Origin of the sequence: Sporolituus thermophilus DSM 23256 (genome assembly GCF_900102435.1) — a bacterium.
Classification (GTDB): Bacteria; Bacillota; Negativicutes; order Sporomusales; family Thermosinaceae; genus Thermosinus; species Thermosinus thermophilus.
This window is the reverse complement of sequence record NZ_FNBU01000005.1, coordinates 57,672-114,497: the sequence shown is the minus strand read 5'-3', so window position 1 is coordinate 114,497 and position 56,826 is coordinate 57,672. Positions and strand designations below refer to the sequence as shown.

Annotated in this window: 66 protein-coding genes, 3 tRNA genes and 1 other RNA gene (2 of these 70 running past the window's edge); 4 read left to right on the top strand and 66 right to left on the bottom strand. The window is 50.0% G+C overall.

Going from position 1 to position 56,826, the window contains the following annotated elements:
* From BLQ99_RS04830 to BLQ99_RS04740, 19 genes are all read right to left on the bottom strand, one after another.
* Window positions 1-146: the beginning of a DUF3189 family protein gene (locus BLQ99_RS04830; protein WP_281240868.1), read on the bottom strand. 301 nt of this gene lie to the left of the window's left edge; the window shows 146 of its 447 coding nt (coding positions 1-146); the start codon lies at window positions 144-146; its stop codon lies off the left edge, out of view.
* Window positions 147-151: 5 nt separating this feature from the next.
* Entirely contained in the window at window positions 152-574 is a 423-nt protein-coding gene (locus BLQ99_RS04825) for a hypothetical protein (protein ID WP_093688676.1), read from the bottom strand.
* Window positions 571-1,737 carry a stage II sporulation protein P gene (gene spoIIP / locus BLQ99_RS04820; protein ID WP_093688674.1) on the bottom strand — a complete coding sequence of 389 codons (1,167 nt, stop codon included), beginning with the start codon at window positions 1,735-1,737 and terminating at the stop codon, window positions 571-573. The genes BLQ99_RS04825 and spoIIP overlap by 4 nt, the downstream gene beginning before the upstream one ends.
* A complete protein-coding gene (locus BLQ99_RS04815) occupies window positions 1,730-2,488 on the bottom strand; it encodes a DUF1614 domain-containing protein (RefSeq protein ID WP_093688672.1) in 759 nt (252 codons plus the stop codon). The genes spoIIP and BLQ99_RS04815 overlap by 8 nt, the downstream gene beginning before the upstream one ends.
* 89 nt (window positions 2,489-2,577) lie before the next feature.
* A complete protein-coding gene (gene fni / locus BLQ99_RS04810; protein ID WP_093688670.1) occupies window positions 2,578-3,642 on the bottom strand; it encodes a type 2 isopentenyl-diphosphate Delta-isomerase in 1,065 nt (354 codons plus the stop codon).
* A 12-nt stretch (window positions 3,643-3,654) separates the two neighbouring features.
* Window positions 3,655-5,619 carry a bifunctional 4-hydroxy-3-methylbut-2-enyl diphosphate reductase/30S ribosomal protein S1 gene (locus BLQ99_RS04805; RefSeq protein ID WP_093688668.1) on the bottom strand — a complete coding sequence of 655 codons (1,965 nt, stop codon included), beginning with the start codon at window positions 5,617-5,619 and terminating at the stop codon, window positions 3,655-3,657.
* 137 nt (window positions 5,620-5,756) lie between these two features.
* Window positions 5,757-7,601, bottom strand: a complete 1,845-nt coding sequence (locus tag BLQ99_RS04800) for a carbon starvation CstA family protein (protein ID WP_093688666.1) — start codon at window positions 7,599-7,601, stop codon at window positions 5,757-5,759.
* Between the two features lie 186 nt (window positions 7,602-7,787).
* A complete protein-coding gene (locus tag BLQ99_RS04795) occupies window positions 7,788-8,570 on the bottom strand; it encodes a LytR/AlgR family response regulator transcription factor (protein WP_143005865.1) in 783 nt (260 codons plus the stop codon).
* On the bottom strand, window positions 8,567-10,261 hold the full coding sequence (locus BLQ99_RS04790) for a sensor histidine kinase (protein ID WP_093688662.1): 1,695 nt from the start codon (window positions 10,259-10,261) through the stop codon (window positions 8,567-8,569). Before BLQ99_RS04790 ends, BLQ99_RS04795 begins: the two co-directional genes overlap by 4 nt.
* A gap of 5 nt (window positions 10,262-10,266) precedes the next feature.
* Entirely contained in the window at window positions 10,267-10,857 is a 591-nt protein-coding gene (locus tag BLQ99_RS04785; RefSeq protein WP_093688660.1) for a lysophospholipid acyltransferase family protein, read from the bottom strand.
* Window positions 10,850-11,527, bottom strand: a complete 678-nt coding sequence (cmk, locus tag BLQ99_RS04780) for a (d)CMP kinase (RefSeq protein WP_093688658.1) — start codon at window positions 11,525-11,527, stop codon at window positions 10,850-10,852. Before cmk ends, BLQ99_RS04785 begins: the two co-directional genes overlap by 8 nt.
* 41 nt (window positions 11,528-11,568) lie before the next feature.
* Window positions 11,569-12,579 carry a 3-deoxy-7-phosphoheptulonate synthase gene (gene aroF / locus BLQ99_RS04775; RefSeq protein ID WP_093688656.1) on the bottom strand — a complete coding sequence of 337 codons (1,011 nt, stop codon included), beginning with the start codon at window positions 12,577-12,579 and terminating at the stop codon, window positions 11,569-11,571.
* Window positions 12,580-12,663: 84 nt separating this feature from the next.
* Window positions 12,664-13,185, bottom strand: a complete 522-nt coding sequence (locus BLQ99_RS04770) for a cupin domain-containing protein (protein WP_143005864.1) — start codon at window positions 13,183-13,185, stop codon at window positions 12,664-12,666.
* A 237-nt stretch (window positions 13,186-13,422) separates the two neighbouring features.
* Window positions 13,423-14,148, bottom strand: coding sequence for a pseudouridine synthase (locus BLQ99_RS04765; RefSeq protein WP_093688652.1), 726 nt, complete (start codon window positions 14,146-14,148; stop codon window positions 13,423-13,425).
* Window positions 14,149-14,170: 22 nt separating this feature from the next.
* Window positions 14,171-15,151, bottom strand: coding sequence for a hypothetical protein (locus tag BLQ99_RS04760; protein ID WP_093688650.1), 981 nt, complete (start codon window positions 15,149-15,151; stop codon window positions 14,171-14,173).
* Window positions 15,152-15,163: 12 nt separating this feature from the next.
* Window positions 15,164-16,444 (bottom strand): FAD-dependent oxidoreductase, encoded by a 1,281-nt coding sequence (locus BLQ99_RS04755; protein WP_093688648.1) that lies wholly within the window; start codon window positions 16,442-16,444, stop codon window positions 15,164-15,166.
* Window positions 16,445-16,554: 110 nt separating this feature from the next.
* The gene (locus BLQ99_RS04750) at window positions 16,555-17,094 is read right to left on the bottom strand and encodes a spore maturation protein (protein ID WP_093688646.1); all 540 of its coding nucleotides are present in this window, start codon (window positions 17,092-17,094) and stop codon (window positions 16,555-16,557) included.
* Window positions 17,095-17,688 carry a nucleoside recognition domain-containing protein gene (locus BLQ99_RS04745; RefSeq protein WP_093688644.1) on the bottom strand — a complete coding sequence of 198 codons (594 nt, stop codon included), beginning with the start codon at window positions 17,686-17,688 and terminating at the stop codon, window positions 17,095-17,097.
* 73 nt (window positions 17,689-17,761) lie between these two features.
* Window positions 17,762-18,898: a D-alanyl-D-alanine carboxypeptidase family protein gene (locus tag BLQ99_RS04740; protein WP_093688642.1), complete on the bottom strand. Its 1,137-nt coding sequence runs from the start codon at window positions 18,896-18,898 to the stop codon at window positions 17,762-17,764.
* 140 nt (window positions 18,899-19,038) lie between these two features.
* Here BLQ99_RS04740 and BLQ99_RS04735 point away from each other — a divergent pair, with 140 nt between their 5' ends.
* On the top strand, window positions 19,039-19,239 hold the full coding sequence (locus BLQ99_RS04735) for a ferritin family protein (protein ID WP_093688640.1): 201 nt from the start codon (window positions 19,039-19,041) through the stop codon (window positions 19,237-19,239).
* Between the two features lie 63 nt (window positions 19,240-19,302).
* Here BLQ99_RS04735 and ytfJ read toward each other — a convergent pair whose 3' ends face one another.
* The 6 genes from ytfJ to BLQ99_RS04705 all read right to left on the bottom strand — a co-directional run bounded on the left by ytfJ (window position 19,303) and on the right by BLQ99_RS04705 (window position 23,370).
* Entirely contained in the window at window positions 19,303-19,746 is a 444-nt protein-coding gene (gene ytfJ / locus BLQ99_RS04730) for a GerW family sporulation protein (RefSeq protein ID WP_093688638.1), read from the bottom strand.
* Window positions 19,739-20,413 (bottom strand): DUF2953 domain-containing protein, encoded by a 675-nt coding sequence (locus tag BLQ99_RS04725; protein ID WP_093688636.1) that lies wholly within the window; start codon window positions 20,411-20,413, stop codon window positions 19,739-19,741. The genes ytfJ and BLQ99_RS04725 overlap by 8 nt, the downstream gene beginning before the upstream one ends.
* 74 nt (window positions 20,414-20,487) lie before the next feature.
* On the bottom strand, window positions 20,488-21,027 hold the full coding sequence (scpB, locus tag BLQ99_RS04720; RefSeq protein ID WP_093688634.1) for an SMC-Scp complex subunit ScpB: 540 nt from the start codon (window positions 21,025-21,027) through the stop codon (window positions 20,488-20,490).
* Between the two features lie 7 nt (window positions 21,028-21,034).
* On the bottom strand, window positions 21,035-21,691 hold the full coding sequence (locus BLQ99_RS04715) for a segregation and condensation protein A (protein ID WP_425440869.1): 657 nt from the start codon (window positions 21,689-21,691) through the stop codon (window positions 21,035-21,037).
* A 50-nt stretch (window positions 21,692-21,741) separates the two neighbouring features.
* On the bottom strand, window positions 21,742-22,731 hold the full coding sequence (gene trpS, locus BLQ99_RS04710) for a tryptophan--tRNA ligase (protein WP_093688630.1): 990 nt from the start codon (window positions 22,729-22,731) through the stop codon (window positions 21,742-21,744).
* 18 nt (window positions 22,732-22,749) lie between these two features.
* The gene (locus BLQ99_RS04705) at window positions 22,750-23,370 is read right to left on the bottom strand and encodes a site-2 protease family protein (RefSeq protein WP_093688628.1); all 621 of its coding nucleotides are present in this window, start codon (window positions 23,368-23,370) and stop codon (window positions 22,750-22,752) included.
* Window positions 23,371-23,545: 175 nt separating this feature from the next.
* Between BLQ99_RS04705 and BLQ99_RS04700 the strand changes: the two genes are divergently transcribed.
* Window positions 23,546-24,274 (top strand): hypothetical protein, encoded by a 729-nt coding sequence (locus BLQ99_RS04700; protein WP_093688734.1) that lies wholly within the window; start codon window positions 23,546-23,548, stop codon window positions 24,272-24,274.
* A 49-nt stretch (window positions 24,275-24,323) separates the two neighbouring features.
* Here the strand turns inward: BLQ99_RS04700 and BLQ99_RS04695 are convergent, their stop codons facing one another.
* The 32 genes from BLQ99_RS04695 to BLQ99_RS04540 all read right to left on the bottom strand — a co-directional run bounded on the left by BLQ99_RS04695 (window position 24,324) and on the right by BLQ99_RS04540 (window position 50,027).
* The gene (locus tag BLQ99_RS04695; RefSeq protein ID WP_093688626.1) at window positions 24,324-25,829 is read right to left on the bottom strand and encodes a spore germination protein; all 1,506 of its coding nucleotides are present in this window, start codon (window positions 25,827-25,829) and stop codon (window positions 24,324-24,326) included.
* Window positions 25,813-26,403, bottom strand: coding sequence for a stage V sporulation protein SpoVABEA (gene spoVAEA / locus BLQ99_RS04690; RefSeq protein ID WP_093688624.1), 591 nt, complete (start codon window positions 26,401-26,403; stop codon window positions 25,813-25,815). The genes BLQ99_RS04695 and spoVAEA overlap by 17 nt, the downstream gene beginning before the upstream one ends.
* Complete coding sequence (locus BLQ99_RS04685) at window positions 26,400-27,035, bottom strand: hypothetical protein (protein ID WP_093688622.1); 636 nt, start codon at window positions 27,033-27,035, stop codon at window positions 26,400-26,402. Before BLQ99_RS04685 ends, spoVAEA begins: the two co-directional genes overlap by 4 nt.
* Window positions 27,036-27,051: 16 nt before the next feature.
* Entirely contained in the window at window positions 27,052-27,441 is a 390-nt protein-coding gene (locus tag BLQ99_RS04680; RefSeq protein ID WP_093688620.1) for a hypothetical protein, read from the bottom strand.
* A gap of 6 nt (window positions 27,442-27,447) precedes the next feature.
* Window positions 27,448-27,801, bottom strand: a complete 354-nt coding sequence (gene spoVAE / locus BLQ99_RS04675; protein WP_342721891.1) for a stage V sporulation protein AE — start codon at window positions 27,799-27,801, stop codon at window positions 27,448-27,450.
* Between the two features lie 36 nt (window positions 27,802-27,837).
* Window positions 27,838-28,299: a stage V sporulation protein AC gene (gene spoVAC / locus BLQ99_RS04670; protein ID WP_093688618.1), complete on the bottom strand. Its 462-nt coding sequence runs from the start codon at window positions 28,297-28,299 to the stop codon at window positions 27,838-27,840.
* 95 nt (window positions 28,300-28,394) lie between these two features.
* A complete protein-coding gene (locus BLQ99_RS04665) occupies window positions 28,395-28,598 on the bottom strand; it encodes a dodecin family protein (RefSeq protein ID WP_007290400.1) in 204 nt (67 codons plus the stop codon).
* 78 nt (window positions 28,599-28,676) lie between these two features.
* Window positions 28,677-28,862, bottom strand: coding sequence for a hypothetical protein (locus BLQ99_RS04660; protein WP_093688616.1), 186 nt, complete (start codon window positions 28,860-28,862; stop codon window positions 28,677-28,679).
* A 62-nt stretch (window positions 28,863-28,924) separates the two neighbouring features.
* Window positions 28,925-29,656, bottom strand: coding sequence for an RNA polymerase sporulation sigma factor SigF (gene sigF / locus BLQ99_RS04655; RefSeq protein ID WP_093688614.1), 732 nt, complete (start codon window positions 29,654-29,656; stop codon window positions 28,925-28,927).
* A 13-nt stretch (window positions 29,657-29,669) separates the two neighbouring features.
* Window positions 29,670-30,104: an anti-sigma F factor gene (gene spoIIAB, locus BLQ99_RS04650; RefSeq protein ID WP_093688612.1), complete on the bottom strand. Its 435-nt coding sequence runs from the start codon at window positions 30,102-30,104 to the stop codon at window positions 29,670-29,672.
* A 10-nt stretch (window positions 30,105-30,114) separates the two neighbouring features.
* A complete protein-coding gene (gene spoIIAA, locus BLQ99_RS04645) occupies window positions 30,115-30,450 on the bottom strand; it encodes an anti-sigma F factor antagonist (protein WP_093688610.1) in 336 nt (111 codons plus the stop codon).
* 138 nt (window positions 30,451-30,588) lie between these two features.
* The gene (locus BLQ99_RS04640; protein WP_093688608.1) at window positions 30,589-31,761 is read right to left on the bottom strand and encodes a D-alanyl-D-alanine carboxypeptidase family protein; all 1,173 of its coding nucleotides are present in this window, start codon (window positions 31,759-31,761) and stop codon (window positions 30,589-30,591) included.
* 107 nt (window positions 31,762-31,868) lie between these two features.
* A complete protein-coding gene (locus BLQ99_RS04635) occupies window positions 31,869-33,197 on the bottom strand; it encodes a pyrimidine-nucleoside phosphorylase (protein WP_093688606.1) in 1,329 nt (442 codons plus the stop codon).
* Window positions 33,185-34,369, bottom strand: a complete 1,185-nt coding sequence (locus BLQ99_RS04630) for a phosphopentomutase (RefSeq protein WP_171904594.1) — start codon at window positions 34,367-34,369, stop codon at window positions 33,185-33,187. The genes BLQ99_RS04635 and BLQ99_RS04630 overlap by 13 nt, the downstream gene beginning before the upstream one ends.
* A gap of 66 nt (window positions 34,370-34,435) precedes the next feature.
* A complete protein-coding gene (gene xerD, locus BLQ99_RS04625; RefSeq protein ID WP_093688602.1) occupies window positions 34,436-35,323 on the bottom strand; it encodes a site-specific tyrosine recombinase XerD in 888 nt (295 codons plus the stop codon).
* 474 nt (window positions 35,324-35,797) lie between these two features.
* Window positions 35,798-36,442, bottom strand: a complete 645-nt coding sequence (spoIIM, locus tag BLQ99_RS04615) for a stage II sporulation protein M (protein WP_093688598.1) — start codon at window positions 36,440-36,442, stop codon at window positions 35,798-35,800.
* Window positions 36,443-36,517: 75 nt separating this feature from the next.
* Entirely contained in the window at window positions 36,518-37,705 is a 1,188-nt protein-coding gene (locus BLQ99_RS04610) for an endonuclease Q family protein (RefSeq protein WP_093688596.1), read from the bottom strand.
* Window positions 37,706-37,707: 2 nt separating this feature from the next.
* Window positions 37,708-38,235 carry an NUDIX hydrolase gene (locus BLQ99_RS04605; protein ID WP_093688594.1) on the bottom strand — a complete coding sequence of 176 codons (528 nt, stop codon included), beginning with the start codon at window positions 38,233-38,235 and terminating at the stop codon, window positions 37,708-37,710.
* Window positions 38,236-38,354: 119 nt separating this feature from the next.
* Window positions 38,355-39,035, bottom strand: a complete 681-nt coding sequence (locus BLQ99_RS04600; RefSeq protein WP_093688592.1) for a tyrosine-protein kinase family protein — start codon at window positions 39,033-39,035, stop codon at window positions 38,355-38,357.
* Between the two features lie 12 nt (window positions 39,036-39,047).
* Entirely contained in the window at window positions 39,048-40,121 is a 1,074-nt protein-coding gene (gene buk, locus BLQ99_RS04595; RefSeq protein WP_093688590.1) for a butyrate kinase, read from the bottom strand.
* Between the two features lie 123 nt (window positions 40,122-40,244).
* Window positions 40,245-41,015, bottom strand: coding sequence for a sporulation transcription factor Spo0A (spo0A, locus tag BLQ99_RS04590; RefSeq protein WP_093688588.1), 771 nt, complete (start codon window positions 41,013-41,015; stop codon window positions 40,245-40,247).
* 145 nt (window positions 41,016-41,160) lie between these two features.
* Complete coding sequence (locus BLQ99_RS15410; protein WP_425440872.1) at window positions 41,161-41,346, bottom strand: CC/Se motif family (seleno)protein; 186 nt, start codon at window positions 41,344-41,346, stop codon at window positions 41,161-41,163.
* A gap of 95 nt (window positions 41,347-41,441) precedes the next feature.
* Window positions 41,442-41,822, bottom strand: a complete 381-nt coding sequence (locus BLQ99_RS04585) for a hydrogenase expression/formation C-terminal domain-containing protein (RefSeq protein ID WP_093688586.1) — start codon at window positions 41,820-41,822, stop codon at window positions 41,442-41,444.
* The gene (locus BLQ99_RS04580) at window positions 41,806-42,297 is read right to left on the bottom strand and encodes a HyaD/HybD family hydrogenase maturation endopeptidase (RefSeq protein ID WP_093688584.1); all 492 of its coding nucleotides are present in this window, start codon (window positions 42,295-42,297) and stop codon (window positions 41,806-41,808) included. Before BLQ99_RS04580 ends, BLQ99_RS04585 begins: the two co-directional genes overlap by 17 nt.
* A complete protein-coding gene (gene cybH / locus BLQ99_RS04575; RefSeq protein ID WP_093688582.1) occupies window positions 42,248-42,994 on the bottom strand; it encodes a Ni/Fe-hydrogenase, b-type cytochrome subunit in 747 nt (248 codons plus the stop codon). The genes BLQ99_RS04580 and cybH overlap by 50 nt, the downstream gene beginning before the upstream one ends.
* A 12-nt stretch (window positions 42,995-43,006) precedes the next feature.
* Window positions 43,007-44,902 carry a nickel-dependent hydrogenase large subunit gene (locus BLQ99_RS04570; protein ID WP_093688580.1) on the bottom strand — a complete coding sequence of 632 codons (1,896 nt, stop codon included), beginning with the start codon at window positions 44,900-44,902 and terminating at the stop codon, window positions 43,007-43,009.
* On the bottom strand, window positions 44,899-45,999 hold the full coding sequence (locus BLQ99_RS04565; RefSeq protein WP_093688578.1) for a hydrogenase small subunit: 1,101 nt from the start codon (window positions 45,997-45,999) through the stop codon (window positions 44,899-44,901). The genes BLQ99_RS04570 and BLQ99_RS04565 overlap by 4 nt, the downstream gene beginning before the upstream one ends.
* Before the next feature lie 486 nt (window positions 46,000-46,485).
* On the bottom strand, window positions 46,486-47,325 hold the full coding sequence (panB, locus tag BLQ99_RS04560; RefSeq protein ID WP_093688576.1) for a 3-methyl-2-oxobutanoate hydroxymethyltransferase: 840 nt from the start codon (window positions 47,323-47,325) through the stop codon (window positions 46,486-46,488).
* Window positions 47,326-47,428: 103 nt separating this feature from the next.
* Window positions 47,429-48,433 carry a 4Fe-4S dicluster domain-containing protein gene (locus BLQ99_RS04555; protein WP_093688574.1) on the bottom strand — a complete coding sequence of 335 codons (1,005 nt, stop codon included), beginning with the start codon at window positions 48,431-48,433 and terminating at the stop codon, window positions 47,429-47,431.
* A gap of 71 nt (window positions 48,434-48,504) precedes the next feature.
* Window positions 48,505-48,705: a Sec-independent protein translocase subunit TatA/TatB gene (locus BLQ99_RS04550; RefSeq protein WP_093688572.1), complete on the bottom strand. Its 201-nt coding sequence runs from the start codon at window positions 48,703-48,705 to the stop codon at window positions 48,505-48,507.
* 186 nt (window positions 48,706-48,891) lie between these two features.
* Entirely contained in the window at window positions 48,892-49,215 is a 324-nt protein-coding gene (gene trxA, locus BLQ99_RS04545; protein ID WP_093688570.1) for a thioredoxin, read from the bottom strand.
* Between the two features lie 143 nt (window positions 49,216-49,358).
* The gene (locus BLQ99_RS04540) at window positions 49,359-50,027 is read right to left on the bottom strand and encodes a TMEM165/GDT1 family protein (RefSeq protein WP_093688568.1); all 669 of its coding nucleotides are present in this window, start codon (window positions 50,025-50,027) and stop codon (window positions 49,359-49,361) included.
* A gap of 261 nt (window positions 50,028-50,288) precedes the next feature.
* On the opposite strand from BLQ99_RS04540, the gene BLQ99_RS04535 reads away from it, so the two are divergent.
* On the top strand, window positions 50,289-50,915 hold the full coding sequence (locus tag BLQ99_RS04535; protein WP_093688566.1) for a ferritin family protein: 627 nt from the start codon (window positions 50,289-50,291) through the stop codon (window positions 50,913-50,915).
* A gap of 98 nt (window positions 50,916-51,013) precedes the next feature.
* Window positions 51,014-51,574: a nitroreductase family protein gene (locus BLQ99_RS04530; protein WP_093688564.1), complete on the top strand. Its 561-nt coding sequence runs from the start codon at window positions 51,014-51,016 to the stop codon at window positions 51,572-51,574.
* Between the two features lies 1 nt (window position 51,575).
* On the opposite strand, the gene BLQ99_RS04525 is transcribed toward BLQ99_RS04530, so the two are convergent.
* The 9 genes from BLQ99_RS04525 to rpoD all read right to left on the bottom strand — a co-directional run.
* Window positions 51,576-52,043 (bottom strand): hypothetical protein, encoded by a 468-nt coding sequence (locus BLQ99_RS04525; RefSeq protein ID WP_093688562.1) that lies wholly within the window; start codon window positions 52,041-52,043, stop codon window positions 51,576-51,578.
* A gap of 154 nt (window positions 52,044-52,197) precedes the next feature.
* An RNA gene (gene rnpB / locus BLQ99_RS04520) (RNase P RNA component class A) lies at window positions 52,198-52,555 on the bottom strand.
* Window positions 52,556-52,646: 91 nt separating this feature from the next.
* A complete protein-coding gene (locus BLQ99_RS04515; protein ID WP_093688560.1) occupies window positions 52,647-53,348 on the bottom strand; it encodes a zinc ribbon domain-containing protein in 702 nt (233 codons plus the stop codon).
* A gap of 68 nt (window positions 53,349-53,416) precedes the next feature.
* Window positions 53,417-54,535 (bottom strand): Nif3-like dinuclear metal center hexameric protein, encoded by a 1,119-nt coding sequence (locus BLQ99_RS04510; protein ID WP_093688558.1) that lies wholly within the window; start codon window positions 54,533-54,535, stop codon window positions 53,417-53,419.
* Complete coding sequence (locus tag BLQ99_RS04505; RefSeq protein WP_093688556.1) at window positions 54,508-55,215, bottom strand: tRNA (adenine(22)-N(1))-methyltransferase; 708 nt, start codon at window positions 55,213-55,215, stop codon at window positions 54,508-54,510. Before BLQ99_RS04505 ends, BLQ99_RS04510 begins: the two co-directional genes overlap by 28 nt.
* Before the next feature lie 206 nt (window positions 55,216-55,421).
* Window positions 55,422-55,496 (bottom strand) — tRNA-Glu (locus BLQ99_RS04500).
* 12 nt (window positions 55,497-55,508) lie between these two features.
* Window positions 55,509-55,583, bottom strand: a tRNA-Ile gene (locus BLQ99_RS04495).
* Window positions 55,584-55,635: 52 nt separating this feature from the next.
* Window positions 55,636-55,710, bottom strand: a tRNA-Asn gene (locus tag BLQ99_RS04490).
* An 80-nt stretch (window positions 55,711-55,790) separates the two neighbouring features.
* Window positions 55,791-56,826: the 3' portion of an RNA polymerase sigma factor RpoD gene (rpoD, locus tag BLQ99_RS04485; protein WP_093688554.1), read on the bottom strand. The gene runs 71 nt beyond the window's last position; the window shows 1,036 of its 1,107 coding nt (coding positions 72-1,107); the start codon falls outside the window, past its right edge; the stop codon is at window positions 55,791-55,793.

Genomic DNA, 56,826 nt, shown 5'->3' with positions numbered 1-56,826 from the left:
TGACCGATAAGTTCCGGCAAAGTCCTGTCATAATAAGGTATCGCCAGAAACTCCTCATGACTAGGTATCCTATCGGTCGGCAGCAGACCGCAATGAATGGCGGACGCCACAACCGAAGCATGGGCGCCAGCAAAACAGTAATAGATTATAATCAGATAGCATCACCCTGTCGCCTGCCAAGACAGGCGCCCCACAAAACTTCAGACACTTCCTGTAAATATGCTGGTCCAAAAATAGACGGAAACCACTCAGCCAGGTACTTCCTTAACACCGACATCAATCCTTTGCCGGAGCGGCAAGAGCAAAGATGGTCGACATTAATGAGTTTAATGTCGACCGAAAATATCTGCGCAATTCCTTGCACGGCCCGACAGTAAATTCCGCCATAAGAACCATACGCCAGACAGCAGACAATATTGCCATTACTGTCCGTTCCGATAATAGTAAAGGGCTGAATATTCTGCTGAAGTTTAGCGCGGCGCAAAATAAGCCCAACGTCCTGTTCGCGGCCAAGATGCAAATAACATGCCACTAGCGGCAGCAGTTGTCGTCGCCCATGGTATATGATAATCACTTGGGGTTGCTGTCATCCCTGTCATTAGGATTATTTCTTCTTTTGCCTTTGAGCCGAGGGCCTAGGAAGTTGGCAAATTCTGAAGAGGTAAATTGCTTAAGCTTGGCGCCTGCTTCCTTAAAACCACCGGTACTTAGAAACAGGAAGGCCGCTCCGCCAACTACTAATAATCCTAAAATCCAACCTATTGACTTACTGGCTCCGGACGGTCCGGTGGCAGCAGTTCCTAATCCTGCTGCGCCATTAGTAGCTTGCGGACCGGGAGCGGTCTTGCCCAAAACGGTTGGCACGACGTCGGCAAAAAGGGCAATTCCTTTTTCCGCCGAATCGCGGGTATTGGTATGAGCACCGACTTCGAGCAGCATCGCCCGCGGATGGAGATCCTGATTGTAGTCGCCACCCTTTGCAAAGAATATACCTTTAACTAGGCCGGGATGCTGCTTATCTGCCGCAGCCTTGATCTGCAATGCATAATCCTCAATCTGTTTGCCCGTAGGTCCGTATTTACCCACAACTAACTGTACTTTGCTAATTTCTTGACCCGATACGTTTGCCTTATAAACTTCTGCGGGAACAGCATCGCGGTGAATGTCAAAAATAGCATCCGGCTGCTGCTTCAGTAGATCCAGTACTGTCCGACGGGAACGCTCATAAGCCATATCGTCATGCGGATCATGTTTGGCCTGCGAATGGATAGCATCGAACCCTTTGGTTTTTAGCGCTTGAGCAAATGAGTCGCCAACCTTGTAAATACCACCAGCGCCAACTTTACTCTCCGTACCGTCCGTTGGTACATAGGATTCATCGGAATGGGTATGATAGATAGCCACTTTTCCGCCTTGGGCTCTGGCAACACGCGGCTGCAACAACCCTTCAAACATAGCTATGGCACCACCTGGCGGCGTGTATTGAGCAAGGTTCACCTGGCCGATCAAGCGCGCGCGGGCGGTGTCGCCTTCGATTTGATATACTTCATAACGCTTGTTATCAGCCGTGAGACATTGATCACCCACCCTGACTTTCCAACCGGTATAATAAACAGGGGTTCCCTGTTCGTCCACAATAGTATAATATCCCCCGTCATTACGCTCATGAGCAAAAGCATCTCCGCTAAAAACAATGCCAATGACCAAAATTAGCACGCAAACTAACAGTCTATTCACTGTCGTCACCCCTATTCTTGCGGGCCTTGTCATTGTTTGAAGAAGCTGGTGGCTTGACCGCTGCCTTCCGGCTATCTCTTTCGGTTAGCTCTTTGCTAAATTCGTAGAGTCCCTCTGGGCGGTGAGGGCCAAGCACCGGGCCGCCCTGAAGCTTTTCCCGCGTTTCCCCCACAAGTTCGGCCACCATGACGCCGACAAGACCGGCGATAATGGTCACATCAAAAGCGCCGGCGCCGCCGATATCCGTTGTCCCTGGGATACCGGCACTAATCAGGGTAAGCATATGGACAATATCGCTTAAAATAATGCCAAGCACGCCGCCGATAAATGCGCTTCGCCGTGAACGACCTGCCAGATAGGCAATAAGACCAGCCGAAATGCCATAAATCAATTTGGGATCCAAAAACATGGTTTCCGGCTCGTAGGGCAGGTAACGCGACCCAAGCCATACAGCGCCTGCTACGAGTAGTGCGGCGAAAACTGCTCTTACCCGTTCGGCCGGCTCATCGGCTTTGGTAATGAGCCATATGGACAATAGGGCTGGCAGCACCGCGCCACCCACATTCACGCTTACTTCAACCGGTGTAGTCATCAGCGGTATGTCGATAAAACTACCGATAACGATGCCGGCGATAAACAAAAGGGCTTGTTTGTCAGTCATTCGCATCCGATCCAAAATGCGCTGCGCACAGCCAAAATAGACCAGCACTCCGATTACCAATAGAATAATCATGCCTATTGGCAAACTCATATCTTTCACCTCATCACGCTTGGATTAAAATATCTGCTAACCTAGCTTATCCTATTTCCCGAAAATCATGCAAAAAAGCATGGCTTTTGTCAGCCATGCTTTTTGCGTTGCCCATATATCTTAATGTCAAAACCACGGCATTCCAGCCATTCGCGGCTAAACCCGGTGACAACAAACGGCGCAGCGGCGCAGTCACCTACCGTCCGGACGCCAAGCAAGAGCAGCAGCCGTTTCATATCCGTAAGAAAACGTTCGAACCAGGCAACGGTCTGCTCCATTCCTTGCTCGGTAAGCATTTTGATTAAAGGTGAAGCTATGCCGACAGCCGCGCCACCAATAACCAACCCTTTTACTGCTGCGGTAGGCGTACGAACTCCCCCTGAAACTACCAGGTCTACGCCTTTTGGCAAGACAGACGCCACTTCGATGGCACTAACGACTGTCGGTATGCCCCAAACGAGAAAATCATCGGCTAAAGCAGTCGCCGTTCGGGCTGCTTCTATGGCTATAAAGTTGGTTCCGCCGGCCCCGCCTACGTCAATGGCCCGGACCCCGGCGAGCGTCAACTGGGTTGCCTGCTCACGGGCAATGCCGCAGCCCACCTCTTTAACAATTACCGGTACCTTTACAGCCGCAACAATGGCAGCTATATTTTCCAGGTAACCGGAAAAGCGCCGTTCTCCTTCAGCCATAATAATTTCCTGGGCGGCATTGAGGTGGATTTGGATAGCATCGGCCCCAATCATTTCTATGGCCAACCTAGCCTGCTCCGGCGTGGCGTGCGCACCGAGATTGGCAAAGACAATACCGTCCGGATTGATTTTGCGGACAATCTCATAAGACCCTTTAACTTCCGGATATTCAAAGGCAGCGTACTGGGAGCCGACCGCCATCGCCGTTCCGGTCCGTCGGGCAAAATCCGCTAATGCGGCGTTAATGCGCGTCACTTCTTCCGCACCGCCGGTAATGGCATTGACAATGATTGGGTGCCGCAGCGGCAGCCCTGCCAGCGAACTGGAAAGGTCAATATCGCCCCAGTCCAGTTCGGGCAGACAATTATGAATAAGCTTAATATCTTCAAAGCCACTGGATGTCGGCCCGTCGGCAACGGTCATAGCATATCTCAGGTGGTCTAATTTACGGGATTTGCGCATGTAGTTCCTCTATTACTTGCGGCCAAAAAGGTGGCCAAACTTTTCGCCAATTGTCATGCCAAACGTATCCGCTTTCTGGCTAAGAAACCGTTGATAATCAGCCCGCTCGGCATCCTGCTGAGCCTGGGCAATGCTCAGGGCAATACGTTTGTTTTCCTTATCAATGCCTAGAATTTTTACCGTTACCGTCTGACCAGCCGTTACAACCTCCTGGGCACTGGCAACCCGACGGTCGGCTAGTTCGGAAAGATGAACAAGGCCTTCAACGCCAGGCTTTACTTCCACAAAGGCGCCAAACTTGGCAAGTTTGGTGACTTTACCGGCAACCGTCATGCCCTCACGCAGTTCTTCCACTGCATCATACCAGGGATCACGCTGCACCCGCTTGAGACTGAGAGAAATGCGTTTGGCCTTAGGGTCGACTTTTTGGACGAAAACTTGCACCTGGTCGCCTATATTTACTACTTCCCTGGGGTCCTTGATCCGATGCCAGGACAAATCAGATATGTGAATAAGACCGTCGACACCGCCTAAATCGACAAAAACGCCAAAATCGGTGATGCGGCTTACCGTTCCGGTAACGATCTGCCCTTCCTCTAACCTGGCAAATAGCTCCTCAGTCCGACGCTGCTGCTCCTGTTCCAAAACTTTCCGGCGTGACAGCACGATCTTTTGTTTGGCCTGGTCAATTTCGATGGGCAGCAATTCTAAGGTTTGGCCCACATAAGGGGTTAAATCCGCTACATGCTGCACGGCCACCTGCGATGCCGGTACAAATCCGCGGACACCGTATACAGACACTGCAAGGCCGCCTTTAACAACCGCCGTTACTTTGCCTGTAACCGTCTCATTCGCTTGCGCTGCCGCCTGTAGTTTCTCCCAGGCAACAATATTATCTGCTTTAATTTTCGAAAGCTTGACCGGACCGTCATTGTCCTCAGGCGCCAACACATAAACATCGATTTCATCGCCTTCGCTAACGACGTCAGACGCATTTTCCGGCATAGGGTAGGCGAGCTCGGTCAAGGGAATTACCCCCTCGCCTTTATGACCAATATCAACAAAGACCTCGTCTTTACGAACGCCAACGACCCTGCCTTTTAAAATAACACCCGGTTCAAGCGGCTTCATATCTTGATGCAACAGTTGGTCAAATTCTTGCATTTTTGAATATACCTCCTCTATAATCCAGTCTGGTGTCGACGCGCCGGCCGTAAGTCCTACCGCTTGCACGCCGGTAAACCAGTCCATTTTCAATTCCTGCGCCGTTTCCACATGGTACGTCGGACAACCTTGAAGACGGCAGAGTTCTGCCAGTCGAGAAGTATTGGCGCTATTTTTTCCCCCGACCACGACCATTACGTCGACCTTGCGGGCCAGCTCGACCGCCGCCTGTTGCCGCTGGTCGGTAGCAACGCAAATGGTGCGGCTGACCTCAATCTCCAGACATTTCGTCTTTAGAATATCCACAATGGCATTGAATTGATCGCTGGCAAAAGTAGTCTGCACCACTACGCCAAGCCGTTCGTAAAAAGGAAGGTTTTGGGCATCAGCCGCGGTTTCCACCACTGCTACCCTCTCTCCTGCCCAAGCGACGATACTCTTGACTTCGGGATGGTTAGGCTCTCCTACCACCACTATGTAGTAACCTTTTTCCGCTAGTTGACGGGCCGCCTGTTGCGCCTTCCTGACATGCGGGCAGGTAGCGTCCACAATTTCCAGGCCGCGAGCTTTAGCCTGGTCATACACCTCGGGCCCCACGCCATGGGAACGGATAATTACCCGGCCGGCAGGAATTTGATCAAGGTCATTTGCCATGGCCACCCCCTGCTCAGCCAATCGCTGCACTAACTGCGGATTATGAATAATCGGTCCAAGCGTATAGGCGGGTCCCTGTCCTATGCAGGTATTGGCTGTTTCAACTGCCCGTTTTACGCCGTAACAAAAACCGCGGTGTTCTGCAAGAATGATTTTCATGTTTACCCCCTGCGCGCTTTTTTACTTATGTTGCTATTCGCCGATATTTAATAGAATTCCTTTATTTGCCGGATTTTAAAAACGGTGCGACATAAGAATGAGGAAGAGGGCAAGCCCCCTTCCTCATTAGCTTTGGGTTAGCTCGGAATATTGGGTTTGGTCGGGCCGTCGATACGGCAGACAGGCTGTACCTCAACGTTCATGCCTTCCGGTTTTTCCGTCTTAAGCAGTCTACTCCAAGTACGGAAAGAGTCGAGCAGTGTAATGACAACCAGGGCGATAAGGACAATGCTTACTGTACCGTTGATATTGCCGAGCGTATCGCCGCGTTTATAGAACATACCGACATTCATAACGCCGGCGGAAATTACGGTAACGGACAGGAAAGCCAGCGGCGCTGTCGTTACCCAATGATAGGATTTCTTAGGCGCAACTTTCAGGATTACGGTAGTGCCAAGAGCAAGAGCGACAACCGCCAGAAGCTGGTTGGCTACACCAAAGAGCGGCCAGATGCTGGCTACGTCCCCGCTATACACTAAATAGCCCCACGCATAGGTTACAACAGCGCTGGTAAACAGGATGCCGGGCCACCAGTTGGTCTGCTTCAGCGGCGCATACAGATAGGTGCCGATTATATCCTGGAGAATATACCTGGCGACGCGGGTACCGGCGTCAATAGTGGTTAAGATGAAGAGAGCTTCAAACATAATAGCAAACTGATACCAGTAGCTCATCAAATGCTTCATGCCGCCGATACTGGAGAAGATGTGCGCCATGCCCACTGCGAGCGACACGGCGCCGCCGGGCCGGTGTGCTACATCCATGTTGACAAGCTGCGACAATTGTTTGAGCTCAACTATCGGCATATTTAGTTTGGCAAATACGGCGGCCGGCGTATTGATGGCGAAATAGTCGCCAGGCATAAGTACGACGGCGGAAATAAGCGCCATAATAGCCACAAAGCCCTCGGTAAGCATGCCGCCATAGGCAATCAAGCGGGCTTGAGTTTCCAGTTCCAGCATTTTCGGGGTGGTACCGGAACTGATCAGCGAATGGAAACCGGAAATGGCGCCGCAAGCGATGGTAATGAAAACATACGGCCAAACGGGGCCAGGAATAATCGGTCCGCCGCCATCGACGAAGCGGGTAGTCATCGGCATATTGACAGTGGGCTGTACAATCAGGATGCCCAAGGCCAAGGCCAAAACCGTACCGATTTTCATATAAGAGCTGAGGTAGTCGCGCGGCGCCAAGAGCAGCCAGACCGGCAGCACGGCGGCAATGAACCCGTACAGCGGCAGAGCGATGGATAGCTGCTGCTTGGTGAGAGTGAAGGCTTCCGCCCAGGCAGAACCGGGAATATAGTGGCCGGTAAACACTGCCAACAATACTAAGATGAAGCCAGCAAGCGAACCGGAACGAATTGAGCCAGGGCAGATTTTGAACATGTACAGCCCGATGACAATTGCAATCGGGATCGTCATGAACAATGTATATACGCCCCACGGATTTTTAAAGAGAGCGTTGACGACAACGATCGCCAAACCTGCCAGAGCTACGATGATAATAAACAAAATGGATAAAGAAGTGGTTATACCGGTGATGGGACCGACTTCACGACGGGCGATAACCGCCAGCGATTGTCCGCCATGACGAACGGAAGCAAAAAGAATGATAAAGTCATGAACGGCGCCGGCAAAAACAGAACCAAGCAAAATCCACATAAAACCGGGTCCCCACCCGTATTGGGCAGCCAAAACAGGGCCGACAAGCGGACCGGCGCCGGCTATGGCGGCAAAGTGATGCCCAAACAAAACCCATTTGTTGGTGGGGACAAATTCCCTGCCGTCGTTGCAGCGATATGCCGGCGTTACATAGTTGTCATTAAGGGCCAACACTTTGGCGGCAATAAATGCCGAATAATAGCGATAGGCCAGGAAATACACGCATACGGCAACAACTAGCAAATTAATTGAATTCATACTTCTCCTCCCTTTTACCTGATAACTATATAGGTAGTCCGTATTTCTGCGTGACTATCACCACCTTTCATGACAATTCCAAATATTTTATCTTAGTATAACTTACCGGTAAACCATTGAGCAATAGTTATTTTGCAGAATGTCAAAAAAGCGGGGTGAACGGCCCCTTTTCTCCGGTGAATCGCGTTATATGCCGAAAAGTTTCCGCAGTTTAGGCGCCTGTTGACGGCTAACTGGAATTTCCGTATGGGCTAGTCCATCCAAAACAAGGTTATAAGTGCCGTTAAACCAAGGAATAATCTCACGGATTTTCTCGGTATTCACCAGATAAGCGCGATGGCTGCGGAAAAACTGCTGTTCCTCCAGCTTGGCCTGCAGTTCCTGCAACGTGAGGTTGCAGGGGTAAGCCTTCTCGTGCGTATGAACGATCACCTGGCCGTCAGCACAGCAGGCCATGATAATTTCATCCACGTTCAGGATAATCACCTTGCCGTTGTACTCTACAGCCAATCGCTGCCTGGCGCAGGGCGCATACTCCTCCTCCCTTCGGGACTGGGCAGCAGTTTGTACAGCCATTGTCATTCTCGATACAAGCAAACCACGAACGCGGTTGATACACCGGCCCAGCCGCTCTTGTGAAAATGGCTTAAGCAAATAGTCAGCCGCATTAATATCAAAGGCTTTTACGGCAAATTCCTCGTGCGCGGTAGCAAAAACCAAGAACGGCGAAAACCCAGCTTCCGCAATTCTATTTGCCAATTCTATGCCGTTCATCCCAGGCATTTCGATATCGAGAAAAACAAGGTGCGGTTGGGTACGGGTTATTGCCCGCAAAGCCTGTTTGCTACTCTCAGCTTCAGCGACGATAACTATATCGGAAAAACGTTCCAGCAGGTAGCGAAGTTCGTTGCGGGCCGGTTCCTCATCGTCGACAATCATAGCCCGTATTGGCCTATTCCCCTCCTTCACACCGCCACCTCCCTGCTGATGGGAATATGCAATTTAACAGTAGTACCTTTACCTTCACAACTGTTTATTTCTAAGGCGTATTGAGGGCCATAAATAGTTTTGAGGCGTTCATTGACATTACTTAACCCAATGCCAGTACCTTTGCCGAAACCACACTCCAGGATATGCTCCTGGAGTGAGGACGGAATACCCTGGCCATCATCACTGATGGCAATATGTACATTATCCCCCTGGCAATGAGCGGAAATTGTTATCGTCCCACCCTGTTCTTTGGCCAACAAACCATGTTTTACGCCATTTTCCACTAAAGGTTGCAAAGTAAAAGCCGGCAAGAGGGTATTGAGTGTTGCCGCATCGATATCTTTGACAATCGTCAGCCGCCGCCCAAATCTTGCTTTTTCCAAGGTAAGGTAAGAGTCTACATACTCCAGTTCTTCACGCAACGTAACAAAATCCCGCGCCGATTTTAAACTACGCCGGAAAAAATCGCTCAGCTCAATAAGAAGATTGCGCGCCTGCTCCGGGTTAGTGCGGCAAAGTGAAATAATTGTGTTTAAAGCATTGAAAAGAAAATGAGGATTTATTTGCGCACGTAGCGCCTTGAGTTCGGCTTTGGCCGCCAATTCCGCCTTTTTTTGCAGATTGGCCAATTCTAGCTGGGTGCTGAAAATCTGGCCCAAACCCTGGGCAAATTCCAGATCCAACGCCGTCATCGCCTCTTCAAGCGCATAGTAAATTTTTAATGTGCCAACAATCTCGTCCCGGCAATACAGCGGAACGACAACAGCCGATTTTAGCGGGCAGTTAGGGTGAATACAGCCGATTTCGCTCGCCCGCTGGGCCACTGTCACTTGTCCGCTTTCTAAGCAAGACTTTGTAGCGGCGGTCAACAATGGTCGGCCATTAGTATGGTGGTCACTGCCAAGGCCAACATGAGCAAGCACCTTTTCCCGATTAGTGATAGCTACGGCAGCGGCCGACGTCATATTAAGAATGGTTGTGGCTACTTTTTGCGCCGAAAGGTCGCTCAGACCCTGGCGAAAATACGGCAATGCAGCGTTAGCGATTCGCAGTGCTTTGTTAGTTTGTAGAGCGCCAATTTTGGTCTGGTGTTGACGGGCATTATGTATGATAATCATAAAAACGGCAATGCCTAGGGCATTGGCCAGACACATCGGCACAGCAACTTGCATGACAAGGGACCGCGCGGCCGCCGTCGGCTTGGAAAACAACAGAATAAGGCCCATGCTGAAAAGAATAACGGCAATGCCGATGAGCACCCCTGTGATCCATTCGGTGGTTTTGGGGCGCGTTCTGCTGTGGACATAACCGGCAAAGATACCCCCAATTATAGTGGCTAACCCACAGGGAACGGCAGTAAATCCCCCCAGCGAAATTCGGTGCAAGCCGCTGATTAGCCCCGTAGCCGTACCGACCAGCGGCCCGCCCAGCAGTCCGGCTACAATGCTGCCGGTATCGCGTACATTGGCAATAGCCCCTTCAATGGGAATCCCAAAGTATGTCCCGGCGATCGATACGGTAGAAAAAAACAAAATGAGAATACATTTTTCCCGCGGGGTAGTGTTTTCGGTAAACATCAGCCGAAAGGCGTTGGTCTGGGAGAAAATATAGGCAACGACGGCAATGATGGCAATGCGCTGTGACAAAACCATTGATAAGCTATCGGTCATGGTAGTCACTCCTCTGCCAGCAATTCGCGAATTTCCCCCATGATTGTTGTAGTAAGGCGATCGACAGCCTCTTTGTCGGCTCGGCCTTTTATCACCTGCAGCGGCTTGCCGAAACGCACTTCAAATCGGGGCAACCATTGTCCTTGCCGCAACACTTTATTCGTGCCCAAAACAGCGCAAGGCACAATCGGAGCGCCGGTTTTGAGGGCAAGCAGCGCAACTCCCGGCTCGGCGGCGCCCAGTTTACCTGTCCGGCTCCTGGTTCCTTCCGGAAAAACGCCCAGAACACCGCCTGCTTCCAATACGGCTACTGCCGTGCGTATAGCGTTGCGGTCAGCCGCGCCGCGGCGTACCGGAAAAGCGCCAAGCTTGGTAATGATCCAGTTAAACACCGGGATCGCAAACAGCTCTTCCTTGGCCATAAATGAGATCCGGCGATCCATGGCGCAGCCAATCACGGGTGGATCCCACAGGCTAACATGGTTAGCGGCAATAATAACACCACCTTCCCGGGGAATATTCGCTGTTCCCGTCACCTTCCACCGAAAAACAAGGCGAAAAAACAACCTGAGCAGCCAGCGCAAAAAGCTATACAAATTTTCTCCGCTCCTCGCACAATTTCAAAATTTCCTGAACGGCCTCCTCAATGGTAAGCCCGGTGGTATCAATTAGTACCGCGTCCGGCGCTTTGACCAGCGGCGCCGTTTCTCGCTCGCAGTCCATTCGATCGCGGCAGGCGATTTCCTCTTTTAGCTGTTCAAGGTTAATAGCAATACCTTTGCTGGTAAGCTCCTGCCACCGCCTTTTGGCCCGTTCCTCAATCGACGCCGTGAGGAAAACCTTGATGTCGGCATCAGGTAAAACCTGTGTGCCAATATCCCGGCCATCCATAACCACTCCCCCCTGCGCCGCCATTTGCCGCTGCAAGTTAAGCATAGCCTGGCGCACGGCGGGAATTAGGGCCACATGCGACACCATTCGCGAAACCTCCGGCATCTGGATAGCCTCGGAGACATCTTCCCCGTTAAGATACACCCGCGTTTTTCCTTTCTCATACGCAAGCGTGATCTCACTTTCCTGGGCCAGACGGCTGACGGCCTCAACGTCGCAAACAGAAATATTCTTTCGCAAAGCAAATAATGTCACCGCCCGGTACATAGCTCCGGTATCAATATAAGTATATTCAAGACGCTCGGCCACAATCTGCGCGACGGTACTCTTGCCCGCTCCAGCCGGGCCATCAATGGCAATAACTAGTTTTCGCATATGTTCCTCCAGTGTTTGATCGGCCTCTTGTTATGCTGCCGCTAAATATTTCGTCCGACTGCTTGGGCAATGTCGGCCAATTCCTGCATAAGCTGGTTAAAATTTGCCGGCGTGAGCGACTGGGGACCATCAGATAAAGCATCTTCCGGCCAGGGGTGCACTTCTATCAGCAGCCCATCCGCCCCCGCCGCAACGGCAGCTTTCGCCATCGGCCCAACAAGACGCCACTTTCCTGTTCCATGGCTCGGATCAACAATAATAGGGAAATGGCTTAAATGTTTAATCAGCGGTACAACGCTTAAATCCAAGGTATTACGGGTGTAAGTCTCAAAACTGCGAATGCCCCGTTCGCAAAGAACCACCGCTTCATTGCCCCCGACCATGATATATTCGGCAGCCATAAGCCATTCCTCTACCGTAGCTGAAACGCCCCGTTTTAACAATACCGGCTTCTTTATCTGGGCCACTTCTTTAAGCAGAGCAAAGTTTTGCATATTGCGGGCGCCAATTTGCAACATGTCGGCATAGTCAGCGACCAGTTCTACCGCCCTGGTATCCGTCACTTCCGTAATTACCGGTAAGCCGGTCTCACGCCCCACGGCCTGAAGAATTTCCAACCCTTCCTTTTCAAGTCCTTGAAAACTGTAGGGTGAAGTGCGTGGTTTGTAAGCTCCGCCGCGTAACATCCGGGCCCCCGCTTGTTTTACAGCGATAGCAGTTTGGTGAAGCTGCTCATAGCTCTCAACTGCACAAGGACCGGCAATAACGGGAATTTCTTTCGCGCCAAAAATCACATTCTTAACCGCCACTTGCGTGTCTTCACGGCGAAATTCGCGGCTGGCCAATTTGAAAGGTTTGGAAACAGCGACTACTTTTTCGACCCCTGGCATACGCTCGAATAATTCGGCATGTTCAACGGCAGTATGGTCGGTAACGGCAATGATGGTTTTTCCGCCGCTTTTTAGCTGATATGTTTCTATGCCCTTTTGCGCAAGCTTAGCCATAATCCGCTCAATCTGCCTATCAGTAGGTCTGTTCATTATAATAATCATGATTTCATTGTCCTCCGCGACTTTATAGATATATTCCTGTCAGAACGCTAAATTCCTCCATCCCCAAAACCTAATACGCGCAGATTAAGGTTTAAATTTTACTTTACCGACCGGCAAGTATGTGCGAGCACCTTCTAATACGATGCCATCTATAGGCGAAACAAGGTCACTGCTCGGAACGTTGACAACAAACCGTGCCTGTTCATTTACTTCGCTAACATCAATCTCCACATAATCGCCTTCATAAACCGTGACTTTAACATCACCGCGCCGAAAATCCCCTACCCGCTCCCCGTTCACGATAACAAAAGCGCCATCACCTTTGACTGGTTTCAGCATGCGAATTACTAAGACTTTACTCTCCCGTAAAGAGCGAATACGATTAGTAGCCACCGTTTTTTCGGCCACCGTCAACGGACCGGCGGCGTAAAGGGGTATTTGACCGGAAATAGTTTCACCCTCGTAGCGATCAACCCGCGACAATAATAAACGGGGGCCTTCTTTTAACATCAGCGCCTGCGAGAGGATGAGCAAGAACAGACAACCCACGGCCAAACGGACAAGGTGAGACTCCCATCGCCAAAGCCTCTGACCGTTGTTTCTCACTAACAGCACTCCTTGTTTCTATATTTTGCCTATATTATAAACAAGTCCCCCATCCTTATTCTCCAGGCTTTCCCCCCGATGCGACTTGTCAATTGACTCAGACCAATTTACGAATTACGTTTAGCCCAATCTGGGCGCAAAGCTGCGGCAGGTTAGGGAGAATACCCTAACATTAGAACACAAAGGGTTCGACGCAAAAAACCCCCTTATTCTGCAGAAATAAGGGGAGAATTTTATCTATCCTTGCGCCAATTTTTTTAGCGCTGCGACTTCGTCAGGAGTCAAATACCGATACTCTCCTCTTTTTAGCCCCGTCAAAGTGAGGAAAGCGTACTTAGTCCGCTTAAGGTTCTTAACTGGATGCCCAATGGCTTCAAACATCCGCCTTACCTGGCGATTTCGCCCTTCATGAATGATAATTTCAACCGTTGCCTCTTGTTTCAACGGGTCGAAATTTAACAGCCGGATAGCAGCTGGGGCTGTCATGCCGTCGGAAAGCTTAATACCCACCCGTAGCCGGTCAAGCTGCTCCTCTGTCGGCAAGCCGGCAATCTTGGCAACATATGTCTTTTTAATTTCATGGCTGGGATGAGTAAGGGCGTGAGTAAGAAGCCCGTCGTTCGTCAATAGTAATAATCCCTCGGTATTATAGTCCAGCCGACCTACCGGATATACCCGTTCAGGAACGTCACGGAGAAGATCAATAACAGTTTTGCGGCCGCGGGGGTCCTTAAGGCTGGTAATTACGCCTTTAGGTTTATTGAGAAGGATGTAGACGAGCTTTTCGGCGGTAATCGGCTTACCGTCAACGGTAACACGGTCGCGGGGCCACTCTACCTTTGCGCCCAGTTCGGTGACTATCTTACCGTTTACGGCTACGCGGCCGTCAAGAATGAGTTTTTCTGCTGCGCGCCGGGAGGCAATACCGGCCTGACTAAGGATTTTTTGCAATCGTTCGGACATAGTTACTCCTTTTAGTTGCGTTTTAATTTTCGTGAATAAGATCGATAAAATCAGTCTGCACTTTACATGTCTTAATGATCCGACCACTGCGGGTTTTCTTGGCGCAACTGCCGCAAATCCCTTCACCGCAGCACATTGTAGCGTTATTCGTTGCTGCCATGGGAATGTTAACTCCCGTAGTCTGCATGGCGGCTATAACGCCGTAGTGTTGGTCATCGGGGCCGGTGCTGACAATTAAATCGGGCCGTTTATCCGGATTGGCCAACATACCGCGCACAAGCGGCAGACCAACTTGCCTGAGCGAAGGCACAACCTGCACGTCTACGCCCATCGCCACTAATTCCTCGTCAATAAAGACCTTTCCCGTCTTCCCGGGAGCGATAACGGCGGTAACAACGTTGCCGCCCTGAACAAGTTTACGGGCCACCGGCACGGCTGGCGGTTGGCCCATACCGCCGGCTATTAATAATATTTTACCATTTTGTAAATTGTCAATCCATGGTTGACCGAAAAGGCCGTTAAAATAAGGTCCTCTCACGAAAATCCGCCCGGTTTTACTACTGATTAGCCGCGCCGACTTTGGTCCGACGGTTTCAACCACGACCTGCACCTGCCGGTCGGAAATCTTCATGACGCCGACGGGAAAGTGAAAAAACGGCGGATCTTCCGGCAGCCGCAGAAAGACAAAGGAACCAGGACGGTCCAATTGCCGCGCAAGTTCGTCCGTTATGCCGAATTCAATAAGGTATGTATTTTCGGCCACCAGTTCTTTCCGTGAGAGGTTAGTTTCCACCTCGATGCGTACAGGCGTTTCCTCGCCTCGCCAGCGCGGTTTTGGCGATTGCCAACGTTTTTCGTACAGAATACAAACTCCTGTCCAATCACAGTCGCACACCTCCCTGCCTTGGAGATGACTGCAAAAAACGCAATGGTTTGTCTCGGCCAGCAGGCACGGACAATAGTCCGAATTGATATCTATACACCGAACGGCCAACTTATTCATACCTTCGCCCTCCTATACCAGACAACGATTATAAACATCCAACAGACCGGCTTTAGCTACTCGTGCGGAAATTTCCGCCCGATTTACGGAGTACAAGGCAAGCTGTTTCATTCGTTCGAAATAAACCGAACCGGAAAAAGTGTAACGCATTTTCATGCCGTCCGGCTGGTGCATACGCTCATGCACAAAAGCGATGAAATCACCGGTAGCCAATTCGCGCGGCAGTTCCAGGTATTGCATATCGAGACAGCAACGGACCGCATTATGGCCGGCGAGTAGCCCTGTAACAATTGCTTCCGTATGACCGACCAGGATGCCTGACTTTTCCCCGCCGCAAAAAAGGTTGTCAACGCCATCTACCTTGAGCGAATTATCACAAGGGGCGATTCCTAAATACCGCACCGAGTTGCCGACGCCGCCGGCGTACGGGTCCTCGTAACGAGCCGCTTCTAAGCCAGGGATGGCCCTAAGGTCTTCAAGCGGGAAAAACGACGTCATTAGCTTGGCGTGGCCGGTGTCGAGCAAAACCAGGTTTGCCGCATAATCGGCAATCGCGTACTGACTGCAGGCTTTCTTACCCAAGCTGCCGTTCTTGACTAACCTTGGCGGTACGGGCAGCACGGCTACCCCTTCGCGGTTAAGCCGGTCACGTAATTCTTGGCTCAGCGAATCCTTGTTAATCTTACACGACCCGCTTAGAGCGCCGAACGAGCCGTCTGCCTTTTGCCCCATGAGTTCCTTCACATCGGCCTTGGCCGTTACACTTACGCGCGGGCCGAACGAAGGACAACGCAGAATACACATGGCGCATCCATTGCCATATTTCAAACAGTTGCCCATCGGCCCAGCCGAACCGGTGGCATCCACGAAAACATCACCTTTAATAATTTCACCGTTATCGAGCGTTACGGCCTGAAGTTTCTTACCGCATTTAACCACATCGGTTACGCGGCTTTTGGTCCGCACCTCAATACCGTAGTTTTGCAAAACTTTTTTAACCAAAGGTTCCATGGTGGTAACATCGTACAACGAGGCATGATTATGGCCGGGAAAAGCCACCCCTTTGTGCCTGGTATTGGCATCCATCGCTATAAAGAGGTCGCCGCCCCCCATGGCAATCGCCTCTTCGGCAGCGGTATAGCGTCCGTTATTGCGAAAAATGCCGCCTACCAGTCCGGTGCCTAATAAGAGGTCGGTTCGTTCCAACAGCATGACCTGTGCGCCCGCCTTTGCGGCTGCCAGAGCAGCGGCGCTCCCCGCCCATCCACCACCGACCACAATTACTTTAACCATGGACTTCCCTCCTTCTTGCTTATCACAGTACAGTGTATTCTCCTACCTCCTAAGTGCCACTCCTATAAAAAAAACGGACTGGCAACAAAATGTCACACCAGTCCGATAAATTACTGACCAAAAAGTTGTTTACAGATATATACTGATCCAAAAAATCCCACTAAATCACCAAGTAAGCCGACAAAAACCGAATAGCGCGGATTGCGAATACCTACAGCGCCAAAATATACGGTTAAGATATAAAAAGTTGTATCCGTACTTGCCAAAGCGGTAGATGCAATACGCCCTACCAGTGAGTCGGGCCCGAACGTATTCAGGATTTCCGTAGTTAACCCCAGAGCGCCGCTTCCCGAAAGCGGGCGCATGACCGCCAGTGGAACAAGATCGGGCGGTACGCCGAGCAAAATTAATAGTGGCTGTAAAAACGAAATAAATATATCCATTGCTCCGGAGGTTCGAAAAATGTTAATAGCCACCATCATGGCTACTAAAAAAGGCATAATACGCACTGCCGTATGAAAACCGTCGGCGGCTCCTTCGACAAAGGCTTCGTAAACGCTTACTCGCCGAAGATAACCAACCAAGGGAACAGCTAGTAGCAACAGCGGAATTATCCATAAGGATAACTGTTCGCTTACCTCAACAAACATCTACTTGCCTCCTCTGCCTATAAACAACCAGCGGCACACCCGGTCGGCAACGACGGCCACACAGGTAGCCAACAAACTTACCATTAAAGTAGCACCGACAATTTCCGCCGGATTTGGCGAGCCAGCCGCTGAACGGAGAGCGATAATTGTTGCCGGTACTAATGTAAAGCCTGTAGTGCACAGGGCAAGGAGTGTGCACATTGCCGGAGAAGCGGTTTCATTGTTCGGATTAAGTTTTTGCAGCTCTTGCATAGCCTTAATGCCAAAAGGAGTAACAGCGTTACCCAGCCCCAGCATATTGGCGCTGACCGTCATGACGATAGCGCCCATTGCCGGGTGGTTACGGGGCACACTCGGAAACAATACGCGGATTACCGGGCTGAGCAGTTGCGCAAAAAAACGCACAATTCCTGCCTGTTCGGCAATTTTTAAAACCCCTAGCCATAGGCACATCACGCCAATCAATTTGAAAGCCAACTCAACAGCGTCCTCGGCGGCACTGATTGCGCTTTTCGTTACCATTTCGATGCGCCCGTTTACCGCTGCGCAGATAATTCCTGCTACGATTAAAAACATCCAAATGAAGTTAATCACTAGTAACCACCCCCTTAGAAACTATGAGGAAGCACTATCGGCTAGAACAAAAAAAGCCTGGACGCACAAAGCGTCAGGCTAAATTGCGAATGACAAACGTGAAGAAACTCCAGAGCGAACCCCAGAGAGAGCTAAAAAAGGATTTTCTTTCGACCGAATCAGCTGCGACCAGGTCAACAGCCGCAATCTCTTTATCCTGGTAAAAAGTCTTTACCACGCCCACCTTCTGACCATCAACAACAGGCGCTTCCAGTTTAGCGGGCGCTTCGACCACCGTCCGGAACTGGTCTTTGTCGTCTCCTGAAACAGGCACTACGCTACTGGCTTTTGTCACTAACCGCACCGTCTCCTGCTTCCCGTTATTCACCCTGACCGTCTTGATAATATCTCCCTGATTAAATAGCACCATTGGCTTTATTTGTTTAAAGCCGTAATCTAGCAGAGCCATAGATTCTTCCCACATGCGTTCACTGTCTAGAACAACGGCGATAAGCTGGATGTTGTTGCGCTTGGCGCCAGACACAAGGCACGGACCTGCCGCCTCGGTATATCCTGTCTTTACACCGTTCGCGCCGTCATACAGCCATAGCATTTTATTTTCATTATATAAGTCACGGTCATGATCCTTGCCCGGCCAAGGAATGACTTTGTGCTTCGTACTAACAATCTCGGCAAAAATAGGGTTTTTAAAACCATAGGCGGCGATCTTGGCCAAATCGTGAGCCGTGGTATAGTGATTCGGGTCAGGCAATCCACTCGAGTTAGTAAAATTGGTGTTTGTGGCACCGATAGCGTGCGCCTTTTCGGTCATAAGTCTGGCAAACCTTTCAACAGAGCCGGAAATATGCTCAGCTACCGCCACGGTGGCGTCGTTGCCGGATACGAGCATAACGCCGTAAAGCATATCCAAAAGTTTTAGCTGTTCACCCGGCGCTAGCCACAGGGACGAGCCTTCGGTACTAGCCGCATTGGCGCTGGTTGTAACAATATCGTTCAAATTACCGTGCTCTAGCGCTACAATCAGTGTCATCATTTTGGTAGTACTGGCAGGATATCGCTTTGTTTCTGCGTCTTTCGCATACAGCACCTTTCCGGTAGAGGCTTCAATAACAATAGCCGATTTAGCCGTCAGGTCAAGCGGCGCACTCCACCCCGTATTCGGTAATACCAGTAGCGCAATCAGCCACGGAATCAAACCTCTTCGCAGCATAGATGAACCTCGCTTATATTATAGTTTACAAAACACATTCATTATTATATATTTGTTTTTCCCGTCCGTCAAAGCAGCCATACATGTTCGGCCGACAACCGGACATACTAATGATAAAATATTAAGGGAGGTGATTGGTAGTGACAGTAGAAACAATTGACGTAAAAACCGCACTCAAAACCACGCTCGCCCAGAAGCAGGAATTGGTACGCGACTATCAAACCTTTGCCGAGCAAATAAATGATCCGGAAGTATCCAAGATGTTCAGACACTTCGCAGAAGCCGAAGGGTTGCACGCTCACCAAATCAAGGACAAACTTGACTCAATAGCCGGAAAATAGTTTATATATAAGCATATGTAAAAAACCGCACATTAATGTGTGCGGTTTTTGTACTATGTAGGGTCAATGAGCGTCTGCCTGGGTTTCGGCCGTCTCCGCCAATTCATCCATATTATCTTTGCTGTTGCCGTCCTTTTTAATCATACTTTGCAATTTGTTAAGCACTTGCGGTACCAGGTCAAGCAAGCGGTCATAAATGACGTTACCATCAATCGGAATAAACCGCACGCCATTTTGCGGCGAACAAACCAAAAAGCCTACCGGCCTGACACTTACCCCGGCGCCGCTGCCGCCACCGAAGCCGCTGAGCATGTCGTCACCTTCTTCTTCCGGGAAATTGCCGCCTCCGCCGCCGGCGGCAAACCCGAAGGACACGCGAGAAATGGGTATGATTACCGTGCCATCCGGTGTTTCGACCGCGTCGCCAACAATGGTATTAACGTCAACCATTTCTTTGATGCTTTCCATGGCAGTCTTCATTAAACCCTGAATAGGATGTTCAGCCACTGCCTACCGCCCCCTTGCGTTTGGATTTGAAAAGACTGTATGTGGCAGTAATAACATTGCCAACTCGCAACCTGAATATACACTGAAATTCCACCTCGAAACGCTGCCGGCCAAAGACAGGCACAACGGCAAATTCAGGGCGCTTAGAAAACTTTACCCGCTGCCGCACGGCGTGATAGGCTAAGCCTTTAACAGCCCATAGTGCACCGACGGTGACACCGGTAACAGCAGCATCTTCCGAACCAAAAGTAGTCTTCCAATAAAGCCGCTCACAGTATAAGGATGCCAGTACTTTCCTGGCGAAGGTTTTATACAGCCGCATAAATAAGCGAAACTGGCGGAGCATTCGCCGGAATTTGCGCGGATAGTGCAAATAGATGTACCATAGATTCTGAATAAAGCGTCGCTCACGCTCAGCGTGTGTATGAACATCGCCGTTAGCTGTCTCAATTTCCGATACCGGCCAAACTATACCAGTACGGTCGATAGTTTTTATAACGGGGATAGTGATGGTATAGTTAATGAGCTTACGCAGAAGAAAGACATCGACAATAATATGGTCGTCGCTATCCTGACGCCGGTAAGTCAGGGATATATATATGTTTACGCGGGAAAGCATATAGGCCAGCACTATGCCGGCCCAAAGAACCAAAAGCTCTTTGTGCATGCTCCCCCCCCCTTTTTTCTGACAGTATAGTATAGGGCAGAAGTTACTTGGTATATACGGAAAAAGCAGCCCATTCAGGGCTGCTTTTCCAAAGCCGGCTCAGGCAGATTGGCGGCCAGTGTCAACAATTCTTCAATACTTTTAAGACCGAAACATTTCAAAAATTCGTCGGTAGTACCATACAGGATCGGGCGGCCAATAGTTTCTTTCCGCCCTATCTCTCGTACTAGCCGTCTTTCAACTAAATTATTGAGTACCTTGTCGATTTTAACCCCTCTGATTGCTTCTACCTCTTGCTTGGTGATGGGCTGTTTAAAGGCAATGATTGCCAATGTTTCCATAGCCGCCACGGACAACCGTCCCTCCTGGACATGGGCCAAGCGGGAAACAAATTCGGCCATTTCCGGTTTAGTGCATAACTGATAACCGCCAGCTACCTGAACAACCGTCAAGCCACGCTCAGCGCTGGCCATATCCTGTGCCAGCTCTTCCAATAACAAAGCGACATGTTCTTCCGGTATCTCCAGGATTTGCGCGAGCCTGGCAATCGGCAGGGGGTCGCCGCTGGCAAACAACAGCGCCTCTACATGCCCTTTGAGATGTTGGTAAAAAATTTTTTCGTCACTCCCTCAAGGCAATAAAAATGGGACCAAAACACCTATCCTGGTATACGGTGACCCGTTTTAGCCTAAGCAGCTCCAATACTGCCAGTAGGGCGGCCACAACTTCGCTGCGGGAACCTGTCCGCGTTATGGTTTGCCAAAATTCGATCCGCCCCGTTTTATGCAATAGATGAATAATATCATACATCTTATCCTGCACGCTAATTTCATCGCGGGCAACGAGTGCATAATTATCAACGGCGCTCTCCAATACGGCGGCAAAGGCCATAATAAGATCATCGAGTTTGAGCCCCTGCGGGAGCGGCGGCGCCACGTAAAACTCCTGCGGCGGACGGGTAAAATACTGTAGCCGTTTTTCCGCCAAACTCTGCAGTAATGTGGCAAGCTGCTTAAACTTGCGGTACTCGACCAATTTTTCTACCAGTTCCTGCCGGGGATCTTCCTCCTCGGCCGTTTCCACTGCTGCAGGAGGCCGGGGTAGCAGCATCCGAGATTTAATCTGCAATAGTGTAGCCGCCATTACTAAAAACTCGCTGGCAATATCAAGATTAAACTCTTCCCATGCTTTTAGATAAGCAATATACTGTTCAGTGACTTGAGCGATAGGAATATCATAGATATCTATCTGGTCTTTTTCAATCAGGTGCAGCAGCAAAGCTAGCGGTCCTTCAAAAACCTCAAGTTTAATCTTGTATTCTGACATACCTAGCTGAGATGCATTACCCGCCGCACTTCCGCCATCGTAGCAGCCGCTACCTGCCGGGCCCGCTCGGCGCCATAGGCTAAAATTTCGCGAACCCGGCCAGGATTGGCCTCTAGTTCCGCCCGCCGAACGTGAATATCGGCAAGCGCGGCTACCATGCGCTCAGCAAGCCGTTTCTTGCAGTCTACGCACCCGATAGCGGCGTTTCGGCATGACATAACTATTTCATCCAGTTCATCACGACTGAAAATTTTATGGAAAGTATGAACGGTGCATACGTCCGGATTGCCAGGGTCGGTTTTCTTTACCCGCTGTGGATCGGTCACCATGAGACGAACCCGCGCACGAAGATCTTCCGGACTGGCGGCGAAGGGGATTTCATTGCCATATGATTTACTCATTTTGCGACCGTCGATGCCGGGCAGCAGCGGCGCTTGACTGAGTTTAGCCTGAGGCTCGGGGAACACTTCCCCGTACAAATAATTGAAGCGGCGGACAATCTCTCGGCAAAGTTCCAAATGCGGTAGCTGGTCTTCGCCGACAGGCACGGTATCAGCCTTATACAAAATAATATCAGCCGTCATAAGTTCAGGATAGCCCAAAAACCCGTAAGTATTAATCTCCTTCCCCTGGGCGCCTAATTGCTGAAGCTTGTCCTTGTAGGTAGGAACGCGTTCCAACCAGGACAGGGGTGTAATCATCGAAAGCAAAAGATGCAGCTCGGCATGTTCCTTAACGTGCGACTGCACAAAAATCACGTTTTTTTCCGGGTCAAGACCGCCGCTTAGCCAATCCAGCGCCATATCATGAATATGCTCCGGCAGCCTGCTGGTATCTTCGTAAGATGAAGTTAAGGCATGCCAGTCTACGATACAAAAAAAGCATTCATAATCATGTTGGAGCCGCACCCAGTTTTCCAAAGCGCCAAGATAGTTGCCCAAATGAAACTTTCCTGATGGCTGCATCCCACTGAAAATACGTCCTTTTTTCATGAAATTGCCCTCCTCTGTCTACAAAAGCCACATCACGATAGTGTTTATGAAACGGGACAACGCGATTTCCAGAGGATGCGTGATTGTCCCGATAAAACCAATATATACCAGCGCCATTAAGATAAAAGGACCATAAGCTTCCAGGCGTTCAAAGGCATAGGCCTGCCGTCCGGGCAGCAAACTGGCCAGTACTTTTGACCCGTCAAGCGGTGGTAAAGGTATTAGATTGAATATAGCAAAAATGATATTATAAATATAGGTAAGGCGCAGGATTTGTACCCAATCGCCACCCAGCAAACCTAATTTGGCCAAAAGACCTGTCGTCAGCGCCGTGACGAAAGCGAAAAGAATATTGGCAAACGGTCCGGCCAACGAAACGATCAACATTCCCATTCGTCCGTCACGAAAATTATAGGGATTGACCGGCACGGGCTTGGCCCAGCCGAATTTAAACAGCCATAGCATTAAAAGCCCAATGGGGTCAAGATGAGCGACAGGATTCAGGGTTAACCTGCCCATGAACCGAGGCGTCGGGTCGCCTAAAGCGACGGCTGCGCGGGCATGCGCGTATTCATGTACGGTGATAGTCGCGAGCAGTGCAGGTATACGAAAAATCATATCTGCGTCAAAACCTAACACGGTCAGCATCCTCCCATTCGGGATTTTCGGAAAAGATAATGCTCCTCTCCAATTATACTGGAAAATGTTTTAAAGCGCAAAGGATAGAACCGCAGCCGGCCGACGAAACGGCGGGAATAAATCCGCTATGGGGGGCAAAAGATATTAAATAAAGGAGGGGGAGACTTTGGCGCAAATGATTAAATCTGCCGCGTGCGCGGTGCTTGCGGTAGCCATATTTTGCAGCGGCTGCGGACTATCGGCGCCGGCGCCTAAGCCGGAAGTCGGGCCGACAGGAAAACCGGTGGAGTCCAAGCCCAATCCACCGTTGGTCGAGCGTTTTTGGTCGGCCCCGGCCGAGCTCTATGATTTGGAAGCTACGGCAGGCGTGGTGTTTGAGGGGATCAATAAGGCAGACTGGGAGCAGGCCGAAGCTGGTCTAAACAATCTTCAGGCTCTTTGGCAGCAGACCAAAACGGTCGTAGGTGAAAAAAAGGGAGTTAAAGAAGGCGACGAAGCCATGGATAAACTTACGCGAGCGGTGGCTGGCAGGCAAATTACCGCATCCTACGAAAGCCTCACCAAATTTATGGGCAGCGTGAGCGACATCGGTAAATCTTATAAACTATCCCCTGTCGCGGACGTTATCAATATCGGCAATTCAGCCCGCAACGTCAGTTTTTATGTTGAAGACAAAAACTGGAGCAAAGCAGCCGCCAAAGCAAAAGAATTGGAAGGCGTCTGGCAGCAAGGCAAACCTGCCCTTGAGCAAATCGGCATTCTCGGGGAAGTGACACGGACAAGCTCGATTATTAAGCAAGTCAAAGACGCCGTAAATGCGGAAAACAAGGGCGCCGTGGAAGAGCAACTGGCAAACCTGAACGAAAGTATGGGACGAATCCGCGACTTTTACCGTGGCCGCTAGTTATCCTGCCAAAATCCCCACCGGCAATATAAACCGGTGGGGATTTTGTTTACTTTTCCTTTTTCTTTCTTTGCGGACCTTTATTTGTACTGCCCTCTAGCCGGTCTTTATCCTGTGGTTTAAGTACCGCCGGACGAAGAACCTTGTTAGGAATGGGGAGCCGGAAGATAACATCTTTCAGGGCAGCGACATTTAAAGGAATAGCCGGCCAGAGATAAGGTATACCGAATGACTTTGTAAAAACAAGGATAAACAACAGGCCTAGCAGGCCTAAAAGCAGACCGGGAAGTTTAAAAAACAGCACTAAAGCCGTTAGTGCTAACCGAAAGGTGCGGATAGCCAGCGCCAGTTCCACGCTGGGCGTGGCAAATGTCCCCACCGTCGCCACCGCAATATAAAATATTGTTTCATTCCCAAATAACCCTACCTTGGTAGCAAATTCCCCTAACATGAAGGCGCCAATAAAACCTAAGGCCGTCGACTGCGCCGCCGGCACATGCACCGTTGCCATGCGAACCATTTCAATACCAAGTTCGGCAAGAATAAATTGCAGCCCTAACGGAATAATCCCTGGATCGCGCGGCCCTAAAAATGTAAGCGTCTCGGGCAGTAAATGGCGTTGCAGCACCAATGCCAACCATAAAGGCGGTAAAATCAGCGAAAACAAGATTGCGCCCATCCGCACGAAGCGGAGAAAAGAACCGACGATAATGTTCTGACGGAATTCTTCTACATGCTGCACATGATGCCAAAAGGTAGTCGGCAGGATCATTACGTTAGGCGATGTATCAACAATGACGCAGACATGGCCTTCCAAAAGGTGCACGGCGGCCACGTCCGGGCGCTCGGTATAGCGAACCTTAGGCAGGATGTTCCATTTACTGCCCGCGGCGATATATTCCTCGATTGCCTTTTCCGCCATTGGCACGCCATCAATATTGATTTCATTAAGACGTTGCTTTACCGTTTCAACTAATTCCGAGTTAGTTATATCCTTTATGTAAGCTATGGCGACGTCAGTCTGGGAGCGAGTACCTACCTTGACGATTTCAAACCGCAAGTTTGGGTCACGGAGCCGGCGGCGTATAAGCGCCGTATTAAAAACCAACGTTTCGACAAAAGAATCGCGGGAACCCCGTGTAACCTTTTCAATGTTGGATTCAGACGGCATTCTTGCCGGGTAAGACCGGGCGTCGACCACCATGACCTGGTCCTCGCCGTCCAGGAAAAAGAGCATTTCTCCCGAGAGCACACTGGTAATGGCGTCGTTCATATTGTCAACCAATTTGACCTGAGAATGGGTCAAGCGGGAATAAAAAAGCTTTTGCAGGACGTTCATCGATAATTCCTCTTGACCCTGAGCCATCATATGTTCCAGTACATCAGCCATTACCACGTCATTCACCATAGCGTTGATGGAAAAAGACGCTCCCCGTCTTCGGCCAAATTTGTACTCCCGGAAAATCACGTCGAAACATTCGCCGACACCAAGCAGCTCTTTTAGATAATTTATATTGCTGTCAATGTCTTTTGCGATTTTAGGTTTTTCTGCCATAGGAAACGCCACTCCGTTTCAAAATCTCTTCAATGGCCTTGCGTGTAATAGGGGCACCGCGACTGACACTGTCGGCTTTATCCATCTTACCAATATCGCCAATACCGATGATTACCGGAACCTCCACTTCATTAAGCACGTCAACGGTGTCACCGTTAATTACCGGTTTATCTCCTTCCGTAACTTCACCATATTTATTAACCGAAGCTTCCACAACCTCACCATTACCGCTAATACAGGCATCAGCTTCCACACCATTAATTCCTGTCGTATTGGAAGCAACGGCCACCGCTCCCAGCACCTCGATGTCCGGATGATTGGCCACATATTCCATGGCCTGTTCGCCCTGGCCTTTGTCACGCCGCCCCCGGTCATCAAACATAACTAGTACCGGATCATACGGCACCTGTTTGATGAGACGAACAATTTCCTCTCCGGAAATTGGCGTGGGATTACCGGCAGATGCGGAGATGCAGCGTAAGCCCAGCTCACCGGCAATGCTCTCTACAACGTGCTGGGCACAGCGGTCACCGTCGGTAACCAATATGACTCTTATTTTTCCCAACCTATTCACCTCGACTGTTGCCCTTTATTTTCTTCACCCAACAAGTTACTAATTTTATTAGCGATTTTCTCGCTTTCGTTAATTACTTGTTTTAATTTTTTCAGACTGGCTTCGAGTTCGTTTGAAAGCTCGTACTGCGCCTGGGCAAGCACCTGGGCCGCCGTTTGCACGGCCACCGACGAAACTTTGTTTTCGCCGCTCTGTGTCTTTCGCAGGCCACCTTGTTGTTCCTGTTGTCCTTGCTGGCGCCCTTGCAAACCGGTGGGGTTAGGTTTATTTTGCAATATTTGGCTAAATAAATTTTCTAGCTGCTGGGTGACAATGGCCTCTTGCTGCGGATTGGCTGCTTCCTTTTGCCCGCCTGAGGGCAATGCGGCGCCACCAGACTGTTGGCCGCCTTGCCCTCCCTGTGTTTGCTGTAGGTTATCCAGTTGACTGCTGATTTTTTGCAGTAAAACTAAAATTGCCTGACTTGTCATTGCATCTTGTTGCATTGCTATCCCTGCTCCTTGCGCAGCCCCGTTCGGGGCGGCCCTTTCAGCGTTTATGCTGTATTGGTTTGTAATAATGCGTGAGTCCTGACCGTACTCATTGTCCTGTTTCTGATTTGGTCGTGCCATCCGTCTAAGTTTCGGTCGCATGTTCCTCCCCCCGCAGCTATACAAATTGCCATATATTAACTAGGCAGGATATTATTGCTAACCGTAAATTTATTACGGCGAATGGATGGGTCAAAACAGCAAACGGACTAACCAGCGCGGCAGTGCGTTCAAATTCCACGCCGCCAACGGTAGCACTAACGATATAATTGGCCAATGGCCCGCCAAAAATTACCAGCGCCAGTTTTAGGTCGCTGCCTAGATTACTGACGGTAGTAGTGCTAAAAGCGCCGGCCGCAACCAGCAACTCAATTTGCCCATGAAAAAAAAGCGTCATTACAACACGACCAAAGTCGTGAATCAGGGCAGCCACTGCCACATAATGAGGGTAACGGAGTCCAACCAAACAGACGGTAACTGTAAGTCCGATGAAGTCAATCGCTAGCATAGTCACTTATCCTTTAGGGTTAAATAGCAGCGCCGCAAACAGCCCGAACGTTGTCGCAGCCATGATACCGGAAGCGGTGGCACGTAATGAGCCGCTAAAAATGCCCCAAAATCCATACTTATTTATATCTTCAATCGTTCCGGAAACAAGAGCGTGGCCAAATCCGGGGAGCGGTACCGTCGCCCCGGCGCCAGCTAAATCAACCAAAGGTTGGTATAAACCCATTCCGCTCAAAACTCCGCCGATGACAACGAATAAAACAAGGACATGGGCGGGGGTGAGGGGCGTTAAATCCATTAACAGTTGCCCAACCACGCAAATCAAGCCGCCAATAAGAAAGGCCATAAAATATGCTTGCAATAAAAATTGCCTCCCTTTTCGATCTCCCGTAATCTCCTACTTTGCCAACCAGTATATAAAGCCGATGATAAAGGATGTAAGCATGCCGTACACTAGCACTGGCCCTGCGATGATAAACATTTTGGCGCCTACACCAAATACAAAACCTTCCCGTTTAAACTCCATGGCTGGCGCCACTACTGAGTTAGCAAACCCCGTAATCGGAACAATTGAGCCGGCGCCCGCCCGCCGCCCCAGTTCGTCGTATACGCCTAGCGCCGTAAAAAAAGCGCTTAAAAATACCAAGACGACGGCAGTAGGTCCTGCGGCTTCTTTTTTCGTAAAACCAACGCTGACAAAATAGTTTTGAATGAACTGCCCGAGGGTGCAGATCAGTCCACCGACAATAAAGGCCCATACGATGTTTTTTAATATAGGGGGTTTAGGTTTAACCTGATTATATTTTTCCTGGTATTGCTGTTGAGCCTGTTTGTCGCCTTGCGCGCCGCTTTCAGGCATAATTTCACCTCCGTTGTTATTTTGACCACAGTAACTTTGAATAATGCATAAACAAGCAAGAGTGCCAAGTAGGCACTCTTGCGGCAAAATTTTTATCAATGGTGAACATGGAAGGCGATTTTGACGTCGGCTTTGTACTCCGAAATACGGCCATTGTCAATATTCGCCGTAAAGTTTGTGACTTCCACTCCAAGGATATCATCGATGGTTTTGCTGGCTTCCATAACAGCGTTATCAACTGCGTCCGTCCAGTTATGACGAGAGGTGCCTACGAGTTCAATGACTTTTACAACGCCCATTTCTACTGCCTCCTTATTATTTGTAATTGTTTCAATTATAGTCTGCGCCTTGCTATAAGCCTTTATGCCTGGCACAACCTAGCAATCGGGCCGACCGGGAAAACACGGCACCTGCGGTTGTTCAAGATGAAAAAGCATTACCTGTTTAGCGCGCAGCGGCGTCTTTTTCGGTAGGTCATGCCAGAAAAAAAACCATGCGGCGGCGCTACCGGCAAGAATTAAAAAAATGGCAAAAGTCAGCATAAACAGTTTTTTGCCGTTCATAATCTCACCTCTACATTTATTATGTCCCTGTCGGCAACAAAAAAAATACAGGCTCCGTGAAATCACGAAGTCTGCATTAAGTCCCGGATCAATCTTAGAGCTTGTTTTTCAATACGCGAAACCTGAACTTGTGATAGACCAATCATGTTGGCAATTTCCGCCTGCGTCTTATCCTCAAAAAAACGCAGATGAATAACATAGCGTTCTTTGGGCGGCAGGCGGGATAGGACTTCGCGCAGGGCCAATTTTTCAAAATAAGTGTTGTCCTGCCCATCGCATTGCGCAATCTGATCTAGCCTGCTTATCGGGTCGCCATCATCATGATATGCCTGCTCAAACAGCGAAGCGGGCGGCTGGCTTGCTTCCAATGCCGACACGATTTCCTGTGGGGCGAGAGCTAACTCTTTGGCAACTTCGTGAATGGTAGGTTCACGACCTAACATGCCTTGCAGTCGTTCCTGCGTGCGGTATACGCGGTAGGCCAGTTCCTTAACCGGCCGGCTAACTTTGATGGGGTTATCGTCGCGGATAAAACGGCGGATTTCACCAATAATCATGGGTACGGCGTAGGTAGAAAACTTTACACTAAAATTTAAATCAAAGCGCTCGATAGCCTTCATTAAGCCAATACAGCCGATCTGAAACAAATCATCCCATTCATAGCCGCGGTTAAGGAAACGGTGAACGATACTGCGCACCAGGTTGACATTATGCTCCAGAATATATTCCTTGGCCTGCTTATCGCCAGCTTGCGCCCGTTTGATCCATTCTTTCAATTCCGCATCTTCCAGCATAGTGCCGCCTCACTTAATGCGTCCCGCCGGTTTGAATTTTTTTAACCATTTTAACGGTAGTGCCCACCCCTACCTGCGATTCAACAATCAGCTCATCCATAAACGATTCCATGAAAACAAAACCTAGCCCCATCCGCTCCGGATCACTTGAGTATGACGGCTGGCGCGCCTGGGCAATATCGGCGATACCTTTCCCATGGTCGACAATGATATACTCCAGTCGATCCTCGTATAACATCATGGTTAACTCAATGATGCCCTTATTATCATTGCCATAGCCGTGAATGACCGAGTTTGATACCGCTTCCGAAACAGCCACTTTTATTTCTTCGATTTCATTTAGCGTCAAATCCATTTGCGCGGCGAAGGCAGCGGCCGCCACCCTGGCAATACCAACATTTTCACTGTTGCTGGTGAAGGACATAAAAATGCGGTTTTTGGCAGTCATGGTGTCCTCCTCAAGCACATTCCAAAGCTTCGGTCTCGGAGTCATACGTCCTGATAATGTTCAATAACCCGGCGAGCTCGAAAATCTTAGCTACCTGCGGCTGAAGACAAGCAGCCAACATTTTGCCGCCACTGGCGCTTATGCGCTTGTAACGGCCCAAAATAACGCCGAGACCAGAACTATCAATAAAAGTAACATTTTCAAAGCTCAGAAGAATGTTTTTTAAGCCTGTTGCATCAAGGGCATTGTCCACTTGCCGACGAAACTCGTCAGCCACATGCATGTCCAATTCTCCGCTAATACGGACAATTAAAAATCCCTGTTTCACTGCCGTTGTGATGACCAACGCGGTTTCCCTCCCATCTTTGGATTGTTATGTATATTCTTCTTCAGGAAAATTCTTCCTGCACAAAAACATAAAAAAGCGGCATAAAATTCGCTTGTAAAAAAAAGAAAACGAGGAAATATCCTCGCCACAAATTTGCTATCGATTAATATTAAAGAAATTTGTCAGCATATTATGGAAAATTTTAAAGAAACCGGCCTTTTCTACTGTTTTTTCCGCAACAAGTTCTACCTTCCCTATTTCTTTGCCGTCGCAAAGTGCAATTAGTTCACCGTATTTTTGCCCTTGGATAATAGGAGCGTTGACCTGCGGTTCAGCTACGACTTTTTTCTGCAGATTTTTGTTTTGTCCTTTGGGAACTACCAGGGTCAAGTCATTGGCGACCACAAGCTGCACTTCCCGTTCCGTTCCTTTATTCACTTTGATCCGCCCTACGACCGCTCCTTTTTCGGCAACAGGCACTGCAGCAAAGTTGGCGAAGCCCCAATCCATAAGTTTCATGCTCTCACGGAGATGGGAACGCGGCTCCGGCGTAGCAAATACGACGGCAATGAGACGCAGGCCATCCCGTTTGGCCGTCCCGGCAAAACAATATTTGGCTTCTTCCGTCCAGCCAGTTTTCAATCCGTCAGCGCCTTTATACCACCAAAGCAGTTTATTCGTATTGACTAACCAGTTTTTCCCGTCCCGCAACCAATATTCTTTAATACCGCAGAGCTCCATATATAAAGGATGACGTACTGCTTCTTTGACAAGCAAGGCGGTGTCATAGGCGCTCATATAATGATCCTGTGCAGGAAGTCCATTCACATTAGCAAAATGAGTGTTTTGCAGGCCGAGACTGGCGGCGCGTTTATTCATGGCTTCGACAGCAGCCTGTTCACTTCCATAAATATGTTCCATTAACGCGACGGCGGCGTCATTGGCGCTTACCACTGCTACAGCGATCATCATTTCTTGAACGGTCATAGCTTCTCCGGGCTCCAGCCAAATCTGCGAGCCGCCCTGCCGCCACGCATGTTCACTAGTATAAACTAAGTCGGTCGGCTTGATTCTCCCTTGCTCGACCGCTTCCACAGCTAAAAGCAGTGTCATCACTTTGGTAACGCTGGCCGGCGGCAATCGCTTATGGGGCTCTTTTTCCCACAAAACGGCGCCGTTAGCGTCCATCAGTATTGCCGATTGCGCCGTTGTTTCCAGCTGGGTTGGCGTCCTGACCGGCGCTGCCCAAGCAATTGGCAAAGATGTTATTAACCTGAGAAACATAAAGCATACCAGAGTCATCACTGCAATAAGGCGTAGCCGGCTCATAACGGTTAACACTCCTTTCGTTTTTATTTTAGGTTGTCCAGCATGCTCAAGACTTACACTGGAAAAAAGAACATGAAAGCCGGCAGCATTGCCGGCATGACAATGGATTATGACATTTTGTGATATCCTTGCTGATCGACGATGCCTAGTAGCAACGGTGGCGGTGGAACTTTGCCGTCTCCCAGAGAAATGGCTGCCAATACGTCTTTTTGCGCCTGCTCTGCTTTACGTGGATCATTAGCATGAATGACGGCCAGAGGCTGTCCTTGCTCGACAAAGTCTCCCACTTCCACTTGCATAGTCAGGCCTACGGCAAAGTCGATAACGTCACCCTTCTTTTCCCGGCCAGCCCCCAGCAACATAGCAGCATTGCCGATGCGGACGGGATCAATGCTCTGCACATATCCGCGGCGCTGGCTTGCGACCGTTATCTTAAACTGAGCGGCCGGTAACAGATCCGGTCGGAAAACAACGGCCGGATCTCCCCCCTGAGCAGCAATAAATTCTTGAAACTTGGCCAGTGCTGCGCCGTCGGCCAACAGACGCTCCAGCTTTTCCCTCGCCGCAGCGGCACTGTCTGCCGCCTGGCCCAATAACAGCATTTGGGTTGCCAAAGTAAGGCAGACCTCGTATAAACGTCCCCGCTTGCGCCCGGCCAGGATATCAATCGCTTCAGCCACTTCCGGACTATTCCCTACCGCCCGCCCTAGCGGCTGGTCCATGGACGTCAGGATGGCAATCGTTTCCCGTCCCACCCGCTGTCCAATTACTACCATTGTTTTCGCCAACTCGATTGCATCATTGAGCGTTTTCATAAACGCCCCCTTGCCTACCTTTACGTCGAGCAGAATTTTATCGGCACCGACAGCGATTTTTTTGCTCATGATGGAAGAGGCAATGAGGGGTATGCTTTCTACCGTTGCCGTGGCGTCGCGCAGCGCATAAATTTTGCCATCGGCCGGAGCAATATCATCTGTTTGCCTGGTCACTGCGATCTGATGATACTTAAGATTACCGATAAATTCCGCCTCACTAAGCTGGGTGCGAAATCCCGGAATGGCCTCCAGCTTGTCAATAGTGCCGCCCGTAAAACCGAGACCGCGGCCGGACATTTTGGCCACCGGTACGCCGGCGGCGGCAACAAGCGGTGCCACAACCAATGTTGTCGTATCGGCCACACCACCGGTACTGTGCTTATCCACTTTAACCCCGTCGATGCCGCTTAGGTCTAAAATCTTGCCGGAAGCGGCCATGGCCATAGTCAAAGCGGCCGTTTCCTCCGCGGTCATGCCGCGAAAAAAGACAGCCATTAAAAAAGCGGCCATCTGATAGTCAGGAATGGTATCATCCGTGAACCCTTTTACCAGGGCGGCAATCGCCTCCGCAGTCAGAGCCTCTCCATTTCGTTTAGCAGCAATAATGTTTAAGACGCGCATCCATACTTCACCTCTGCCAAAAAACTGACGCCAAACGGCGCCGGAAGGGAAAAGTTGTCAGCAATGGTAGCCGCCACATCGGCAAAACTTTGCCGTGTCCCAAGACTATGGCCCCGAATGCGGCGATGATAAACAATCAGGGGAACATATTCGCGCGTGTGATCACTGCCGCTGAAGGTAGGGTCGCATCCATGGTCAGCCGTAATAATAAGCAAATCATCACTCTGAAGGGACTCCAGCAACACGCCGAGCCGGCGGTCAAACTTCTCCAGAGCGCGGGCATAACCGGCAGGATCGCGCCGGTGGCCGTAAAGGCTGTCAAAATCTACCAAATTGACCATTATAACGCCTTTTTCCGCTTGCGCCGCTACTAACTTAATAAGTGTTTCCATGCCATCATCGTTAGACTTGGTGAGAAAGGAACGGGTGATGCCCCGCTGGGCAAAAATATCGGCGATTTTTCCCACCCCGGTTACGCTATACCCAGCACGAACCAAGAAGTCGAGCACCGTGTCACGGAATGGCGGCAAACTGTAATCATGCCGGTTTGCGGTCCGAATAAAACTGCCTGGGCGGCCGACAAACGGCCGAGCAATCACTCTGCCTACGGCATGGGGCCCTACGCATACCGCTTCGCGGGCAATGCGGCATAAACGGTACAATTCTTCCAGGGGGATGATTTCTTCGTGGGCGGCGATTTGAAAAACACTGTCGGCGGAAGTATAAACAATCGGGCATCCAGTGCGCATATGCTCGGCGCCCAGTTCCTGAATAATGGCGGTACCGGAAGCAGCTTTGTTCCCCAGCACGCACCGTCCGGTAAGGTTACTGAATTTTTCGATCACTTCCCGCGGAAAACCATCCGGATAAACGGGAAAAGGCTCATAAACAGGACAGCCGGCTAATTCCCAATGGCCTGACGTCGTATCCTTTCCTTTCGAAACCTCCGCCATCTTGCCGAAAGCACCGCGGGGTTCAATATCGCTTCTCACCCCGTCGATAGGCGCGATGCAGCCTAACCCCAAACTTTCCAAAACAGGTAAAAAAAGCCCGCCTTGCGAGCGGGCAATATTGGCCAGTGTATTGGCGCCAGTGTCGCCATAGTTGGCGGCGTCAGGCAAAGCGCCGATGCCGACGCTGTCCATTACGATAATAATAATTCTGGCAAACAATTTTTGTATTCTCCTTTATATATCGAAATTTATATTTTATATATCGAATAAATTCAGGTCAATTTATTATGCGCGGGGATGAGCTTTGTCATACACTTCTTTTAGACGGTTTTTCGTAACATGGGTGTAAATTTGGGTGGTGGAAATATCGGCATGCCCAAGCATTTCCTGCACTGAACGCAGGTCGGCGCCATTTTCCAACAAATGCGTGGCAAAAGAATGACGAAGGGTATGGGGCGTAATCTCTTTAGTAATATTGGCTTCCTGAGCGTATTTTTTGATTATTTTCCAGAACCCCTGCCGCGTTAGCCGGTTGCCGTGATGATTAACAAACAGGGCCGGTTCCTCATAGGTGCGGACCAATTTCGGCCGGCCTTTGGCGATATACTCCTGGACGCACTTGGCGGCGATTGATCCTAGCGGCACGATGCGCTCCTTGGCGCCTTTGCCGTAACATTTAATATAGCCCATATCTAGATTTACGTCGGAAATATTTAGTGAAATGAGCTCCGAAACACGAATACCCGTAGCGTATAAGAGCTCTAGCATTGCCTTATCCCGAAGGCCTGTCGGCAGAAAAGAATTGGGCTGCTTTAACAGTTCTTCCACTTCGGCAATGGAAAGAATTTTGGGCAATTTTTTCTCTAATTTAGGCGACTCTAAATTGGCGGCCGGATCTTTATCTATGTAGCGCTCCCTCACCAAGTACTGGTAAAAAGACTTGATAGCGGCAAGATTGCGAGAAATGGTCGAAACAGCCCTTCCTTTGCTCTGGAGATTATTTAAATAATTGAGGATGGTATTGCGGTTGGAATCTTTAATTATATCCAGCTTGTCGTTCTGCAAAAACAGCTGAAACTGGCGCAAATCCCGGCCGTATGATTCAAGAGTATTCTGCGCTAAACCGCGCTCAACGGCAAGATAGTTAATAAATTCGTCCACATAGCTATCCATATTACCACCCTTTTTCCCCCAGATTTCTAAAGGTCAAGCCCACAATAACTTTGGTTGTATTCCACGCAACCTATTATTTTTCCTTTCTTTTCCTGTCGAAAACCAGTCAGTTTTTTGATTTTTTTTGTCAACTGTCGTTCCTTTGCGGTAAACTTAGGACTTGGACACGGAGAGGTTTTTCCAGAAAAGGTCGGTCAGGTCCTTTAGGCACGGAATTGCTGCCATCCCAGATTAGCACAAACAGTTTCGGAATAATGTAGAAGATAATGAGAGCCAACAAAGCCACCTTAAGCCACACTTTACTGCGTCTTACAACGCTCTTTAACTGTAGCGAATAAATAATTGCCATAGTCTCTCACCACCTTCAATCTTAACTTAATATCATACTTATTCACTGTACCCTAAGTTTATTCATAATATTGACAGTGTGTAACTAAAAAACCGGATGGATATTTTTACCATCCGGGTAAATGACTAATCTTTCACTAATACACTTACCACCAGTTTCATAAAAACTGGCGATATATATATCTCGGTAAGACTAGCGATCAGCATTAAGACAAGCATGGCGGCGCACAGCACCGTATGCCCCATGGCCTGGTAAAAAAGGCTTCCTCCCCGGCTGTGCCGCCGGCGCCGCACAAGGGCTAAGGAAAAAGAAACGGCCGAGACTCCCGTTACAACAACAGCCGGAACGGCAAAGAAATTGTGGGGCAAAACGGAAACAAGGGCGAATAGCAATCCCTGCACCACGTATTCGTTTACTAAAAAGCCGACGGCAAAGCCGATAACAAAGCCGCGGGTAAAGATTATGAACAACACAAAAGGAATACCGATGACGGTAAAGCTAAGAAGCCATATTAAGCCGATTGTTTTGGCATTGTTAAGCATCACGCTGTATAGCAGGCCCTGCTCTTGAATTCCTTCAGTTCCTCGGCTCAACCCTTGAAAAAAAATCCGTAAATAGCCAAGCAGCTCCGTTTTTTGTTCTTCCGGCAGTGTTTTGACGGCTAAGGCGCCTATAACCACCCCAATGACAAAGATAAGGGTAACAAAAAAATATGCTACAATGTTTGCCCGCAGATACTCACCCAAGTTCTGCCTTATATGACTTGTCATGCGCGCCCTTCCTCCCTGACAACTGCCTGCTACAATGTATGCCTGCCTAAAACGTTTTAGACCATATTTGTCCCATTAATCTTTGACCAGTTTTCCGTAATAACCGCCGCCACCGGCAACAATAGTCGTCTGACCGGTGCGGGCCTTGTCAATTTCTAAGGCAAGCCTTTCCCCAACAACAGCCGCAAGCTCGGCCAACGATGCCTTATGGAGGATGCGCATTTCCGACCCGAACCGGTCCAACAATTTTTCCAGCAGCTTCCGGCCCAATCCCGGCACAAACTCCAGCGGGATCTGGTAGTGATACGGCGGCCGGTGCGCCGGATGCTGCGGCGCTGGATAAGCAGCAATCTCGTCGATGCGCTCAAAAACGCCTTTAATAATTTTAATGCTGCCGCAGTGCGGACAAGCGCCGTGAACAATAAATTCCCCGCCCAGGTCAAGATGGCCGCAAACAGAGCAAAGGCTGCGGTGGTACTTGCCAAGAAGCGGATTTAACCCGTAATTGCCCGTAACCGCCCGTCCGTCACGGCGGGCAAGGGCAAACAGACATTCCTGCCAAGTAGGCGCTTGGAGACGCAAAACATTATATTCGCGGGCAATTTTAACTAGTGAATGGGCGTCGGAATTGGTCACAAAAGTAAACGGGGCCAGTTCGTCGATACGATCGGCCATGTATGTGTCGGCACTCAATCCGAGCTCGATGGCCGAAATTTTGGCCATCAACCGTTCCGGAAGCAGGTGTGAAAGACGGTCGGCGCAGGAACCGTACAGGCTTTTGTAAGGAGTAAAGACATGGGCGGGAATAATAACCGCTTCAAAAGAAGCGGCAATTTCTACCAGACGGGCAAGCGGCATGTGGGCATTCTGCGAACTGATGTGGATGTTGCGAATGTATCGGGACATTACCTCCGAAAACCGTTGCATTACTGCAAGGTCAGGCAAATAGATGAGCGTATGGGCCAGGTTGCCTTCAGCTTCGACGGTTTCAATTTCGGCGCCAAGCAGAACGGTCAAGTCCCGATAACGATATCCGCCACCGCCGAGCGGCGTCAGCAGGCCTTCAGCCTTCAATTGTTCCAAGTCGCTCAGCACCAAAGGCGATAAGGCATCAACAAGACCGACGATGTCCATGCCTTTGCGCGTCGACGCTTCCTCCAAGATATTACGAACAGTAAGATTCTTGGAGGTAGGAATTTTGACCCATTTTCCCGCTTCGTTTCTTCCAACATGGATGTGCAGGTCGGCAAAATATTCATGCATTGTCAAATCCCCGCCAACAATAGGCCAAGCATCGTCTTGGCATCGTTGATCGCGCCCTGCTGAAGAGCCGCGCGAAGTTCATCCCTGGTAAAATATTCAAGTTGAATAAATTCGTCTTCATCAGGCCGCTGCACCGAAGGTTCAAGTTGTTGGGCCACATAGAGATGCATAATTTCATCGGTAAAACCGGGAGTAGTATATACCGTCGCTACCTTACGGAGGGAGCGGCTGATAAACCCTGTTTCTTCCTCAAGCTCCCGGGCGGCGCAGACGTCAGGATCCTCGCCCTTATCCAGCTTACCGGCAGGAATTTCCAGCATAAGCTGCCTTGTCGCATGCCGGTACTGTCTTACCAGAGCAATCCGTCCGTCGCCGAGAATCGGTACAACGGCTACTGCCCCTGGGTGTTCAACCACTTCCCGCGTCGCTTGGCGACCGTCAGGAAGACGCACCGTATCGACGCGCAGCCGAATTATTTTTCCTTCAAAGACTCGTGTAGACTTTAAAAGCTGTTCTTCTAGCGATTGCATGAGAACCTCCTGGTATAATTTTTCCGGTAAGGCAGGCGTCGCTCCGGGCAAAAACGAGAGCGCACCGACCCGCCGCAATTGGCAATAAAACCGTGGCAAACCCACGGTTTTATTGCTCGTTATTCCATCCATGGATAATGCGTAAAACGTCTGAGCACAAATACGGGATAACCGTAACTTTCCGGTTTCAACCACTCCGGAACTACCACCCAGTTTATTGGCAGGTCCAGTTCCCGGGCTGCCTGCTCGACAATGGCCAGTCCTTCCCGCACATGCTGCTCGGTGGTGTCCTCGGCCAGATTGGTGTTACTGACCAATCCGCTGATTTTTAGCCGTGCTACTTGTTCCAGGCGGCGCAGGGTACTGACAATACCTGCGGCAGTGCTGGTGAACGGCCGACAGGTATTTATCACCATCATCGCCTGGTAGCAACCGTGGGCCAGCTGACGGTGAACCTGTCCCAATACAATCGCTGAATCACCGCCCCCCACGTCGATAACGACCTGATAATCGTCGGTTTCAAGAACACGCGCCAATTCATGGGGCAAAACCGGTAAATCAGCATGGGACAGCCGTTTTTCCGGCGCCACGACCAGGACGTCCTGTGCTTCGAGAACATCTCTGTTTTCTCTTGTCCGAAAGTACGGTTTTACCAAGTCTAAGTCGACAATTGCCGTAGGAAAACCGCAGCGCCGAAGGGCCAAGGCGTAGTTTACGGCTAATTCAGTCTTGCCGCTGCCAAATTCGCCGACAAAAATCTTAATACGGGACGAGCCGACCAGTTCGTCAGTATTATTCATCGTAATCCTCCGTCATCGGTAAATCTTGGCTTCTTCCTCACCGCGCAGCACGCGTAACGCTCCCTCGACCAGGGCTTTAAGCTCGTCTTCGCCCGGATAAATCAGCACGTCAGCGATAAACCTGACGCGGTCGCTAATCCAGCCGGTTAACAATTTCGAGTGAGCCAATCCGCCGGTAAGAACGATGGCATCGACCTTGCCGCTCACTACTGTAGCCATAGCGCCGATTTCTTTTGCGACCTGGTAGGCCATGGCTTCATACACTAAAGCGGCATACTTGTCGCCAGCATTGATGCGTCGTTCAATCTCACGCCCGTCATTGGTGCCCAAATGGGCTACCAGACCGCCCGATCCGACAAGTTTTTTCTTCATTTGCTCAAGCGTGTATTTGCCGGAATAGCACATTTTCACCAAGTCACCGGTAGGTACGGCGCCAGCCCGTTCCGGCGAAAAAGGCCCTGTTTCGTTAGGATTGGCCACGTCAATCATCCGACCACCCTGTTGGATGCCAACCGAAATGCCGCCGCCTAAATGCACCATAATAAGATTTAAGGAATGATAATCGCGCCCCAGGTCACAAGCCACGCGGTGAGCAACGGCTTTGAGATTAAGCGCGTGGAACAGGCTGCGGCGCTGAATTTCCGGTATGCCGGTAATTCTCGCCAATGGCTCAAATTCGTCTACGCTTACCGGGTCAACGATAAAGGCGGGAATCCCGGCCTGGTCAGCAATGCCGCGGGCGATAAGACCGCCAAGATTAGATGCGTGTTCGGCCTGGACACCGGTACGCAGGTCTTCGCACATTGTGTCGTTTACGATATATGTACCGCTCGGGATGGGTTTTAACGGCCCGCCCCGCCCCACAACGGCGCTAAGTTCTTCTATTTTGACGTTGTGTGCAGTCAAAGCCTTTTCGACAAGCTGGCGCCGGAATTCATACTGGTCATTGATACGCGCAAACGGCGCAAGTTCTTCCGCGCTGTGCCGGATAGTTTCTTCAAAAAGGCACGTTTCATCGGCATAGACGGCAATTTTGGTCGAAGTCGATCCAGGATTAATTGCCAAAATCTTATATTGGTGCTTCACAGTGTTCCCTCCCTTGTCGAGCTAATAGTTTATTCCCTTTTGCGGAAAAAAATCCTTCCCTTTTTATCTTCCTTGATAAGAATTGCTAACAACAAAAAAGCCACCGCGCACGGTGGCTTTTTGTTAGGCCCGCATTTCCATTCTAAGTTTATCGGCAATCATGGCCATAAACTCGGAATTAGTGGGCTTACCTTTTTCCAATTTAATGGTATAACCAAACAATTTATTAATCATTTCCATATTGCCGCGGTTCCAGGCTACCTCAATGGCATGGCGGATGGCACGCTCCACGCGGCTGGGGGTGGTAGAATATTTGGAGGCAATCATCGGGTACAGCACTTTCGTGACCGCGCCAAGCAGCTCCATTTCGTTAATAATCATCATAATTGCGTCGCGCAAATACTGATAACCTTTAATATGAGCCGGAATGCCAATTTCCCGGATGATATTAGTTACTTCTATATCGATGGGGCGCGCTTTTATTGCCGGGGCGACGACCGGCCTCTGCGTGGTTACCATGTTAGCCAGCTGGCGGATGCGGCTGACCAGTACATCCATGTTGAAAGGTTTAAGAATATAGTAATCGGCCCCCAATTCGACAACGCGCTGGGTGATACTTTCCTGGCCGAAAGCAGTTAACATGATAAATTTGGGCCGCTTGACGCCTGATTGGCCGATACGTTCGAGCACGCCAATACCGTCCAGGTGAGGCATTATTATATCAAGAATGACCACCTCGGGGTTCTTTTCCTCGATGATGGACAAAATCTGTTCGCCGTTGTAGGCTACGCCTACCAAATCAATGTCCGGTTGCTGGCTAAGATACTCTTGCATAATTTCCGAAAACTCGCGGTTATCGTCCGCTATCGCCACTTTGATCTTTTCCCTTTGCATCCACGTATCCTCCCTGTGCGTGATATGTAAATTCAATTCGACAAACATTGGCCAGTTCCTTCCTGCTCTGGAAAAAAAATACAGCAACATGACGAAATTTTTTCAAACTCCCCACCACAAAAAAACACCGGGTCAGCCCGGTGTTTTAAATTAGTTTCCAGCCGTCAATATGAAGTGTTCTAAAGCCAAAGAAACTGCCTACCTCGATGGTAAGCGCAAAAGGACAGGAAAATCCTTTAGGAATATAGACATCTACACCGTTAATAACCTGTTTTTCATAATCGGCACGGTTTTTTGGCAGGCCCAGTCGCACGGACGGGCCAAGATTAATTCGGCCTCAGCAGAGGGAAGCGCGCCGCACCTCGAAAACATGGACGGCGCCTCCTTTCTGTAAGATATAATCGCGGGCCTTGTCAGTTACCTGAATCATAGTTCGGTCAGCCGCTGCCGCAATTCGGCGCTTTTTACGGCAATATCTTCCGGCTGGGCGGCCGCTATCCGGGGAAAATCACTAATCTCAATCGTCTCTACGGCCGGCCTGCGGTTTGCGTCGTAGAAAACGCCGTACCAAACGCCGGCAATGCCGGTTTCCAGCCATTCGGCCGGTTCAGCCGTATCGTTAAGCAGTACTTTGGCTGTTCCCTGGCCGAGAAAGGCATGAATAGCTTCCCTGTCGGCCTGCGTCAAGCCCATTTTATTAACGAATAAAGTATACGTCTCGCCGGTACTGGCAAAGCGTTCAAGTGCGGCAGCAATTTCAGCCAAAACGGCCCGCGCATGTGCTGAAACGCTAGATTGTTGCATCATTTTTCATTACCTCCACCTGCCAAGACTCAAGCTGCCGGACTACCCGGGCAACCACGGGGTCTATCACCGCCGCCGCCAGCGGGGACAGTTCCAGGCCAATGTCCAATAAATCCGGCTGAACACCAAACACCGTTATTTCCATTATAGGTTGGCCGAGAATTTCAAGGGTAGCCAGTACATCCTGGATCCCCAGTTCGTGCATGGATACTTTTTCCTTAAAATAACTTTTTACGGCCTGATTCTTAAATTCGTACAACGTGCCGGGCGGGCCGTCGCCCTTTACGGCATCGATGATGATGAGTTTGTCGGTGCCGGTTAAAAAGCGCAAAAGTTCCATGCCTAAAGTACCGCCATCAAGAACCTGCACATAAGGCGGAAAGGTGTAGCGCCGGAGCAGTTCTTCCACCGCTCTCACGCCAAATCCTTCATCCTGTAATAGTATGTTCCCTATGCCCAACACGGTGACTTGTTTCATCCGCAATATCTCCTAAATCGATTGGTTCTTCGGCGAAAAATTTTGTACCGGTAATCATGCTTGATATTTCGCCGCATTCTTCCATCACATCCGCTCGGACGGCCATATACACATGAACGATCACGAAGAGAGCAATGGCCCAGGCAACATAGTGGTGGATAAGATGAACTACATATTCGTCTATGAACAAATGATTGAACGGGCCGAAAAGTTTCGCCCCCAAGCCATTGGGGTTAATCATGAAATACATGGCAAAGCCGGTGACGATTTCGAGAAGAATAAGAACATAAACTACCAAGTAGGCAGTGCGAGCCAGAGAGTTGCGCAAGCACGGCCGGTGATGCGGACGGAGGAAGATATAATGGAGAAACGTGTTTACCAAACCTTCCCAATAGAGTTTCGTCCAAAATTTAGGCAATAGCCTGTCGCCCTTGTTAATGGCAAAGCCATATAGGCGTAAAATCAAAGCCGCAACCAGGAGATAAGCTGCACTGAAATGGAAAAACCGGATCGTCTCCATGGAAAAGATGTAATTAACGGCGAAAGTGGCATCTGTCCCTTGGTAGCCGCTGAACGCCGGGTTGCCGATATATAAGCCGGTTGTAAATAAAACGGCGATGGAGCCGGCCATTACCCAGTGAAAGATACGAAGAAAGGGGCTATAAATCTTATACCCTTTTACGGATCCCTCTTTCACAACCGTCCCTCCTTACACCCGGCAGTAGGCGTCGGTATGGACTACAGACAATTGGTTGCCCGCCGCATCATAAAGGTGGGTAGCGCAGGCGATGCAGGGGTCGAAAGAGTGGATTACCTTCAAAATTTCCAGTGGTTTGTCGGCAATCTTTACCTTCGTGTCAATCATGCTGGCCTCATACGCCCCGTATCCGGCCTTACTGTCCCGCGGACAGGCGTTCCAGGTAGTCGGGACTATTGCCTGGTAATTGGCGATTTTGCCATCCTTAATGATGACCCAGTGGCCAAGAGCGCCACGCGGCGCCTCATGCAGCCCGATACCTTTGGCTTCTTTCGGCCAGGAGGAAGGTTCCCATTTAGCCGTGTTGGCTACCGCCGTATCGCCAGCGCGAAGGTTGCGGATTAGCTTATCAAAGTAATATTTGTTAATATAGGCGTAAAGTTGCGCCTCCAAGCCGCGGACAGCAGTACGCCCGAGCGTTGACGGCATCCATTTTTCCGGCGGCAAGTTAAGCACTTTCGATACGGTGTCAATTTGGTCAACGACAAGCTGTTCCGCCCAAGTCGGTTTTATGATGCCCTGTTTAACCTTGGTATATATGATGATGTAACGGGCAAGGGGGCCCACTTCCGCCGTCTTGCCCCGCCATTTCGGCGTCTTGAGCCAAGAATATTTTCCTGCTTCGTCGAGGTATTTCCAGTTGGTCTTGGTTCCCTCTTTCGGGCCGGTGTAGTGCGGATTGGTAACACCCGCCCACGGGTGTAAGTCTTTACCGGCATCGGGATAAGTATACCAAGAATGTTCCACCCCTTCGGTAAGAATGTTGGGATCACCATAATCTTTACCTTCCAGGTTGTGGAACTTGGCCCCCTCCACTCCGGCCGCAAAGTTTTCCACCACACCATTACAGCGGAGCAATAACTTTTTATGAAAATCGCCGTTAGTAATACCGGTATAAGGCTCATCAGGGAAATCACCGTAGCCAAGGACGCGCTCTTTGGCCAGACCGCCGCCGTCAACATAACCTTTTTGGGCGTAAATATGGCCGATAGCAAGCAAGTCAGGCAGGTAGAAGAAATTGACCGCCGCCAATGCCAAACTGATGGAATTGTCAACAACCGCCAGTCGCTCGGTATTGATCGGAGCATTCATGTCGTTCATGGAAATCGAACAGGGCATGCCGCCGACGATGTAGTGCGGATGGGGGTTTTTGCCGCCAAAAATGACGTGGGAAGCGACCAATTCCCGTTGTTTATCCAGCAGATTAAGGTAATGGGCTACCGCCAAAAGGTGCACTTCCGGCGGCAAAGTGTCGTAGTCGGGGTGGTCCCACCAATGAGCGGCAAAAATGCCAAGCTGACCGCTTTCGACAATCTTTTTCACCTTATTTTGAACTTCTTTAAAATACAGCGTCGTCGCCTTGGGGAACTCCTTCGGATAGGCGTCGAAATCAAAATCCATCGGCCCGCTGAAATTTAGGCGGTATTTTTCAAGGATTACGTTTTGAAGCGCCGCCGTTGCGGCCGGGTCGGCTTTGAGCGCCGCCACGGGACTTACCCAGTCCAAGGCGTGGAGGTGATAAAAATGGATCAGGTGGTCCTGCGTCGTCTGGGTGGCGGCCATGATATTACGAATATAGTTGGCATTCTTAGGAATTTCTATACCAAGAGCATCTTCTACGGCCCGTAGTGATGTGAGAGCATGGACAGTCGTGCAAACACCGCAGATGCGTTGCACAAAGGCCCAGGCATCACGGGGATCGCGATCCCGGACAATCAGTTCGATACCCCGCCAGGCGGTGCCGCTGGAAAGAGCATCCTCCACTTTGCCGGAAGCCTCATCTATTTTAAGTTCTACGCGCAAGTGGCCTTCGATCCTTGTTACGGGGTCAACAACTACTCGCTTCATGCTTGTGTCCTCCTTGTCTCACTATTGTCACTATGGCTGCTCCGCTTCTGGACGGCGGACAAGAGCCCATGGACTGTAACCCCGGCTGCCGCAACGCCGGCCGCTACCATGCCCACCTTGTCGGCATTGGCAATGGTATTGGGCACGGGAATGTTGGGCAAACGCTCATAGAACGGGCCATTATCCCAAAAATTATTGTTGCCGCAGGCGATGCAGCCGTGTCCTGATTGAATGGGATAGGACAGTCCGTTCCACCACCGCAAGTTGCCGCACGAGTTATAAGCTTCCGGACCGCGGCAGCCTACTTTATACAAGCACCAGCCAGCCTTGCTGCCGGCGTCGTCAAATTTCTCGACAAACATGCCGGAATCGAAGAACGGGCGGCGATAGCAGGTATCATGGATGCGGTTGCCATAAAACTGTTTTGGGCGCCCTTTGCTGTCCAGCGGCGGGAGTTGCCCGAACAGGGCATAATGCATCACTACGCCGGTCATAACCTCCGGAATGGGCGGGCAGCCGGGCACTTTCACAATCGGAATGCTGTTGCCCAGTACATCGCTAATGGAAACCGACTTGGTCGGATTGGGTTTTGCCGCCTGAATTCCACCCCAGGCGGCGCAGGAGCCATACTCAATGATGGCTGCGGCACCTTTGGCCGCCTCTTTCAAAGCCGCTAAAAAGGTTTTTCCGCCGACCATGCAGTGAATTCCTTCGTCCGCCAGCGGGACGGCCCCCTCTACCGCCAATATGTACTTTCCGGCATACCTTTTCATAATATCCGCCAAGTGATGCTCAAAAGGTTCACCGGCAGCCGCCGCTAAAGTATCGCTGTATTCTAGTGAGATCATGTTCAGCACAACATCAGACGCCAGCGGCGATTGCGAGCGGATAAATGCTTCGTCACATCCGGTGCACTCGTGCCCGTGCAGCCAGATTACCGGCACAAGTGGCTTCTTTTCCGCCGCGGCCACTACTTCCGGCACCATTGCTGGCGACAGCCCCAAAATGCCGGTAATGGCTACACAGGTCTTTAGGAATGTGCGCCGGCTCAAATTTTTCTGTTGAAATAAGTCCCATAAGGAGTCCTTTTTGTCCACGATAACACCCCTCCCATATTTTGTTAACCAACAAAAGAAGCAATTTTCTTGTGTGCAAGTTCTTAACTTTTATGTTAGCACGGAATATTCCTCCAATGAACTGCAAACTTAATTATACAGCCATAGGTAAATGTTATTTCTTCCCATGCTTGTACCAAAAAACAGCGGGGCATACCAACAGGCATGCCCCGCTCTACCACGTGGAATAGATCTACTGCATAGAGTGACAATTACCGCAATCGGCATGGGCCAGTCCGGCTCCCGCCGCCAGAAAGGCTACTTCTTGCTGTTTGGTCTTAGTATACGCCGCTTAATCCAAATCCGGTAGACAGCAGTGAAACGGTAAAAGCCAAAATAATCAGTGAATAACCAGCCATTTTTCCTCCTAGTTACTCGGTTTTCCATACGACTATTCTTTTGAGTGCAAATGCTTTTTGTACAAAAAAATAAAAGTCCCGGTCTTCAAGACCGGGATAAGCGCACACCCTAATACAGTTTATCTAAAATTGACGCATCGGCTGAGAAAGTATTCTCGGGTGCGGGAAAACGCCCATGCGCCACTTCCTCCATATATTGCCTGACAGCCCCCTTCATCAGCTCGCCCAAACAAGCATACTGTTTCACAAACTTCGGCTTAAACGCCCCATACATGCCTAGCATGTCCTGGTATACAAGGATTTGTCCATCACAACCGCCGCCAGCGCCAATGCCAATGGTCGGAATAGTTAATCGCTCGCTAACCAGTTGAGCAACAGCCTCAGGAATACATTCCAGGACAAGGGCAAACGCCCCCGCTTCCTCCAGGCGCAGCGCGTCGTCAAGAATTTGCCGGGCTGCATCGCTAGTCTTCCCCTGGACTTTGAAGCCGCCAAACTTGTGAACAGACTGCGGTGTCAGCCCAAGGTGGCCCATGACGGGAATTTCCGCCCGCACAATGGCCGCAACCTTGTCGACAATGGCGGCGCCTCCTTCCAACTTCACAGCTTGCGCCCCACCTTCTTTGATCAGCCTCCCGGCATTGGCCACCGCCTCAGCCGTACTGACATGGTAGGAAAGAAACGGCATGTCAGCAACAACTAATGCCTGGGTGGCCCCGCGAACAACGGCCTTGGTGTGATGAAGCATGTCCTCCATGGTTACAGGCAAGGTATTCTCATAACCGAGCATAACCATCCCCAAGGAATCGCCAACTAATAGGCCATGAATTCCTGCCTCATCGAAGAGCTTGGCCGTAGAATAATCATAGGCCGTAAGCATGGCAATTTTTTGACGGGCATTCTTCATGGCCTGAAAGGTGGAAACCGTAATTTTAGTTGTCCTGTTCATACTAATCCCTCTTAAAACCAGTAGTGCAGTTCGCCAAGGATACTGCCTACCCCCATTGTAACAAATCGGTCCGATGCCGGACAAGCGCAGAATCGTTTTTTTTTTACCATAAAACTTGATTACGTTTTTTCAACATACACTCCAAGCACATCGTCTGCGAGCCGATTGGCTGATAGATTTGGCCGCAGGATGTACAGCGTGGCAATAACGTGACGGCAACTTTGTGTTTAGCCAGTTTAGTCGCCCATGTCAGGCTGAGCGCTTGTTGCGGACAGTGGACAATACAAACGGAACAGCCGGTGCACGCCATAGGGTCATGATATATGTCAATCGCAGCACCGCCCTGGTCCTGAATCGTAATCGCTTTGTTCGGGCAAAACTTGGCGCATGAGCCGCAGCCGCGGCAAGCGTCGCTGACCGTCAGACTGTGAAAAACCTGCTGTGACGGTATGTCGCTAGCTTGACGGGTCATGTATTTATTAAACATTTCCTGACGCGGCAGTCGTTCAGCACACGCTGGACCGGCAATTACCGCTTGGCGCACCGCTTCAACGGTAGCGCCAAACAGTTCCGAAAAGAAGGCGCGCCGTGAAATAGGCTTGGCTTTAGGCTGCACGTGAGCGACTGCGGTCCCTGCCTGCACTGGCGGCATGCCGTAAGTAGCAAGTAAAGCATTAGCCTGAGACAACGCTTTTTGCAGATGGGCTTGTATCCCCTTTTTGCAGTCCTCACAAGCACGGTCGTCGACATATACGCACCGCTCGCCGCCCGTACCACAGGCGGTCAAAGCTAAAAGCAGCCGAGCATCGATAAAGCCAAGACAAGGCCATGGACTCTCCGTGTCTTGCCGCCGGCAACTTAAAACAACGGGTGTCGAAGGATCAGCAAACAGCTTTGATAAAGCCTGCGGAGTAAAGTTTTCTCCCATAACGGCCTCGGACGGGCAAACAGCCAAACACAGCCCGCACTCTGTGCAACATTTGTTGTCTACCGCCAAATCTTCGTTAATACAGCCATCCGGGCAAATCTTCCGGCATAGATCACACTGCATTTTTTTGTAATTATTATTCAAACACAACTCCCGGTTAATTTGGATGGGAGCCACCATATTGTTACCTCCTGGAAAGATAAGAATGCCGCTCTTCCGCGTTCATATTTAACAGAAAAGCGGCATACCAATCATTTGCTCTGTTCTTTGTTGGCAGGGGTATCGAGCGATACAGCTTTCTGTACTTCTTCCTTTACATCGCTGGTAGCGGCCTTGAATTCTTTGATGCTCTTACCAAAAGCCCGACCAATTTCCGGCAGTTTGGACGGTCCAAAAACGACCAGAGCAATAATCAAAATAACAACAAGCTCCGACATGCTAAAATTAAACATTCGGCATCCCCCTTTCCTAAATACATTATTACAAAAACGCAATTTTAAGACAACTATATTTTACAGATAAGAGCATGCCTGTCCGTGACCAGTAAGGAACAAACGGCCAAGCTAAAGGGCGATTTTTACGAATAGTTTGCGAACTCCAACCAATAAGAAACTCCCGAGTATCCCGGGAGTCGCTTTTTACAATGCATTTTCCAGAGCGGCGCTAAGTTCCTGCCGTGGCCGATACCCAACTATCCGGTTAATCTCTTGACCGTTTTTAATAACCAGCATTGTCGGTACCCCCATAACCCGGTAGGCATTTGCCAGACTGGGTTGGTCATCAACATTTACTTTGACCACATAAGCCCGCCCGGCAAAAATTTCGGCGACAGCCTCCACTTCAGGCCCTACCATCTTACAAGGTCCGCACCACGGCGCCCAGAAATCAACAAGTACCGGTTTGTCAGCTTTAAGTACTTTTTCCTCAAATTCCTCTTGGCTGATTATATTTATTACACTCACTGTTCCCAGCTCCTTTCCCACCCCCCTACGGTAGGGGTGGTCATTCTCATTTTAATAGCCTTTCTTTGGCAAGTCAACGTATTTTTCCATTTGCTATATTTAACTTTTTAATAACTCGACAAAAAAAATTAATGACCCGCATTTTATTCTTGCTGGTGCGGCATTTTGCCATTGTTTTCCCACTTCGCCACTACATAAACAAGAACAAGAATGATGGCGACGACGGTAATAATGACCGACGGTGATAGAAGGTGACGCGGCAGCGCCTGGTATAACCCCACTAAGCCAAAGAAGATAAAAACCAGAGCAGCAAACCATTTTACGGCTCGCTCAGGGATTTTCCGCCCCATGACGATCCCTACAATGATACCGATCGCATTGGCAATCATCATGCCTACCGTCGTACCTAGCCACACGGGAATAATTTCCTTAAATTGCGCGGCTAAGGCCACCGTGGCCAACTGAGTTTTATCACCCATTTCCGCAATGAAAAAGGCAATTGTAACCGTCCAAAAGGGATTAAATCGGCTACCGTTCGCTTCATCCCCCAGTTCGTCGCCCCGGATGGTCCACAAACCGAAGATAATAAACGATGCTGCAGCGGCAATCTGGACATAATGGAGGGGGATAACGCGCGTTATGTAATTACCAACTACCACCGCGAAAAAATGGTTTAAAACAGTGGCAACAAGGACACCCCACATAACCGTTTGCCACCTGTACCGCGTCGCAAACGCCATCCCTAAAAGCTGCGTTTTGTCCCCCATTTCCGCCAGAACAACGAAACCTAAAGACGCTAAAAACGCTGTCACTATAACTCCTCCCCTTTATAAAATAAAAGAGCGAGACACTTTTAGTATGACCAAAAAAAGCGTCATACTAAAGGTCTCGCTTATTGGACACGCCAATGGCAGAACCAGGCAAACTACCGCCAGTATGTTGACTCTGCCTTTGTAAGCTACTCCCCTCTAGGACACAGAAAATATTACCAGAACACGGCCGCTATGTCAAGCCCATCACCATTCCGACTGTCAACACATATAATATAGTGACTTTCCTGTGGAGGTGTAGGTATGCCGTCTAAAAAAAGAACAAAACCGGCCAAAACAAAACCCATCGACTATATCCCGTCCTTTAAACAGGCCCAACCGCCAAGACATACCCTGTGCCCGGATGACCCCGATCTGCTACGGTTGCGGGATGCGGCGAAGAACGAACGCGAAGCTATAGACCTGTACCTGGAAGCGGCGCTGCGGACCCCTATGGCCGACCTTTTTCTTGATGTCGCTGAAGATGAAATGCACCACTATGTGGAATTGATGCGTCTTATTTCTTCCCTTGACCCAGTACAGGCCGCCGTGTTGAAGGAGGAAAACCTGGGGACGCTCACCCTGGCAAGAGTCCAACCGCCGGATAAATGGAAAGCACCCCCTATGTGGGTATCGGAGGCGGAAGATGTTGCCGTTACGCCGCCAGCGGAAAAAGACCTGCCTACAATTCACTATCTGACCAAGTCGCTCGCCGGCGAACTGGAAGCAACCAATAAATATCAAATTTATATGGCTCAGGCCGAGCACGATGAAGTCAGAGCTCTCTTTTGCCACATCATGAACGAAGAAAAGGAACATATCGCCGAGTTTACCGCGGCCCTCTACCGCCTGACAAACGAACCGCTCCCCGGAGAAGGCGAGGAGGATTAATTACCGGCTGTGTCAAATAAGCCCTCAACCGAGGGCTTATTTGTTGGGCCTTTTGGTAAACTTACCACAATCTAAAAAATTATACAGGAGTGATATTTTTGGAACTGTTCGATGCTATTCAATCGCGCCGCTCTGTCCGCAACTACTCCCCACAGGCAGTCAGTAAAGATTTGCTACTCCAGCTCCTTGAAGCGGCCGTCCAGGCGCCAAGCGCCATGAATTCTCAGCCCTGGGCTTTTGCCGTCATCCAGGACCGTGAGCTGCTGAACCATTATTCCGACCGGGCGAAGGCTTTTCTGTTAAGTCAAATGGACCAGCATCCCCCGCTGACCAAATACCGCACGGCACTTGCAAATCCCGATTTCAACATTTTTTATAATGCCGGCACGCTGCTCATCGTTTACGCCGTTCCTAACGGACCCCATCCGGAAGAAGATTGCTGCCTCGCGGCGCAAAATATCATGTTGGCCGCCCATGGCCTTGGTCTCGGCACCTGCTGGATCGGTTTTGCCCGGCCGCTGCTTAACCTTCCCGAAGTTAAAGCAGAACTTGGCGTGCCCGCCGAATATCAGGCCGTAGCTCCCCTCATCGTGGGTTATCCGGCCAGTCCGGTCCCCCCAATTCCGAAAAAACCGCCGCAAATCCTATTGTGGCGTTAATTCAGACCAATGTGTCGGGGTCGAGCCGCACAAACTTGGCCCCGTTGACATTGTGCAAAATGTAGCCGCGGTAAATAGCATAATAATCCGTAGGGTTAACGTCTTGAAGACGTCCGTCCGCGCCGGCAAAACCAATCAGTAGTTCACCCCAAAAGGCCGGACTGGGACGGAAAAGATAGGTGTGCTCCAAAAAGTGCAGGTTGTCGCTGAATTTTAGGCCTGTTTTAGCAGCTATTGTCTGGGTTAAACCATTTTTCGGCGCATCGTTAGGCGGCTCAGAAATGTCAAAGTTAACCCGTTTTTTGACCACCGCGTAAGGACGATGACCATTATCAAGTTTGATATCCCAAGCTCTTTCAACATACCCGGCATCGCTTAGCCGCTGAATGTCCGCCAATCTACCAACAATAAACCATTCGTCATCTTCGAACACAACGTAAGCAACCGCGAATTCTTCCGCTTTTTGCATTTAATCACTTCCCTTAACTGATTGTCACATATGTAGATTCTGTACCGGCCGCACAGTTTCCTTTCAGGAACATGCCTGCCTTGCAGGCGTATGACAACTGCATCGTTACCGCGTAAAATGCAAAAAGGCAACGATTGTTGCCTTTTTTTATCAGACTATGAGTAGTCAATAAGCCGAGTTCTGTTCCGCTCACGCGGTGATGGTCATCTATCTAGGCCGCCAGTTGCCTGACGGCTCAAGCGACACAACCCGGAAGGTCAGCGGGCCGCCTCATTCCTTCCCTATTCGGTCTTGCTCCGGGTGGGGTTTACCTAGCCAGCCAGTCGCCTGGCTGCTGGTGCGCTCTTACCGCACCGTTCCATCCTTACCGAACGCGAAAGCGTCCGGCGGTCTACATTTCTGTGGCACTTTCCCTGAGGTCGCCCTCGCTGGACGTTATCCAGCACCCTGCCCTGTGGAGCTCGGACTTTCCTCGAATGCCCTCCGGCATTCGCGACCATCTTTCGTACTCATAGCCATATGTCGTTATCAGGAATTATACAATACCATAACTTTGCGGTTTCGTCAACATCCAAATTGTGGAAAACATATTACTTAAACATATTACTTTAAGAAAAGTATCCGGCCGCAGTTGTCGCAAAACTGGATTTCGCCCGGACGGGTGCGTGTTTGACAAGTTGGAATACTCCGGCGGCAGCCGCTACACACACCCTGGCTAACCTTAGCAACCGGCATTGCCAATTTCGCATTAAGTGCTTGATAAGTTGCCAATAAACCGGGGTCAATACGGCAGCGCAGACTCTTCTGCTGTTCGCGAAGTACCCTTTCTTCGCCTTCAAGCGCGGCTATTGCCTCAGCAATTTTCCGTTGTCCTATACCATGACGCTGTTTTTTATCCTGCAAGGCCGTTTCCTGGTTAGCTATTCTGTCTGCCAGTTGCTCACAACTCTCCAAAAACCGGAAAACTTCCTCTTCCCGATCGTGGATTTCCCGCTGCAAACTTTCATGTTTAATTCTCAGCTGCTCCAATTCGCGAACACTCCCGCTGCTATTCTTGTATAGCCGTTCTTCAAGCAAGCGCAGCTGACGGGTTAACTTTGTCAGGTCGCTTTCCAGGGCGGCACAAACGCGGCGTTGGCACTCCAGCTTCTCTTTATCGGCAATTATATTTTGCGAAAGCAGTTGAATTTCATGCCATAGCTGGCGTACCTCGTCGGCTTTGATACTCTCCCTTCTACGGACAATGGCACGAATCTGCTCTTCCACCGCTTGGAGCTGCCAAAGAAGCTCTAATTGTTCTCTCACTGTTATCCCTCCTTATAGAATTGCTTAAACGAGCTATAAAAAAAACAGGGAGCAAAAAAGCACCCTGTTTACAACACAGTAAAAACATCCGTATTAATAGTGTCAGTATAAATGGCCACATGCCAATTATTGGCAGCGGCACATTCTTCAAGGTAGCTTGCTACGGCGGCGACAACGGGCTGCTCGGTGGCAAAATGCCCGGCGTCAATGATCGCCAGTCCTGCTGCAACAGCATCCTGAGCTTCATGGTATTTAACGTCACCGGTAATAAGAACGTCAGCGCCCGCGGCAATGGCCGCACTCGTTACACTAATGCCGCTTCCGCCGCACACGGCAACTTTGCGGACTTTAGCCGCCAGGTCACCGGCGATTTTCAGCTGCTCCAGTCCCAATGCGGCTTTAACCACTATAGCAAAGTCCGCTAGCGACAAGGATTGGGCCAATGTACCCACACGGCCAAGACCGTAGGCAGCGCCACTATTCAAAAGCGGATAAAGATCATAGGCTACCTCTTCATAAGGATGAGCCTTGATCATAGCGGCGACAACCCGTCGGACAATTGCTTCTGGCGCAATAGTCTCCAAACGGTATTCAGGCACATATTCCATTTTACCCTGCTCGCCAATAAACGGTCTGGTCCCGGCTAAAGGCAAAAAAGTTCCTGTTCCCGCCGTCTGAAAAGAACAATGGCTGTAATTGCCGATATGGCCGGCCCCGGCCGCAGCCATGGCATTGCGAACGGATTCCACATGCCCTTCCGGAACAAACGTAACGATTTTGACAAGCTTTTCCGTATATTGCGTCTGGAGCGGCGCAATATCATTAAGATTGAGCCGCTTGGCCAAAACGTCATTGACCCCGCCCGCCGCGGCATCCAGATTGGTATGAGCAGCATAGACGGCAACATCATGTTTAATAAGCGTTTGTAACACTCTCCCGGTTGGCGAGTCAGTACGGACATGCTTTATACCCTTGAATATTACCGGATGATGCGACACAATCAAATCAATGCCATTGGCAGCTGCATATTGGGCCGCAGCCAGCGTGACGTCCAGGGTAACGAAAATCTTGGTAATGTCCTGCATGGCACTGCCTAAGAGCAGCCCGACATTATCCCAATCGGCAGCTAAATGCCGGGGAGCCAAATTTTCTAAGGCATCTATGATGACGTGACACTTGACAGGCATTTTCGCTTGGCCTCCAGTTGCGCGAGTTTCCGGGTAAGTTCCCGGTATTTTACGGATTTCTTGGCTTGCAGACTTTCCGCCATCGCCGTAAGCGTAGCCGTAATTTGTTCGCTAAGGTGATCAACGTGTTGTTTTAGCAAGCGGTGGCGGCCTTCCCACAGCAGCGGTCCTATATCGTACAATATATCTTCATAATCGGGCGATGAGCCTTGGACAGCGGCGATTATTTCATAGAGCCGCCCTTCCTCTTCCACCAGGTCTTCAGCACGCAAACACCAACCGTTTGCCTTGAGCCAGCGCCGTACTGCCGCCGCACCAACCATCGGCTGCAACAGCAAAAGTTTTAGCGTTTGCGTTACCTCTGGCCGCTGTGACAAAATATCAATAATTGTCGCTCCGCCCATGCCGGCAATTACAACCGTTTCAACCTCATAAGGGCGAAGGACTTCCAGGCCATTGCCAAACCGCACCGTTATAAAGTTCTCCAGACCTAGTCGCGCAACAGCCGCCTTGGCTGTTTTAAAAGGTCCTTCATGTACTTCCCCCGCTACGGCGTAAGAAATCACGCCCTCCCGAACAAGGCAGACAGGCAGCATCGCATGGTCTGTGCCAATATCGGCGAGTCTGGTTCCCGTCGGGACCAATTTGGCGATGCCCGCCAACCGTGCACCCAGTCTCAAACTAAATCCTCCTCATTTATTATTTCGTCGGCTGGTTAAATTATCCTTTCCGTAAGCAACAAAGATATAGTTATGCATAGTGTTAAAAAAATTCTTTACCATATACAAAATACAAAAATAAAAAGCAAAGCGTAGGCTTTGCCTTTTATTATAAAATAAAATATATTTTCTCCGCAGTCCTCGAAGAACCCCGGTAAATACAACTATGGTGACCCGTAGGGGATTCGAACCCCTGTTACCGCCGTGAAAGGGCGGTGTCTTAACCACTTGACCAACGGGCCAAATAAGATTATTGGTGGGCCCACCTGGGATCGAACCAGGGACCAGCCGGTTATGAGCCGGCTGCTCTACCGCTGAGCTATAGGCCCAAAGATATTGAAAACAGGTCTTTCCATGAAAGCCTGTTTTTTAACAAGCAAATGGCTCCTCGAGCAGGACTCGAACCTGCAACCACTCGGTTAACAGCCGAGTGCTCTACCATTGAGCTATCGAGGAATAACCGCCAAATCATATTATAAAGTAAGCCCGGTGTTACGTCAAGACTTTTTTAATCTTGCCCGTCTTTGCCGCCGCTACTATTCCAGGAAGTCTTTGAGTTTCTTGCTGCGGCTGGGATGGCGCAACTTGCGCAGCGCTTTGGCTTCGATTTGACGAATACGTTCCCGTGTTACACCAAAGTATTGGCCCACTTCTTCTAAGGTACGGGCACGGCCATCGTCCAAACCGAAACGGAGCCGCAACACTTTTTCTTCGCGGGGTGTGAGGGTCTCAAGCACCTCTTCCAATTGTTCCTTTAGCAGCATAAACGACGCCGCTTCGGCGGGAGCAGGTGCGTCCTGGTCCTCGATAAAATCTCCCAGATGCGAATCTTCTTCTTCGCCGATGGGAGTCTCCAGAGATACGGGCTCCTGCGCGATTTTCATGATCTCGCGCACTCGCTCCACACTGATATCCATCTCACGGGCAATCTCTTCAGGCGTCGGCTCCCGTCCCTTTTCCTGAAGAAGCTGGCGAGAAACGCGAATTAATTTATTAATTGTCTCAACCATGTGGACAGGGATACGAATGGTACGCGCCTGGTCAGCAATGGCGCGCGTAATCGCCTGGCGTATCCACCAAGTCGCATAAGTACTAAACTTATACCCCTTATTATAATCAAACTTTTCTACGGCTTTGATTAATCCCAGATTACCCTCCTGGATCAAATCCAGGAACAGCATCCCACGGCCGACATAGCGTTTAGCAATGCTAACAACCAGGCGGAGGTTGGCTTCGGCAAGACGGCGTTTAGCTTCCTCATCGCCCTGTTCCATACGTTTGGCTAATTGTATCTCTTCTTCAGCCGTTAGAAGCGGAACCCGGCCAATCTCCTTAAGGTACATGCGCACCGGGTCGTCGATGCTGATGCCTTCCGGAATACTAAGATCAATATCCACTTCTTCGGGCGCTGCTTCGATTGCGGTAATGTCTGGGTCTTCCAGGGTTTCGACGTCGGGAATTTCATCAACAATTTCAATGCCCTTACTATTAAAAACCTCATACATATCGTCTATTTCATCGGGAGTTAAATCCTCACCCTGGAGAGTATCCATTATCTCCGAATATGTCAGC

Excerpts from the sequence above, each read along its gene's own strand:
- BLQ99_RS04815 (WP_093688672.1), bottom strand. The coding sequence starts at position 2,488 with ATGAGTTTGCCAATAGGCATGATTATTCTATTGGTAATCGGAGTGCTG.
- fni (WP_093688670.1), bottom strand. The coding sequence starts at position 3,642 with ATGCGCAAATCCCGTAAATTAGACCACCTGAGATATGCTATGACCGTT.
- BLQ99_RS04805 (WP_093688668.1), bottom strand. The coding sequence starts at position 5,619 with ATGAAAATCATTCTTGCAGAACACCGCGGTTTTTGTTACGGCGTAAAA.
- BLQ99_RS04800 (WP_093688666.1), bottom strand. The coding sequence starts at position 7,601 with ATGAATTCAATTAATTTGCTAGTTGTTGCCGTATGCGTGTATTTCCTG.
- BLQ99_RS04790 (WP_093688662.1), bottom strand. The coding sequence starts at position 10,261 with ATGACCGATAGCTTATCAATGGTTTTGTCACAGCGCATTGCCATCATT.
- cmk (WP_093688658.1), bottom strand. The coding sequence starts at position 11,527 with ATGCGAAAACTAGTTATTGCCATTGATGGCCCGGCTGGAGCGGGCAAG.
- aroF (WP_093688656.1), bottom strand. The coding sequence starts at position 12,579 with ATGATTATTATAATGAACAGACCTACTGATAGGCAGATTGAGCGGATT.
- BLQ99_RS04765 (WP_093688652.1), bottom strand. The coding sequence starts at position 14,148 with ATGTCCGAACGATTGCAAAAAATCCTTAGTCAGGCCGGTATTGCCTCC.
- BLQ99_RS04760 (WP_093688650.1), bottom strand. The coding sequence starts at position 15,151 with ATGAATAAGTTGGCCGTTCGGTGTATAGATATCAATTCGGACTATTGT.
- BLQ99_RS04755 (WP_093688648.1), bottom strand. The coding sequence starts at position 16,444 with ATGGTTAAAGTAATTGTGGTCGGTGGTGGATGGGCGGGGAGCGCCGCT.
- BLQ99_RS04750 (WP_093688646.1), bottom strand. The coding sequence starts at position 17,094 with ATGTTTGTTGAGGTAAGCGAACAGTTATCCTTATGGATAATTCCGCTG.
- BLQ99_RS04740 (WP_093688642.1), bottom strand. The coding sequence starts at position 18,898 with ATGCTGCGAAGAGGTTTGATTCCGTGGCTGATTGCGCTACTGGTATTA.
- BLQ99_RS04725 (WP_093688636.1), bottom strand. The coding sequence starts at position 20,413 with ATGCACAAAGAGCTTTTGGTTCTTTGGGCCGGCATAGTGCTGGCCTAT.
- trpS (WP_093688630.1), bottom strand. The coding sequence starts at position 22,731 with ATGAAAAAAGGACGTATTTTCAGTGGGATGCAGCCATCAGGAAAGTTT.
- BLQ99_RS04700 (WP_093688734.1), top strand. The coding sequence starts at position 23,546 with ATGATTAAATCTGCCGCGTGCGCGGTGCTTGCGGTAGCCATATTTTGC.
- BLQ99_RS04695 (WP_093688626.1), bottom strand. The coding sequence starts at position 25,829 with ATGGCAGAAAAACCTAAAATCGCAAAAGACATTGACAGCAATATAAAT.
- BLQ99_RS04685 (WP_093688622.1), bottom strand. The coding sequence starts at position 27,035 with ATGCGACCGAAACTTAGACGGATGGCACGACCAAATCAGAAACAGGAC.
- BLQ99_RS04680 (WP_093688620.1), bottom strand. The coding sequence starts at position 27,441 with ATGCTAGCGATTGACTTCATCGGACTTACAGTTACCGTCTGTTTGGTT.
- spoVAC (WP_093688618.1), bottom strand. The coding sequence starts at position 28,299 with ATGCCTGAAAGCGGCGCGCAAGGCGACAAACAGGCTCAACAGCAATAC.
- BLQ99_RS04665 (WP_007290400.1), bottom strand. The coding sequence starts at position 28,598 with ATGGGCGTTGTAAAAGTCATTGAACTCGTAGGCACCTCTCGTCATAAC.
- BLQ99_RS04660 (WP_093688616.1), bottom strand. The coding sequence starts at position 28,862 with ATGAACGGCAAAAAACTGTTTATGCTGACTTTTGCCATTTTTTTAATT.
- sigF (WP_093688614.1), bottom strand. The coding sequence starts at position 29,656 with ATGCTGGAAGATGCGGAATTGAAAGAATGGATCAAACGGGCGCAAGCT.
- spoIIAB (WP_093688612.1), bottom strand. The coding sequence starts at position 30,104 with ATGACTGCCAAAAACCGCATTTTTATGTCCTTCACCAGCAACAGTGAA.
- BLQ99_RS04640 (WP_093688608.1), bottom strand. The coding sequence starts at position 31,761 with ATGAGCCGGCTACGCCTTATTGCAGTGATGACTCTGGTATGCTTTATG.
- BLQ99_RS04635 (WP_093688606.1), bottom strand. The coding sequence starts at position 33,197 with ATGCGCGTCTTAAACATTATTGCTGCTAAACGAAATGGAGAGGCTCTG.
- xerD (WP_093688602.1), bottom strand. The coding sequence starts at position 35,323 with ATGGATAGCTATGTGGACGAATTTATTAACTATCTTGCCGTTGAGCGC.
- spoIIM (WP_093688598.1), bottom strand. The coding sequence starts at position 36,442 with ATGACAAGTCATATAAGGCAGAACTTGGGTGAGTATCTGCGGGCAAAC.
- BLQ99_RS04610 (WP_093688596.1), bottom strand. The coding sequence starts at position 37,705 with ATGCATGAATATTTTGCCGACCTGCACATCCATGTTGGAAGAAACGAA.
- BLQ99_RS04605 (WP_093688594.1), bottom strand. The coding sequence starts at position 38,235 with ATGCAATCGCTAGAAGAACAGCTTTTAAAGTCTACACGAGTCTTTGAA.
- BLQ99_RS04600 (WP_093688592.1), bottom strand. The coding sequence starts at position 39,035 with ATGAATAATACTGACGAACTGGTCGGCTCGTCCCGTATTAAGATTTTT.
- spo0A (WP_093688588.1), bottom strand. The coding sequence starts at position 41,015 with ATGCAAAGGGAAAAGATCAAAGTGGCGATAGCGGACGATAACCGCGAG.
- BLQ99_RS04585 (WP_093688586.1), bottom strand. The coding sequence starts at position 41,822 with ATGATGCAACAATCTAGCGTTTCAGCACATGCGCGGGCCGTTTTGGCT.
- BLQ99_RS04580 (WP_093688584.1), bottom strand. The coding sequence starts at position 42,297 with ATGAAACAAGTCACCGTGTTGGGCATAGGGAACATACTATTACAGGAT.
- BLQ99_RS04570 (WP_093688580.1), bottom strand. The coding sequence starts at position 44,902 with ATGAAGCGAGTAGTTGTTGACCCCGTAACAAGGATCGAAGGCCACTTG.
- panB (WP_093688576.1), bottom strand. The coding sequence starts at position 47,325 with ATGAACAGGACAACTAAAATTACGGTTTCCACCTTTCAGGCCATGAAG.
- BLQ99_RS04555 (WP_093688574.1), bottom strand. The coding sequence starts at position 48,433 with ATGGTGGCTCCCATCCAAATTAACCGGGAGTTGTGTTTGAATAATAAT.
- BLQ99_RS04550 (WP_093688572.1), bottom strand. The coding sequence starts at position 48,705 with ATGTTTAATTTTAGCATGTCGGAGCTTGTTGTTATTTTGATTATTGCT.
- BLQ99_RS04535 (WP_093688566.1), top strand. The coding sequence starts at position 50,289 with ATGCCGTCTAAAAAAAGAACAAAACCGGCCAAAACAAAACCCATCGAC.
- BLQ99_RS04525 (WP_093688562.1), bottom strand. The coding sequence starts at position 52,043 with ATGCAAAAAGCGGAAGAATTCGCGGTTGCTTACGTTGTGTTCGAAGAT.
- BLQ99_RS04510 (WP_093688558.1), bottom strand. The coding sequence starts at position 54,535 with ATGCCTGTCAAGTGTCACGTCATCATAGATGCCTTAGAAAATTTGGCT.